57 protein-coding genes and 2 tRNA genes are annotated in these 49,745 nt (G+C 42.5%); 51 read left to right on the forward strand and 8 right to left on the reverse strand.

What is annotated here, in order from left to right; genetic code table 11:
* The first annotated feature begins 27 nt into the window (after nucleotides 1-27).
* Together FCV43_RS05410 and FCV43_RS05415 are read left to right on the forward strand one after the other, a co-directional pair.
* Nucleotides 28-104: transfer RNA gene (locus FCV43_RS05410), tRNA-Met, on the forward strand.
* 32 nt (nucleotides 105-136) lie between these two features.
* Nucleotides 137-212: transfer RNA gene (locus FCV43_RS05415), tRNA-Gly, on the forward strand.
* 555 nt (nucleotides 213-767) lie between these two features.
* Here FCV43_RS05415 and queG read toward each other — a convergent pair.
* Entirely contained in the window at nucleotides 768-1,892 is a 1,125-nt protein-coding gene (queG, locus tag FCV43_RS05420; protein ID WP_136994220.1) for a tRNA epoxyqueuosine(34) reductase QueG, read from the reverse strand.
* 255 nt (nucleotides 1,893-2,147) lie between these two features.
* On the opposite strand from queG, the gene tsaE reads away from it, so the two are divergent.
* The 11 genes from tsaE to motX all read left to right on the forward strand — a co-directional run bounded on the left by tsaE (nucleotide 2,148) and on the right by motX (nucleotide 13,975).
* The gene (gene tsaE, locus FCV43_RS05425; protein ID WP_017051374.1) at nucleotides 2,148-2,612 is read left to right on the forward strand and encodes a tRNA (adenosine(37)-N6)-threonylcarbamoyltransferase complex ATPase subunit type 1 TsaE; all 465 of its coding nucleotides are present in this window, start codon (nucleotides 2,148-2,150) and stop codon (nucleotides 2,610-2,612) included.
* Nucleotides 2,606-4,315: an N-acetylmuramoyl-L-alanine amidase gene (locus tag FCV43_RS05430; protein WP_136994221.1), complete on the forward strand. Its 1,710-nt coding sequence runs from the start codon at nucleotides 2,606-2,608 to the stop codon at nucleotides 4,313-4,315. Before tsaE ends, FCV43_RS05430 begins: the two co-directional genes overlap by 7 nt.
* 13 nt (nucleotides 4,316-4,328) lie before the next feature.
* Nucleotides 4,329-6,407, forward strand: coding sequence for a DNA mismatch repair endonuclease MutL (gene mutL, locus FCV43_RS05435; protein ID WP_136994222.1), 2,079 nt, complete (start codon nucleotides 4,329-4,331; stop codon nucleotides 6,405-6,407).
* Between the two features lie 41 nt (nucleotides 6,408-6,448).
* Complete coding sequence (gene miaA / locus FCV43_RS05440; protein WP_136994223.1) at nucleotides 6,449-7,381, forward strand: tRNA (adenosine(37)-N6)-dimethylallyltransferase MiaA; 933 nt, start codon at nucleotides 6,449-6,451, stop codon at nucleotides 7,379-7,381.
* 196 nt (nucleotides 7,382-7,577) lie between these two features.
* Nucleotides 7,578-7,838 (forward strand): RNA chaperone Hfq, encoded by a 261-nt coding sequence (gene hfq / locus FCV43_RS05445; RefSeq protein ID WP_017051378.1) that lies wholly within the window; start codon nucleotides 7,578-7,580, stop codon nucleotides 7,836-7,838.
* Nucleotides 7,839-7,873: 35 nt separating this feature from the next.
* Nucleotides 7,874-9,181 (forward strand): ribosome rescue GTPase HflX, encoded by a 1,308-nt coding sequence (hflX, locus tag FCV43_RS05450; RefSeq protein ID WP_017051379.1) that lies wholly within the window; start codon nucleotides 7,874-7,876, stop codon nucleotides 9,179-9,181.
* 27 nt (nucleotides 9,182-9,208) lie between these two features.
* Nucleotides 9,209-10,390: an FtsH protease activity modulator HflK gene (gene hflK, locus FCV43_RS05455; protein WP_136994224.1), complete on the forward strand. Its 1,182-nt coding sequence runs from the start codon at nucleotides 9,209-9,211 to the stop codon at nucleotides 10,388-10,390.
* A 2-nt stretch (nucleotides 10,391-10,392) separates the two neighbouring features.
* Entirely contained in the window at nucleotides 10,393-11,373 is a 981-nt protein-coding gene (hflC, locus tag FCV43_RS05460) for a protease modulator HflC (protein WP_136994225.1), read from the forward strand.
* 106 nt (nucleotides 11,374-11,479) lie between these two features.
* Complete coding sequence (locus tag FCV43_RS05465) at nucleotides 11,480-11,665, forward strand: DUF2065 domain-containing protein (RefSeq protein WP_017051382.1); 186 nt, start codon at nucleotides 11,480-11,482, stop codon at nucleotides 11,663-11,665.
* A 129-nt stretch (nucleotides 11,666-11,794) separates the two neighbouring features.
* Entirely contained in the window at nucleotides 11,795-13,111 is a 1,317-nt protein-coding gene (locus FCV43_RS05470; protein WP_136994226.1) for an adenylosuccinate synthase, read from the forward strand.
* Nucleotides 13,112-13,339: 228 nt separating this feature from the next.
* Entirely contained in the window at nucleotides 13,340-13,975 is a 636-nt protein-coding gene (gene motX / locus FCV43_RS05475; protein WP_017051384.1) for a flagellar protein MotX, read from the forward strand.
* Between the two features lie 106 nt (nucleotides 13,976-14,081).
* On the opposite strand, the gene FCV43_RS05480 is transcribed toward motX, so the two are convergent.
* Entirely contained in the window at nucleotides 14,082-15,491 is a 1,410-nt protein-coding gene (locus FCV43_RS05480) for an amidohydrolase (RefSeq protein ID WP_136994227.1), read from the reverse strand.
* 250 nt (nucleotides 15,492-15,741) lie between these two features.
* Between FCV43_RS05480 and rnr the strand changes: the two genes are divergently transcribed.
* From rnr to rplI, 6 genes are all read left to right on the forward strand, one after another.
* Entirely contained in the window at nucleotides 15,742-18,252 is a 2,511-nt protein-coding gene (rnr, locus tag FCV43_RS05485; RefSeq protein ID WP_136994228.1) for a ribonuclease R, read from the forward strand.
* Between the two features lie 17 nt (nucleotides 18,253-18,269).
* Entirely contained in the window at nucleotides 18,270-19,010 is a 741-nt protein-coding gene (gene rlmB, locus FCV43_RS05490; RefSeq protein WP_017051387.1) for a 23S rRNA (guanosine(2251)-2'-O)-methyltransferase RlmB, read from the forward strand.
* Between the two features lie 277 nt (nucleotides 19,011-19,287).
* Nucleotides 19,288-19,689 (forward strand): 30S ribosomal protein S6, encoded by a 402-nt coding sequence (gene rpsF / locus FCV43_RS05495; RefSeq protein WP_017051388.1) that lies wholly within the window; start codon nucleotides 19,288-19,290, stop codon nucleotides 19,687-19,689.
* A gap of 8 nt (nucleotides 19,690-19,697) precedes the next feature.
* Nucleotides 19,698-20,000 (forward strand): primosomal replication protein N, encoded by a 303-nt coding sequence (priB, locus tag FCV43_RS05500; RefSeq protein WP_029203233.1) that lies wholly within the window; start codon nucleotides 19,698-19,700, stop codon nucleotides 19,998-20,000.
* A 16-nt stretch (nucleotides 20,001-20,016) separates the two neighbouring features.
* Nucleotides 20,017-20,244 (forward strand): 30S ribosomal protein S18, encoded by a 228-nt coding sequence (gene rpsR, locus FCV43_RS05505; RefSeq protein ID WP_017051390.1) that lies wholly within the window; start codon nucleotides 20,017-20,019, stop codon nucleotides 20,242-20,244.
* A gap of 38 nt (nucleotides 20,245-20,282) precedes the next feature.
* Complete coding sequence (gene rplI, locus FCV43_RS05510) at nucleotides 20,283-20,735, forward strand: 50S ribosomal protein L9 (protein ID WP_017051391.1); 453 nt, start codon at nucleotides 20,283-20,285, stop codon at nucleotides 20,733-20,735.
* Nucleotides 20,736-20,823: 88 nt separating this feature from the next.
* Here rplI and FCV43_RS05515 read toward each other — a convergent pair whose 3' ends face one another.
* Complete coding sequence (locus tag FCV43_RS05515) at nucleotides 20,824-21,582, reverse strand: DUF481 domain-containing protein (RefSeq protein WP_017051392.1); 759 nt, start codon at nucleotides 21,580-21,582, stop codon at nucleotides 20,824-20,826.
* 172 nt (nucleotides 21,583-21,754) lie between these two features.
* On the opposite strand from FCV43_RS05515, the gene FCV43_RS05520 reads away from it, so the two are divergent.
* Together FCV43_RS05520 and alr are read left to right on the forward strand one after the other, a co-directional pair.
* Complete coding sequence (locus tag FCV43_RS05520; RefSeq protein WP_029203234.1) at nucleotides 21,755-23,155, forward strand: replicative DNA helicase; 1,401 nt, start codon at nucleotides 21,755-21,757, stop codon at nucleotides 23,153-23,155.
* A gap of 9 nt (nucleotides 23,156-23,164) precedes the next feature.
* A complete protein-coding gene (gene alr, locus FCV43_RS05525) occupies nucleotides 23,165-24,283 on the forward strand; it encodes an alanine racemase (protein ID WP_136994229.1) in 1,119 nt (372 codons plus the stop codon).
* A 40-nt stretch (nucleotides 24,284-24,323) separates the two neighbouring features.
* Here alr and FCV43_RS05530 read toward each other — a convergent pair whose 3' ends face one another.
* The gene (locus FCV43_RS05530) at nucleotides 24,324-24,743 is read right to left on the reverse strand and encodes a secondary thiamine-phosphate synthase enzyme YjbQ (protein WP_136994230.1); all 420 of its coding nucleotides are present in this window, start codon (nucleotides 24,741-24,743) and stop codon (nucleotides 24,324-24,326) included.
* A gap of 369 nt (nucleotides 24,744-25,112) precedes the next feature.
* Between FCV43_RS05530 and pgi the strand changes: the two genes are divergently transcribed.
* Nucleotides 25,113-26,765 carry a glucose-6-phosphate isomerase gene (gene pgi, locus FCV43_RS05535; protein ID WP_113796849.1) on the forward strand — a complete coding sequence of 551 codons (1,653 nt, stop codon included), beginning with the start codon at nucleotides 25,113-25,115 and terminating at the stop codon, nucleotides 26,763-26,765.
* 130 nt (nucleotides 26,766-26,895) lie between these two features.
* Here pgi and FCV43_RS05540 read toward each other — a convergent pair whose 3' ends face one another.
* The 3 genes from FCV43_RS05540 to FCV43_RS05550 all read right to left on the reverse strand — a co-directional run bounded on the left by FCV43_RS05540 (nucleotide 26,896) and on the right by FCV43_RS05550 (nucleotide 28,830).
* Nucleotides 26,896-27,357, reverse strand: coding sequence for a chemotaxis protein CheX (locus tag FCV43_RS05540; protein ID WP_017051398.1), 462 nt, complete (start codon nucleotides 27,355-27,357; stop codon nucleotides 26,896-26,898).
* 17 nt (nucleotides 27,358-27,374) lie between these two features.
* A complete protein-coding gene (gene zur / locus FCV43_RS05545) occupies nucleotides 27,375-27,833 on the reverse strand; it encodes a zinc uptake transcriptional repressor Zur (RefSeq protein WP_029203235.1) in 459 nt (152 codons plus the stop codon).
* A 385-nt stretch (nucleotides 27,834-28,218) separates the two neighbouring features.
* A complete protein-coding gene (locus tag FCV43_RS05550) occupies nucleotides 28,219-28,830 on the reverse strand; it encodes a S24 family peptidase (protein WP_019825630.1) in 612 nt (203 codons plus the stop codon).
* A 140-nt stretch (nucleotides 28,831-28,970) separates the two neighbouring features.
* Between FCV43_RS05550 and FCV43_RS05555 the strand changes: the two genes are divergently transcribed.
* From FCV43_RS05555 to FCV43_RS05655, 22 genes are all read left to right on the forward strand, one after another.
* Nucleotides 28,971-29,225: a pyocin activator PrtN family protein gene (locus tag FCV43_RS05555; RefSeq protein ID WP_048662769.1), complete on the forward strand. Its 255-nt coding sequence runs from the start codon at nucleotides 28,971-28,973 to the stop codon at nucleotides 29,223-29,225.
* A gap of 9 nt (nucleotides 29,226-29,234) precedes the next feature.
* A complete protein-coding gene (locus FCV43_RS05560) occupies nucleotides 29,235-29,429 on the forward strand; it encodes a hypothetical protein (RefSeq protein WP_136994231.1) in 195 nt (64 codons plus the stop codon).
* A 1-nt stretch (nucleotide 29,430) separates the two neighbouring features.
* The gene (locus tag FCV43_RS05565) at nucleotides 29,431-29,622 is read left to right on the forward strand and encodes a hypothetical protein (RefSeq protein ID WP_136994232.1); all 192 of its coding nucleotides are present in this window, start codon (nucleotides 29,431-29,433) and stop codon (nucleotides 29,620-29,622) included.
* 18 nt (nucleotides 29,623-29,640) lie between these two features.
* Complete coding sequence (locus FCV43_RS05570) at nucleotides 29,641-31,569, forward strand: rolling circle replication-associated protein (protein ID WP_136994233.1); 1,929 nt, start codon at nucleotides 29,641-29,643, stop codon at nucleotides 31,567-31,569.
* Nucleotides 31,566-31,745: a hypothetical protein gene (locus FCV43_RS05575; RefSeq protein ID WP_016783612.1), complete on the forward strand. Its 180-nt coding sequence runs from the start codon at nucleotides 31,566-31,568 to the stop codon at nucleotides 31,743-31,745. Before FCV43_RS05570 ends, FCV43_RS05575 begins: the two co-directional genes overlap by 4 nt.
* Complete coding sequence (locus tag FCV43_RS05580; protein WP_136994234.1) at nucleotides 31,745-32,128, forward strand: hypothetical protein; 384 nt, start codon at nucleotides 31,745-31,747, stop codon at nucleotides 32,126-32,128. The genes FCV43_RS05575 and FCV43_RS05580 overlap by 1 nt, the downstream gene beginning before the upstream one ends.
* A complete protein-coding gene (locus FCV43_RS05585; RefSeq protein ID WP_102313225.1) occupies nucleotides 32,129-32,599 on the forward strand; it encodes a hypothetical protein in 471 nt (156 codons plus the stop codon).
* Entirely contained in the window at nucleotides 32,600-33,259 is a 660-nt protein-coding gene (locus FCV43_RS05590; protein ID WP_136994235.1) for an ATP-binding protein, read from the forward strand.
* A 252-nt stretch (nucleotides 33,260-33,511) separates the two neighbouring features.
* The gene (locus FCV43_RS05595; protein ID WP_136994236.1) at nucleotides 33,512-34,315 is read left to right on the forward strand and encodes a major capsid protein P2; all 804 of its coding nucleotides are present in this window, start codon (nucleotides 33,512-33,514) and stop codon (nucleotides 34,313-34,315) included.
* Nucleotides 34,316-34,325: 10 nt separating this feature from the next.
* Entirely contained in the window at nucleotides 34,326-34,598 is a 273-nt protein-coding gene (locus FCV43_RS05600) for a hypothetical protein (RefSeq protein WP_136994237.1), read from the forward strand.
* Nucleotides 34,599-34,611: 13 nt separating this feature from the next.
* Nucleotides 34,612-34,764: a hypothetical protein gene (locus FCV43_RS20340; protein ID WP_170961608.1), complete on the forward strand. Its 153-nt coding sequence runs from the start codon at nucleotides 34,612-34,614 to the stop codon at nucleotides 34,762-34,764.
* A complete protein-coding gene (locus FCV43_RS05605; RefSeq protein ID WP_016783620.1) occupies nucleotides 34,761-34,982 on the forward strand; it encodes a hypothetical protein in 222 nt (73 codons plus the stop codon). The genes FCV43_RS20340 and FCV43_RS05605 overlap by 4 nt, the downstream gene beginning before the upstream one ends.
* 5 nt (nucleotides 34,983-34,987) lie before the next feature.
* Nucleotides 34,988-35,389: a hypothetical protein gene (locus FCV43_RS05610; protein WP_136994238.1), complete on the forward strand. Its 402-nt coding sequence runs from the start codon at nucleotides 34,988-34,990 to the stop codon at nucleotides 35,387-35,389.
* A complete protein-coding gene (locus tag FCV43_RS05615; RefSeq protein WP_136994239.1) occupies nucleotides 35,389-36,081 on the forward strand; it encodes a hypothetical protein in 693 nt (230 codons plus the stop codon). Before FCV43_RS05610 ends, FCV43_RS05615 begins: the two co-directional genes overlap by 1 nt.
* Nucleotides 36,082-36,687, forward strand: a complete 606-nt coding sequence (locus FCV43_RS05620) for a hypothetical protein (protein WP_136994240.1) — start codon at nucleotides 36,082-36,084, stop codon at nucleotides 36,685-36,687.
* On the forward strand, nucleotides 36,684-36,956 hold the full coding sequence (locus tag FCV43_RS05625) for a hypothetical protein (protein ID WP_136994241.1): 273 nt from the start codon (nucleotides 36,684-36,686) through the stop codon (nucleotides 36,954-36,956). Before FCV43_RS05620 ends, FCV43_RS05625 begins: the two co-directional genes overlap by 4 nt.
* Entirely contained in the window at nucleotides 36,949-37,740 is a 792-nt protein-coding gene (locus FCV43_RS05630) for a hypothetical protein (protein ID WP_136994242.1), read from the forward strand. Before FCV43_RS05625 ends, FCV43_RS05630 begins: the two co-directional genes overlap by 8 nt.
* Nucleotides 37,741-37,742: 2 nt before the next feature.
* The gene (locus FCV43_RS05635) at nucleotides 37,743-37,985 is read left to right on the forward strand and encodes a phage tail assembly chaperone (protein WP_017105726.1); all 243 of its coding nucleotides are present in this window, start codon (nucleotides 37,743-37,745) and stop codon (nucleotides 37,983-37,985) included.
* Nucleotides 37,986-38,002: 17 nt separating this feature from the next.
* Nucleotides 38,003-38,422, forward strand: a complete 420-nt coding sequence (locus tag FCV43_RS05640; RefSeq protein ID WP_136994250.1) for a virion protein — start codon at nucleotides 38,003-38,005, stop codon at nucleotides 38,420-38,422.
* A gap of 91 nt (nucleotides 38,423-38,513) precedes the next feature.
* Nucleotides 38,514-38,732 carry a hypothetical protein gene (locus tag FCV43_RS05645; protein ID WP_016783629.1) on the forward strand — a complete coding sequence of 73 codons (219 nt, stop codon included), beginning with the start codon at nucleotides 38,514-38,516 and terminating at the stop codon, nucleotides 38,730-38,732.
* A gap of 222 nt (nucleotides 38,733-38,954) precedes the next feature.
* On the forward strand, nucleotides 38,955-40,361 hold the full coding sequence (locus tag FCV43_RS05650; protein WP_170961609.1) for an AAA family ATPase: 1,407 nt from the start codon (nucleotides 38,955-38,957) through the stop codon (nucleotides 40,359-40,361).
* Between the two features lie 2 nt (nucleotides 40,362-40,363).
* Complete coding sequence (locus FCV43_RS05655; RefSeq protein WP_170961610.1) at nucleotides 40,364-41,299, forward strand: DUF4435 domain-containing protein; 936 nt, start codon at nucleotides 40,364-40,366, stop codon at nucleotides 41,297-41,299.
* Nucleotides 41,300-41,345: 46 nt separating this feature from the next.
* Here the strand turns inward: FCV43_RS05655 and FCV43_RS05660 are convergent, their stop codons facing one another.
* On the reverse strand, nucleotides 41,346-42,416 hold the full coding sequence (locus tag FCV43_RS05660) for a site-specific integrase (protein WP_136994245.1): 1,071 nt from the start codon (nucleotides 42,414-42,416) through the stop codon (nucleotides 41,346-41,348).
* Between the two features lie 104 nt (nucleotides 42,417-42,520).
* On the opposite strand from FCV43_RS05660, the gene dusA reads away from it, so the two are divergent.
* From dusA to FCV43_RS05695, 7 genes are all read left to right on the forward strand, one after another.
* Complete coding sequence (gene dusA, locus FCV43_RS05665; protein ID WP_136994246.1) at nucleotides 42,521-43,525, forward strand: tRNA dihydrouridine(20/20a) synthase DusA; 1,005 nt, start codon at nucleotides 42,521-42,523, stop codon at nucleotides 43,523-43,525.
* 187 nt (nucleotides 43,526-43,712) lie between these two features.
* On the forward strand, nucleotides 43,713-43,922 hold the full coding sequence (gene pspG, locus FCV43_RS05670; RefSeq protein WP_113796853.1) for an envelope stress response protein PspG: 210 nt from the start codon (nucleotides 43,713-43,715) through the stop codon (nucleotides 43,920-43,922).
* Nucleotides 43,923-44,030: 108 nt separating this feature from the next.
* Nucleotides 44,031-44,696, forward strand: coding sequence for a TIGR04219 family outer membrane beta-barrel protein (locus FCV43_RS05675; RefSeq protein ID WP_017051402.1), 666 nt, complete (start codon nucleotides 44,031-44,033; stop codon nucleotides 44,694-44,696).
* A gap of 160 nt (nucleotides 44,697-44,856) precedes the next feature.
* A complete protein-coding gene (locus tag FCV43_RS05680) occupies nucleotides 44,857-45,087 on the forward strand; it encodes a hypothetical protein (RefSeq protein WP_113796855.1) in 231 nt (76 codons plus the stop codon).
* A gap of 117 nt (nucleotides 45,088-45,204) precedes the next feature.
* Complete coding sequence (locus FCV43_RS05685) at nucleotides 45,205-47,031, forward strand: assimilatory sulfite reductase (NADPH) flavoprotein subunit (protein WP_136994247.1); 1,827 nt, start codon at nucleotides 45,205-45,207, stop codon at nucleotides 47,029-47,031.
* Complete coding sequence (cysI, locus tag FCV43_RS05690; RefSeq protein WP_136994248.1) at nucleotides 47,031-48,764, forward strand: assimilatory sulfite reductase (NADPH) hemoprotein subunit; 1,734 nt, start codon at nucleotides 47,031-47,033, stop codon at nucleotides 48,762-48,764. Before FCV43_RS05685 ends, cysI begins: the two co-directional genes overlap by 1 nt.
* Nucleotides 48,757-49,533: a phosphoadenylyl-sulfate reductase gene (locus tag FCV43_RS05695; protein ID WP_136994249.1), complete on the forward strand. Its 777-nt coding sequence runs from the start codon at nucleotides 48,757-48,759 to the stop codon at nucleotides 49,531-49,533. The genes cysI and FCV43_RS05695 overlap by 8 nt, the downstream gene beginning before the upstream one ends.
* Nucleotides 49,534-49,745: the final 212 nt, after the last annotated feature.

Here is a 49,745-nt window from a genome sequence, read left to right on the forward strand (position 1 = left end):
GTCATTGTCTTAAACAATGCATCCGGACGCGGGATGGAGCAGCTTGGTAGCTCGTCGGGCTCATAACCCGAAGGTCGTAGGTTCAAATCCTGCTCCCGCAACCACATTTAGATTGAACGCTTTAGCGGTCGATCATGCGATACTAGCTCAGTTGGTAGAGCGCAACCTTGCCAAGGTTGAGGTCATCGGTTCGAACCCGATGTATCGCTCCATTTTCTTATCAAGAGAGTGGATACAGTTAATATCGCTCTTTCTAATGCTGTGAAAGCATAAATCCCAAATAAACATTAAAAATTCACCCTTCGGTGGATATTTTTTTGTCTTTATCTTTTCAATAACCATTGAAATGCTACTTATACACACGGTGATCTGATGATTTACTGTGGTCTTTGTATATTCGTTAACAGACTTATCCACAAAAAATTAGCTGTGGATAAGTTGGTTGATAAGGTGTTTTGTTGTGTGTGTTTGATTTTTCGTTTAAAAGATCTTTTTGTGGCAAATAGGTTGTCATATCGGAAGGGATTTCTTTATCTTATTGTTTTTTAAGGGTTTGGTTGGTTTTTATTCGACATTCCCCCTCTGTATTAAAGATCATTAACTTGTTGTTTTTTGATCCTAATCATTTCTTTAGACTGTGTTTAACTTTTCTAAGCGTATATCAAACCGTCGCTATTAAATTTATTGTCCACATTTGTGGTTTTGAGATGAATATCAAATATTGAGAGAGGGTTTTGTGCAAAAGACAGCCTTAATCAAGCTCGAAATTAGGCGTCCCTTGGTAAACCTTTTTGAACGATACGAATAAGCCTCTGTTTTTTCGTGCTATGGCGGGCGCTATCTACTGGAAGCTGCTGTAGCTGTTGTTGAATAGCCCACTGAATATGAGTATCCAGAACATCACTTAGCCCGAACCGCGACTCTAAAGCTTCTACAATCGCAAGCTTGTACGGAGCATTACCTAATGCGATAGAGATGTTGCGTAGCCACTGTAGATGTCCGATACGACGAATCGCGGAACCTTCCATTTTTTTGAGAAACATATCTTCATCCCAACTAAATAGCGAGAGAAGATCGGGTTCTTCAAATGAGGTTCGGCGGTGGAAATCCGTTTGGTCTGTTAAATCAGAAAATCGATTCCACGGGCAAACTAGCTGGCAATCATCGCAACCATAAATACGGTTTCCAATCGCGACTCTAAACTCTTCAGGAATCACACCATCAAATTCAATGGTTAAGTATGAAATGCAGCGGCGACCATCAACGACTTTCTCATCGACGATAGCGTTAGTTGGGCACGATGTGATGCAGGCTTTGCATTTACCGCACTCATCTTCGCTTGGGGTATCAACAGGCAGAGGAAGATCGATCAGTAGCTCTCCTAAGAAGAACCAAGAGCCCGCTTCTTTATCTAATATGAGTGAGTGCTTTCCTGTCCAGCCGAGCCCCGCCTTTTGAGCCAATGGCCTTTCAAGGATTGGTGCTGAATCAACAAAAGGGCGATGCCCAAACTGTCCGACTTCTTGCTCAATAAGCTGTCCTAACTTTTTGAGTTTGCTGCGAACCAATTTGTGGTAATCACGCCCGAGTGAGTATCGACTGATATACCCAAGGTTAGGATCACTCAAGTTAGAAGCAAACATAGCTTCAGGTGGCAGATAGTTCATTCTTGCGCTGATGACTCTTACCGTTCCCGGTAACAGTTCATCTGGTCGAGCTCGCATCATGCCATGACGCGCCATCCAATCCATATCTCCGTGGTAACCATTATCTAACCACTTCTGTAATGGACCTTCATGTTCTCGTAAATCAACATCACAGATCCCTACCTTTTGAAACCCTAATTCACGGGCCCAAATTTTAATTTGAATCGCTAGTTGCTCGTAGTTCATGAGTGGATTGCTCTGAAAAAATGGGCTCGGATCTTAACGGATCTTCAGCATAGAATCTAGAATCATTCATTGAGTTAATCACTTTTGCTAGAGAAAATGGCGATTAACGAAGGAAAGTCATGAGTATAGTAAATAAAGTGACATTTTTACGGATTACTTACACTTGATATCTTGTCTCTCAAAACCAACAAGGTTTACTATTCGTACTCTTTTGATTTTTATATAGTCGACAGTCAATATTTAGAGAATGTATCTATGAGCACAAAACAATTCACCTTGAAAGATGAACAGGCAACCATTCAAATGGGCAATGCGCTTGCTGGCATTTGTTCTCAACAAACAACCATTTATCTACATGGTGATCTTGGGGCTGGAAAAACAACATTTAGCCGTGGATTTATTCGCGCTCTTGGACACGATGGTAATGTAAAAAGTCCAACCTATACCTTAGTGGAACCTTATCAGTTAGCTGACTGGCAAGTGTATCATTTTGACTTATATCGTCTTGCTGATCCTGAAGAGTTGGAATATATGGGGATTCGTGATTATTTCACTGACGATGCTATTTGCTTGGTAGAGTGGCCAGAAAAAGGGCAAGGGCTATTACCGCAAGCGGATTTAGATATTGAATTACGTTATGACGACCAACAGCGAGTGGCGTTATTAACGGCAAATAATGATTATGGTCGAGTTTTATTAAGTCAATTGGAGCTATGTTGATCAGCATACGAATTCCAGCAGTTGTTATTGCTGCTATCACCTTCTTACTTAGTTTCTCAACTTTAGCGTCTGCCAATGCGCTTGAAGGGCTACGAGTGTGGCCCTCTCCAGATGAAACTCGTGTTGTCATTGATTTGAAATCTGAGGCTGATTTTAGCTATTTTACTTTAAGTAGCCCCAGTCGCTTAGTGGTCGATCTGAAAAAGACATCATTAAGCACAAAGTTACCGCTTGTGGTCTCAGATAGCCCAGTGTTGTCAAAAGTGAGAAAAAGCAGCGCTCCAAGTAAGGGGACGTATCGCCTCGTTTTCGAATTAAAGAAGCACTCAACGCCAGAGTTATTCAAACTCAGCCCGACCCCAGGTGGCCAATATGGGCACCGTTTAGTGGTCGATTTTCCACATGGCAAAACAACAGTTAAAGGCAAGGCGCCATCGAAGCCTGTGGTGAATAAAGACATCTCACAGATTCAGCGCAAAAAAGATATTCTGATTGTGATCGACCCCGGTCATGGCGGAGAAGATCCCGGTTCAATCGGGCCATCTCGAAAATACGAAAAAAACGCGACATTAAGTATTTCAAAGAAGATTGCAGCACAGTTAAATGCGATTCCTGGTATCAAAACACGTCTAACACGTAACTCGGATTACTTTGTGAACCTGAACCGTCGTGTTGCGATTGCGCGTGAAAATGATGCTCATTTGCTGATCTCCATTCATGCTGATGCCTTTACTACGCCTAAGCCGCGTGGTGGTTCTGTGTTTGTGTTGAATACAAAGCGTGCCAATACCGAAATTTCGCGTTGGGTCGAAAACCATGAGAAACAGTCGGAATTACTGGGTGGTACGGGAACGGTTCTCACTAAGAATATTAATGATAAAAATGTAAACCAAACCTTGCTTGATTTACAGTTTAACCATTCTCAGAAAGAGGGGTATAAGCTGGCGAAATCTATTTTATCTGAGATGGGAAAAGTCGCTAAACTGCATAACTCTAAGCCGATTAATACCAGCTTGGCTGTTTTACGCTCACCGCAAATCCCTTCAGTTTTAGTGGAAACTGGCTTTATCTCTAATCCAACTGAGGAGCGTTTACTTTTCCAACGTTCTCACCAAGATAAATTAGCGAGGGCGATTACCCAAGCGGTGGTTCGTTATGTTCAAGCTAATCCTCCAGAGGGAACCATTTTAGAGGCTCAAGGAAAAGCGGTTAAGCATAAAGTCAAAGCCGGTGAGTCGTTATCGGTTATCGCAAAGCGTTACGGGACATCGGTAGCCACAATAAAATCCGCTAACCGATTAAAATCGTCCGGCTTAGCTGTTGGGCAAGTATTAACGATTCCGGGATACTCCATGCCGACCGTTGTGCCTAAAGCGAAAAACCCAATAGAGACGAAGACGGTGACGCATATCGTTCGAAAAGGGGATTATTTAGGCAAAGTAGCAAAACGCTATAAAGTGAGTGTCGCGAGCATTAAACGAGAGAACCGACTTAAATCGGACACGTTGAAGTTAGGGCAAAAACTAAGAATTACAGTGAGTTTGAAAGATCTTCCGCTTAGAAAACACAAAGTTAAACGCGGTGAATTTTTAGGTAAGATCGCCACTAAATATGGTGTTACGGTAAATAGCCTTCGCCAAGCGAATAAGTTGCGCTCCGATTCACTCGCGGTTGGCCAAGTGCTAATCATACCGAATAAGTAGGCGGCTTCTTACGATGACAATTAAAATATTACCCGCCCGGTTAGCCAACCAAATTGCCGCAGGTGAAGTGGTAGAAAGACCAGCCTCAGTCGTGAAGGAGTTGGTTGAAAATAGCTTGGACTCAGGTGCGACTCGAATCGACATCGATATTGAGAAAGGCGGAGCTAAGCTCATTCGGGTGCGCGATAATGGTAAAGGCATTGTAAAAGATCAATTGGCTCTGGCGTTGAGTCGACATGCGACCTCTAAGATTCATACTCTTGATGATCTTGAAGCTATCATTAGTTTAGGCTTTCGTGGAGAAGCGCTAGCCAGTATCAGTTCCGTTGCTCGCCTGACGATGACTTCTCGACCTGCCACGCAAGATCAAGCTTGGTCGGCGTACAGTGAAGGCCGAGATATGGCGGTAAAATTACAGCCAACGGCTCACCCAATTGGCACCTCTGTTGAAGTATTGGATCTCTTCTTTAACACGCCTGCTCGCCGTAAGTTCTTACGCACTGAAAAAACAGAATTTACCCATATCGATGAATTGCTTAAACGCATTGCTTTAAGTCGTTTTGATGTGACGATCAATCTTCGTCATAACGGGAAAATGATCCGTCAATACCGAGCATCAAAAAACGATCTCCAAGCAGAGAAGCGTATTGCAGCTGTGTGTGGGGCCTCTTTTGTTCGTCATATGCTTAAAATTGAGTTGGAGCATCAAGGGCTAAAGCTTCATGGTTGGGTAACGACGCCTGAAGGGGCGAGGCAACAAAGTGATTTGCAGTACTGCTATGTGAATGGTCGAATGATGCGTGACAAGCTGATTAATCACGCAATTCGACAAAGTTATGCCACCAGTTTGAAGCCTGAGCAGTTTGCTACTTATGTTCTGTTTATCGAGATAGATCCTCATCAAGTCGATGTGAATGTACACCCTGCAAAACATGAGGTTCGCTTTCATCAAGCTCGCTTAGTGCATGATTTCATTTATCAGGCTTTAACTAGTGCTTTGGCACAAAGTGAACATATTGACGAGCCTAGAGTCACAGAATCAGCCTTTCATCAGGAGGAGTGCGAGACTCAGCGTGCTGAGGTGGCAGGTGCAGAGCTTTCTGCATCCGAACGTGCAGCAGAAGTGATAGATCAAATGCCTTCTTACCCCGGTAAAGCTGAGAGTGAACGATCGCCTTCGGTTGCTGATGGAGTGAGTGAATCTTACCCGAATCGAGATTGGGTAACTAAACCTCATCATGCAACCCAAAACCCTCAGCCTCATAGCACTAAGAATCTAAGTTCTGGTTCTCAAAGTTCGTCGCATCAAAGCTCATCGTATCAAAGCTCGTCGCATCAAAGTCCATCGTCTCAAAATACAGCGCTTTCTAAAGATAAGCGTTACCACGCTCAACCTGCGCCATCAAAGCAAGAAGTACACGCTTACCATCAGTTAATGAAAACGACTGAAGGTGAAGGTGCGTTTCAGGATCCAAAAGATCAGAATGAAGTCGTTACTGATGGGAAGGCGAGCTCTGAGGCGAAGAATCAGCAAGAAATTGTCGAATTAGGCAAAGCACTCTGCGTTGTTGAGCAGCAATATTTGGCGATGGGCTCAAAATCGGGTTGTTTGCTCGTATCACTGATTCGTGGTGAGTGGCTGCGAGTTAGAGGCCAACTTAATACAAGTGTGAATCCCTTAACGAGCCAACCACTGTTAGTGCCGTTATCGATAAAGCTTGGTAAAGATATGATCGCGCTGGTTGAAGCGAATCAATCTTTATTAGGGACATTTGGTATCCAGCTTAAAGCCAGAAATTACGAAACAATACTGGTTATGGGGGTTCCGCAGCCATTAAGGCAGCAAAACCTACAACAGTTGATCCCAGATCTGTTATCTTATCTGCTCTCAGACGATCAAATTAATACCGATTCGTTAGCTTCTTGGCTGGCAAATCAAATAACACAAGTAAAAAGCAGCTACACTTTATCTGAAGCAATTCAAATTGTTGCGGAACTCGAACAGCTTTGGCAAGGTCAATTACCATTAGACGATATAGATTTCGTTAAACCGGTTGATTTTGCAGCCACCGTTGCAGCATTTAAGCGGTAAACAGTAAGCTATTGATTAAAAATATAAATAAAAAAGTGAACATGAATCAGAAGTTACCTTTAGCGCTATTTTTAATGGGGCCAACAGCATCAGGAAAAACGGATCTTGCGATACGTTTACGCCAAAAGTATCCAGTCGAAATTATCAGTGTGGACTCTGCATTGATCTACAAAGGGATGGATATTGGAACCGCGAAACCTGATGATCAAGAGCTCGCGCTTGCCCCTCACCGTTTGATCGATATATTAGATCCTAGCGAAGCGTATTCTGCCGCCGATTTTCGACGCGATGCATTGGAAGCAATGAATGATATTGTTTCTGAAGGTAAAATACCGTTATTGGTTGGCGGTACAATGCTATATTACAAAGCATTACTTGAAGGTTTATCACCACTTCCAGCGGCCAACCCTGAAATACGTCATCAAATAGAACAACAAGCGCTGGCGAATGGCTGGGCAGCGTTACATGATGAATTAAAAGCGATCGATCCTGTATCTGCAGAAAGAATTCATCCAAATGATCCACAAAGGTTGTCTAGGGCATTGGAAGTTTACCGAATTTCAGGTAAAACTCTAACTGAGCTTACTCAAGTGAAAGGTGAAAGCCTGCCATTTAGAGTAAAACAATTTGCGATAGCTCCCAAGGAAAGGGCAGAACTCCATCGTCGTATTGAATTACGTTTTGATAAGATGCTAGAGGCTGGGTTTGAAGATGAAATGCGTACTTTGTATGCCCGAGATGATCTTCATCCAGATCTTCCATCGATTCGATGTGTTGGATATCGACAGATGTGGGACTATTTAGATGGGCAGTGCGATTTAGATGAAGCGGTATTCCGTGGTGTCTGCGCTACTCGTCAATTGGCCAAGCGACAAATCACCTGGTTACGCAGTTGGGATGATTTAACTTGGTTAGATAGCGAAAACATTGAACAAGCGTTAGAAACTCTTTCAGATGCAATAGCATCCGATTGAATTAGCTGTGTATAATGTGATCGTTTTTGCGTGAATATACCCTGAAGGATCTGTCATTAAGATTTAACAATGATCCTTAATTCTAAATGACAATAGGGTGTTTATTATTCATTTAGCTCAGATGCAAAGGCCGCACACTTTTTAGTGCACCACTAGCTAAATAATTACAACTAAAAAATCAAATAAGGAAAATAAAATGGCTAAGGGGCAATCGCTACAAGACCCATTCTTAAATGCTCTACGACGTGAGCGCATTCCAGTGTCTATCTACCTTGTGAATGGCATTAAGCTACAAGGTCAGATCGAATCTTTTGATCAATTTGTGATCTTGCTGAAAAATACAGTTAACCAAATGGTATACAAACATGCGATTTCAACTGTTGTCCCAGCTCGAGCAGTGAGTCACCATACTGCAGAGCGTCCAGCAGATCGCCCTCAAGAGAAGTCTGAAGATTAATATTCAAATCTCAAAAGTAATAAGGAGTTGGTTGCTTGTTTGACCGTTATGAAGCCGGCGAACGAGCCGTACTTGTTCATATCAACTTCACGCAACAAGGTGAGTGGGACGATCTCAGCGAGTGTGAAATGCTGGTGTCTTCTGCTGGGGTGACGACGCTACAAGTTGTGACGGGTAGTCGTCAGTCACCACACCATAAATACTACGTTGGAGAGGGGAAAGCTCAGGAAATCGCCCAAGCTGTACAGCTAACGGGTGCTGATGTGGTGATATTTAACCACGCCTTATCTCCAGCCCAAGAACGTAACCTAGAAATGTTGTGCAAATGCCGAGTGTTGGATCGTACCGGTTTAATACTTGATATTTTTGCTCAACGAGCTCGGACACATGAAGGGAAATTACAGGTTGAGCTTGCTCAGCTTCGTCATATTTCAACTCGATTAATCCGTGGTTGGACCCACCTTGAGCGACAAAAAGGTGGTATTGGTTTACGTGGTCCGGGTGAAACGCAGTTAGAAACCGATAGACGTTTATTGCGTGAGCGAATTAAAGCGATCCTTCGCCGTTTAGCGAAAGTGGCGAAGCAGCGTGAGCAAGGGCGGCGAGCTCGAAATCGAGCAGAAATCCCAACCATTTCATTGGTAGGTTATACCAATGCGGGTAAATCGACACTGTTTAACTGCATTACTGAAGCGGGTGTGTATGCAGCAGACCAATTATTTGCGACGTTAGATCCTACATTGCGTAAGATCGAATTAGCTGATGTTGGGCCTGCGATTCTCGCGGATACTGTTGGTTTTATTCGTCATTTACCTCATGATTTAGTTGCAGCATTTAAAGCAACATTACAAGAAACGCAAGAAGCTGACATTTTGTTACATGTTGTTGATGCCAGTGATGAGCGTTTTCGTGAGAATATTCAAGCGGTTCATGATGTACTAGAAGAGATCGATGCCCATGAGGTACCTTCTTTAGTCGTGATGAACAAGATCGACAGCCTTGATGATCAAAAACCTCGTATTGAAAGAGATGAGGAAGGCTTGCCTCGTACCGTTTGGGTTTCTGCTATGAATGGCATAGGTATGGATCTTCTATTTGAAGCTCTAACTGAACGCTTAGCGAAGCAGATGGTACAGTATCAGTTACGAATTCCACCTCAATATCAAGGTAAAATTCGTAGCACATTCTTCGAGTTAAAGTGTATTCAACAAGAAGAATATGATACAGATGGTAACTTGTTGATAGATATTCGAATGCAACAAGTGGATTGGTCTAGGATTGAAAAAAGAGAAGGGGCAGTTTTGAGTGACTTTATCGTTACCGAAAGGACTGCTACAGTATAACGTCATATCAAATGATGGAGCTTTCTAATGGCGTGGAATGAGCCTGGTAATAACAACGGCAATAACGGCCGCGATAATGACCCTTGGGGTAATAAAAATAATCGCGGTGGCCGAGATCAAGGACCGCCAGACCTAGATGAAGTTTTTAATAAACTGAGTCAAAAGTTGGGTGGCAAGTTTGGTAAGAAAGGTGGCAATGGCCCGAGTATTGGTGGTGGTGGCGCAATTGGCTTAGGTCTAATTGCTGTCGTTGCGATTGCGGTATGGGTATTTTCTGGTTTCTATACAATCGGTGAAGCTGAGAGAGGGGTAGTCCTTCGCCTTGGTAAATACGACCGTATTGTTGATCCTGGCCTAAACTGGCGTCCTCGTTTCATTGATGAATACGAAGCGGTAAACGTACAAGCAATTCGTTCATTGCGAGCTTCTGGCACAATGCTAACGAAAGATGAAAACGTAGTAACAGTAGAAATGGGCGTTCAATACCGTGTTGCGGACCCATACAAATACTTGTTCCGCGTAACAAGTGCTGATGACAGCTTACGTCAAGCAACTGATTCTGCACTACGTGCCGTGATCGGTGATTCATTGATGGACAGCACGCTAACAAGTGGTCGTCAATTGATTCGTCAAACAACACAAGAGACTCTAAACAGTATCATTGATAAATATGATATGGGTCTTATCGTTGTCGACGTTAACTTCCAGTCGGCTCGTCCGCCTGAAGAAGTTAAAGATTCATTTGATGATGCGATTGCTGCGCGAGAAGATGAAGAACGTTTCATTCGTGAAGCTGAAGCGTACAAGAATGAGATTTTACCGAAAGCAACTGGTCGTGCTGAGCGTCTGAAAAAAGAAGCGCAAGGTTACACTGAACGCACGGTAAATGAAGCTCTTGGTCAAATAGCTCAATTTGAAAAATTACTACCAGAATATCAAGCGGCACCAGAGGTTACTCGTAACCGTCTGTACCTTGATACCATGGAAGAGGTGTACACCAACACTTCTAAAGTGCTTATTGATTCAGAATCAAGCGGCAACCTACTGTACTTACCGATTGATAAGTTAAGTGGTCAAGATAGTGATAGTTCGAAACGTAAGGCTAAATCGTCTTCAACTTATGACAGCATTGAACTTGAATCTCAACGTGTTGATACAACCAAAGAGACTCAAAATCGTTCAACTAATTCACGTCAAGGGAGATACTAATAATGCGTAAGTTAATGATCCCTGTATTGGTCGTTGCGTTAGCGATTATGTTGATGTCACTGTTTGTTATTCCTGAAGGTGAGCGTGGTATCGTGATCCGTTTCGGTCGTGTGCTTAAAGATACCAATGATGTCGCGGCTCGTATTTACGAACCAGGCTTGCACTTTAAGATGCCAATGTTTGATCGCGTGAATCGTCTTGATGCTCGTATCCAAACGATGGATGGCCGTTCAGATCGATTTGTAACGTCTGAGAAAAAAGACGTTATCATTGATACCTACGTGAAATGGCGTATTGAAGATTTTGGTCAATACTACCTAGCAACAGGCGGTGGTAATGTTCAGACGGCAGAAGCTCTACTAGAACGTAAAGTGACTGATGTGCTGCGTTCTGAAATTGGTTCTCGTGAAATCAAACAGATTGTTTCAGGTCCTCGTAACGATAAAGTTCTGCCTTCTGATGAAGATGCAGCACTGATTCCAGAGGCTTCAAAAGAGGCACTAGAAATTGATGGTCAGCGCGATATCATTATGGATAACGTACTTGCTGATACCAGTGAAAGTGCTCTGACTGACTTAGGTGTGAGAGTAGTTGACTTCAGAATGAAGAAAATTAACCTGCCTGACGAAATCAGTGAGTCAATCTATAAGCGTATGCGTGCTGAACGTGAGTCGGTTGCTCGTAAGCACCGTTCTCAAGGCCGTGAGAAAGCAGAAGTTATTCGTGCTCAAGCTGAACTTGAAGTGGCAACGGTACTTGCAGAAGCAGACAGAACTGCGCGTGTAACACGTGGTGATGCCGATGCAAAAGCAGCTGCTATCTATTCAAGTGCTTATAGCAAAGATCCTGAATTTTATGGATTCTTACGTTCATTGAAAGCATATGAGAAGTCTTTTGGTTCTAAGAGTGATATCTTAGTTCTTGATCCAAAGAGTGATTTCTTCAAGTACATGAATGACGCAAAAGGTGTTACTTCTAAGTAATGACTAATCGTATTCAGTATTAAGTAAAGAAGGTTCCGTAAGGGACCTTTTTTGTATCTGTTGATTTATTATGGTCATTATTTTTAAATAGTTGGTGGGGTGCTGTATGTCGAACTCGATTTGGTTAGCGATAGGCTTGGTTTTAATTGTTGAAGGGCTTGGGCCGTTGATCGCTCCTAATGGATGGAGAAACATGGTGGCTCAGTTGAGTGAGCAACCAGACAATCAATTACGCCGTATTGGTGGCTGCTTGGTTGTTGCTGGAGCGGTTATCGCGATAATGATGAGTTAAATGAGGCGATTAATTTCTGTCCGCTTATCAAATCCTTATCAACGAAGATTCTAGAATGCTTAAAAAATGACTGCAAGAAATGTGATTCAGTGCTAGAATCCATTTTTAATTAGCAACAGAATTGGAAAGATGGGAAATAACGTAGTCGTGCTAGGCACCCAATGGGGTGACGAAGGTAAAGGTAAAATTGTTGACCTTTTAACTGAAGATGCAAAATACGTGGTTCGCTACCAAGGCGGTCACAATGCTGGTCATACTCTTGTCATTGACGGTGAAAAAACCGTTCTTCACTTAATTCCATCAGGTATTCTTCGCGATAAGCTTAAGTGCGTTATCGGTAACGGTGTTGTTCTATCACCAGAAGCCCTGATTAAAGAGATGAAACCTTTAGAAGAGCGCGGCATCCCTGTTCGCGAACGTCTTTTCATTTCTGAAGCATGTCCTCTAATTCTTCCTTACCACATTGCTCTAGACCAAGCGCGCGAAATCGCTCGTGGTAAAAAAGCAATTGGTACAACTGGTCGTGGTATCGGTCCAGCTTATGAAGATAAAGTTGCTCGTCGCGGTCTTCGTGTTGGCGACCTATTCGACAGAGAAGCATTCGCTGAGAAACTAAAAGAAGTGATGGAATACCACAACTTCGCATTAGTGAACTACTACAAAGCGGAAGCGGTAAGCTACGAAGAAGTTCTAGAGCAGGCGATGGGTTATGCCGATCTACTGACTTCAATGGTTATCGATGTAACTGACGAACTAGATGCTGCACGTAAGCGCGGTGATAAAATCATGTTTGAAGGTGCACAAGGTACTCTACTAGATATCGACCACGGTACTTACCCGTACGTAACGTCTTCTAATACTACTGCTGGTGGTGTTGCTGCTGGTTCTGGTTTCGGACCTCGTCACATTGGTTACATTCTTGGTATTGCTAAAGCTTACTGTACTCGTGTTGGTTCTGGTCCATTCCCGACAGAGCTATACGACGGTCTAGAGAAGCAAGATCCAGTAGGTAAGCATCTAGGTGATGTTGGCCATGAGTTTGGTGCAACAACTGGTCGTTTACGTCGTACAGGTTGGTTCGATGCTGTGGCAATGCGCCGTGCAATCCAAATCAACTCAATTTCTGGCTTCTGTCTAACTAAGTTAGACGTACTAGACGGTCTTAAAGAACTTAAGATTTGTACTGGCTACCAGATGAAAGATGGTTCTATCCTAGAAGTTTCTCCAATGGCTGCTGAAGCATTTGAAGAAGCGACACCAGTTTACGAAACTATGCCTGGTTGGTCTGAAAATACTTTTGGTGCAACATCTCTTGATTCGCTTCCACAAGCGGCTTTAGATTACATCAAACGTATCGAAGAGCTAACTGGCGTTCCTGTTGATATCGTATCAACTGGCCCAGACCGTAACGAAACAATTGTTAAAGTTCACCCATTTGGTGCTTAATAGTTGATATCTAAGATGAATAATAAAAGCCGGCTTAATTAGCCGGCTTTTTTGTACCTGTTGTGATGATCTTTTGTTCACTGTCTGGCAAGATATTGCCTATAAACGGCAATAATTACCTAAAGAGATCCGCTAAATTGCCGATAATCTTATCAAGCCTATATAAACGCAGAGCATTGCTTATGCGTGGATATGGAGTTTTACTGATACGAATAAAAGAGTGCAGGTATGAAGCTACGAATAGTAGCGGCTTCATTAATGTTGGCGCTGAGCTCTCCCTTGAGTCATGCAAATTTGGCTGAGGTTGGGGAGCCTGTCCCAATTTATACTGAAGCCGAACTGATCAAATTAATTGAAGACAATCGACATTTAGAGCGAGTAAAAGCTGATAACTGCCAGATCGTGGAAGATATCGTAGCTCGTGCAACTCGAATCAATCTACCATCATACGAGTTTTTGTATGGTGATATGCTGGCTTGGGGGGTGTGCGTTGAGCAAGATGTTGAACTTGGTCTGTATTATATGGAAAACGCTGCGCATCAAGGCTTACCCGCCGCGCTAGAGCAACTCGGCCGTTATTACTCTCGTGGTACATTAGTACAGCAAGATAAAGAACGTGCGATTCCATATTTACGTGAAGCGGCCTCTATGGGGAACTTGAATGCCCGTATTCATCTCGCAGAACTGTTGTTACGTGATTATGGTAGTCCACTCGATTATGAAGATGCTTATCGCTGGCTGTACAACTCAGCAACGGCAGATAAGCGACAACACAGCCGTATCTCGGTGTTGCGACAAGGTTTAGAGCTGAGAATGCCGCAAAATATCATCGCTAGAGCCAAGCGTCGCGATGTGTTCTGGTAGATAGCACTCTAAATTCAAGAATTATTGATAACTGCACTCAAATGAAACAGCCCTTATAGCGAATATAAGGGCTGTTTTGTTTTACTGATTCAAAAGTATCAGAATCTTATTGAACCGTCTCGCCTGACTCAATCACCGTCTTACGTACAATTTCAGTAAAGGCTAAAGCTTCTTCTCGGATCTTCGTTTCATCAACCGTTAGCATCTCTCTGTCTTTCATAATGACTTTACCAGCAACGATAGAGTGGCGAACATTCGCAGAATTTGCTGAGTAAACCAGAGCTGAATAAGGGTTATAGACTGGAACCATATTCGGTGCTTTGGTGTCGATAACAATAATATCGGCCAGTTTCCCTACTTCTAATGAGCCTATTTTATCTTCCATATGCAGAGCTTTAGCTGCGCCCATTGTTGCCATATCAATGACTTTGATTGGTGGCATTGCAGCACGATCTTTGTTTACGAGCTTATGTACTTTGGCGACTTGGTTAAACTCATCAATGGTACTTAATGTGTTGCCAGACATAGGGCCATCAGTACCTAGACCGATACGAACATCTTGGTCATACATTTTCAGCGCCGGTGATACCCCTTTTGCTGATTTGATGTTGGCACTCATGTTGTGCGCGACACCCATATCCGATTTTTTAACCAGTTCAATATCCGCATCATCGACTAAGATCATGTGAGCGCCGACTAAGTTCTTATTGAGTGCACCGATGCTGTCCATGTAAGCGACAGGTGACAGACCGTCTGAACGCTTGGCAATTTTCTCTTCTTCACGATGTGACTCTGCAAGGTGGATCATTACCGGTACGTCATGCTCAAGAGATAGTTTTGCTACTTTTTGTAGAATCTCAGTGGTATTGGTATAGGGTGCGTGTGGGGCAAATGCTGGGGTAATACGCGGATGATCTTTGTACTCTTCAATAAAGTTCAGCGCGTATTGGATGCCTTCTTCCGCATTAGCTGCATCGGCTACCGGAAATTTAATCACGGTTTCACCCAGTACGGCACGCATACCGATAGTATCAACGGTTTTTGCTACTTCATCTTCAAAGTAGTACATGTCAGCGTAAGTCGTTACACCACCTTTGACCATTTCAACATTGCCAAGATTTGCACCAATACGCACCATGTCACGAGAAACAAGCTTTGCTTCTAGAGGGAAAATGTAGCGGTGAAGGCGATCTGGCACGTCATCAGCAAGTGAGCGAAATACCGTCATAGAAACATGCGTATGGGTATTAATTAGACCTGGCATGACAATATCACCATCGACATCAAGTGTTTGCTTTGCTTGATATTCCTTCGCTAAAGTAGCATCACCAACAGCGATAATTTTGTTATCTTTTACAACAATTGTGCCATTGTCATAGACCGCTTTATCTTGATTCATGGTTAATACCATCGCGTCAGTGATCATAAGATCAGCTTTTTCGGTGGCAAAAGAAGAAGTTGAAAACAAGCCAAAGCTCGCGATAGCCGTTGCAAGAAGTGTTCGTTTCATTGTCATATCAATACCTTTGGAACAGGTGGGGAGAGTCGCGTTTGATGATAGGCTAATCTGGTATTTCTGCAATCGATTGCCTTGTCAATTTCATCAAGATGAGATCTTAAGCAAAGGATATGAAAGTATATTTAACAAAGTGAAATGTTATGTTTTTTCAAGGCTAATTCCTTCTATTATTAAAGCAAATCTGTAGCTTATCTCCTTAGTCAGATATACTAAGCCGTATACCTTCCTTGCTTAAGCAGGCCCGCCTATGTCAAAACAAACACCAGAAAAAAAGAATGCCGATCCCTTTGCAGATCGTGAATCTCAAAAATATGAAAACCCAGTTCCAAGTCGTGAATTTATTACTGACTTTTTAACCACAGCTAATGTACCAATGAATCGTAATGATCTATTTGAAGCATTAGGTCTGACAGGTGAAGAGCAGTACGAAGGGTTACGCCGCCGGTTACGCGCGATGGAGCGTGATGGTCAATTGATTTTCACTCGTCGCCAGTGTTATGCACTGCCTGAAAAGCTCGAATTGACGAAAGGTTATGTTATTGGGCACAAAGATGGTTTTGGCTGGGTTCGACCTGAAGGTAGCGTAGGAAAAGATAATGATATCTTGCTTCCACACCACCAAATGCGCCACATCATTCATGGCGATTTAGTGCTTATTCAGCCATCAGGAACGGATAAGCGAGGGCGTAAAGAAGGGCGCTTAGTTCGAGTTTTAGAAGAGAGAAAAACGCCACTTGTCGGACGTTTCTTTTTTGAATACGGGCACTCGTTTGTGGTTACCGATGATTCACGAATCAGCCAAGATATTCTGATCCCAAATGAGCATAAAGGCGGTGCTCGAATGGGGAACGTGGTGGTGATTGAGTTGACTGATCGTGGCACTCGTTCGCGAGGCATGATGGGTAAAGTGATTGAAGTTCTCGGTGAAAATATGGCTCCGGGTATGGAAACGCAAATTGCAATCCGTACTCATCAAATTCCGAACGTTTGGCCTGTGGAAGTTGAAAAGCAGGTTGAGAACTTAGGTGAAGAAGTTCCTGAAGAAGCGAAGAAAGGACGTGTTGACCTGCGTGAATTGCCATTAGTCACCATTGATGGTGAAGACGCGCGAGACTTTGATGATGCAGTCTATTGTGAAGCCAAAAAAGGCGGTGGTTGGCGCTTATGGGTGGCGATCGCGGATGTAAGTTATTATGTTCGTACTGATACCGCACTCGACAAAGAAGCGATCAACCGTGGTAACTCAGTCTATTTCCCATCTCAAGTCGTGCCGATGTTACCTGAGGTATTATCAAACGGATTGTGTTCACTCAATCCACAAGTAGACCGTTTATGTATGGTTTGCGAAATGACGATTTCTTCAACCGGTAAGCTTTCCGGCTACAAACATTACGAAGCGGTTATGAACTCTCACGCTCGCCTGACTTACAACAAAGTGGGTGCCATTCTCGATGGGGATGAAGAGCTGCGTGAACGTTATAAGCCTGAAGTGCCACATCTTGAAGAACTGCATAAGATGTACAAGATACTGAAGCAAACTCGTGATGAGCGAGGGGCTATTGAGTTTGAAACGGTTGAAACCAAATTCATCTTCAACGCAGAGCGTAAAATTGATCGTATTGAACCTGTGATTCGAAACGATGCGCATAAGCTTATTGAAGAGTGCATGATTTTAGCGAATATCGCCTCTGCGTCATTGGTTGAGAAAGCGAAAGAAGCGGCACTGTATCGTGTTCATGAATCTCCGGGTGAAGAGCGCCTGGTTGGCTTTAGAGACTTCCTTGGGGAGCTAGGCTTAAACTTGGGTGGTGGATTACAACCTTCTCCAACAGATTATGCACACCTAATGAAACAAATTGGTGAGCGTCAAGATAAAGAGTTGATTCAAACTATGCTGCTTCGCTCAATGAAGCAGGCGGTGTATAACGCTGATAACGCAGGGCACTTTGGTTTAGCTCTCAAACGTTACGCGCACTTTACTTCTCCAATTCGTCGCTACCCAGACTTGTTGTTACACCGTGCAATTAAGTACCTCATTGCCAAGCAAGAAGGAAGAAATACCGATCGCTGGACACCGACGGGTGGTTATCACTATTCATTTGACGATATGGATTTTTACGGTGAACAGTGCTCGATGACAGAGCGCCGAGCCGATGATGCAACACGTGAAGTGAACGATTGGCTAAAATGTGAATACATGCAAGATCATGTCGGTGATGAGCTTGATGGTGTTATTGCTAATGTAACCGGTTTTGGCTTCTTCGTTCGTTTGAGTGAACTGCATATTGATGGCTTGGTTCATATCTCTTCTCTTGCGAATGACTACTACCAATTTGATGCGGTAGGGCAGCGATTAATTGGTGAGAGCTTCGGTAATATCTATCGTCTTGGTGATGCCGTTAAAGTTAAAGTCAAAGCGGTAAATCTGGATGATCGTCAAATTGACTTTGAATTAGTAGAAACTAGTCGTAAGCTACGCGGTGAAGGCAAAACGGCGAAAAAACGCGCGGCAGAAGCTCAAAGAAAAGCGAAGAGTAAAAAACAAGGTGTTAAGAACCGTAAGCCAGGAGCTAAAGCCACTCCGCTTGTTGAACCAACTAAGCGACCTGATGGCCGGAATGAAGGTGAAAGTGCTGAAGGTGGACGTAAAAAAGGTTCTGGGCCTAAAGGGGAACAAAATGATAAACCCCGCAAGAAGAAATCTCGTACAGGCGCGAGTAAAGCTCGTGCCAAGAAAAAACATGAACAAAAGAAATAACGCTGACAAGGTAGACGATGAGTAACGAATTTATTTACGGCATTCACGCCGTGAAAGCGGTATTAGAGAAAGATCCTGCACGCTTCATTGAGGCCTATGTTTTAAAAGGCCGCCAAGATGAGCGTTTGATGCCTTTGCTAAACCAATTGCAGCAATATGGCATTTCAATTCAGCAAATGGGTCGCAAGCCTCTTGACGAGAAATCAAATGGCGCGAACCACCAAGGTATTATTGCGCGTGTTAAAGCCGCAAAACAGCTGAATGAAAATGACTTGGATGCGATTTTGGCAAGCAATGAACAGCCTTTATTGCTTGTGCTTGACGGTGTGACGGATCCTCATAATTTAGGTGCTTGTTTACGTAATGCTGATGCGGCGGGTGTCGCTGCTGTAATCGTACCAAAAGATCGATCTTCACCATTAACGGCGACCGTAAGTAAAGTTGCCTGTGGTGCTGCTGAAACGGTACCTCTTGTTCGTGTGACTAATTTGGCGCGTACGATGAGAGCGCTGCAAGAGCAGGGTGTATGGTTTGTAGGCACGGCTGGAGAAGCGACACATGACGTTTATCAAGCTAAATTAACAGGGCCACTTGCGATTGTTATGGGGGCAGAAGGCGATGGTATGCGCCGTCTAACTCGTGAAACATGTGATGATCTGATTAAGATCCCAATGGCAGGTAGTGTTTCTAGTTTGAATGTCTCTGTAGCGTCTGGTATTTGTTTGTTTGAAGCGGTAAGACAACGCTTGGCCCAATAATGAGTTAATGCGTATTTAAATATTTGAATTTATTAACGTTCATCATTATTGGTGGACGTTTTTTTTTCAGGCTAAAAAGAGAGAATATGTGGCTTTATCGGATGGCTAGATGGCAAAAGAAAAACTGTTTCATTATTAGCCAAATACCGCTTGCCAATATCCGGTTCTTTCTATAATATTTGCCGTCCTTAAAACTCGGTCATTTTTCTTTAGTTCCTTGCTTCCCCTGGACGACCGAGCCTTTCGTGGAAGCTAATAATCCGTAAGGAGCAACCAAATGCGTCATTATGAAATCGTATTCATGGTTCACCCTGATCAAAGCGAGCAAGTTGCTGGCATGATCGAACGTTACACTGGTTCAATCACTGAAGCTGGTGGTACTGTCCACCGTCTAGAAGACTGGGGCCGCCGTCAAATGGCTTACCCAATCAACAAACTTCACAAAGCTCACTACGTTCTTATGAACGTTGAAGCTGGTCAAGAAGTGATGGACGAGCTAGAAACTGCTTTCCGTTTTAACGATGCAGTTCTACGTAACATGATCATGCGCACTAAAGGCGCTGTGACTGAGCAATCTATTATGCTTAAGCAAAAAGAAGAGCGTGCAGAGCGTGCTCCTCGTCGTGAAGAGCGTACAGAAGCTAAGCCAGAAGCAAAGCCAGAAGCAGCAGCTGAGTAATTGATTGTATGACCAATCGAATGGAACTCAGCGGCTCTGTCGTTAAAGATCCTATTCGAAGCCTTAGCCCTGCGGGTGTTGCTCATTGCCGATTTTGGCTAGAACATCGCTCAACAGTGTTAGAAGCTAACCTACCGAGACAAGTTTTTTGTCGTATGCCGGTAGTCATTAGTGGGCAAAGGTCGCAAGCATTAACTCAAGAATTAGTTTTAGGTAGTAACATTAAGGTAAGTGGCTTCGTTGCTTATCAAACCGGCCGAAATGGCGTTGGTAAATTAGTGTTGCATGCCGATAACATTACTCAAATTTAAGATCAGGAGATAGCCCATGGCTCGTTTCTTCCGTCGTCGTAAATTCTGCCGTTTTACTGCAGAAGGCGTACAAGAGATTGACTACAAAGACGTAGCAACTCTAAAAAACTACATCACTGAAGCTGGTAAAATTGTACCTAGCCGTATCACTGGTACTAGCGCTAAATATCAGCGTCAACTAGCTCGCGCTATCAAGCGTTCTCGTTACGTTGCTCTTCTACCATACACTGACAAACATCAGTAAATTGGTATTAGTTTAAATTAGTTAAGAGGACTAAGATAATGCAAGTTATTCTACTTGATAAAATCGGTAACCTAGGCAACCTTGGCGACCAAGTAAACGTTAAATCTGGTTACGCTCGTAACTTCCTTATCCCACAGGGTAAAGTAGTTATGGCAACTAAAGCTAACGTTGAAATGTTTGAAACTCGCCGCGCTGAACTAGAAGCTAAAGTTGCTGAGCAACTAGCTGCTTGTCAAGCTCGTGCAGAAAGCGTTAACGCTCTAGAAGCAGTTGTTATTGAATCTAAAGCTGGTGACGAAGGTAAACTATTTGGCTCTATCGGTACTCGTGACATCGCAGACGCTGTAACAGCGGCTGGTGTTGCAATTGCTAAGAGCGAAGTACGTCTTCCTGAAGGCGCTCTACGTAACGTAGGTGAGTTCGAAGTAAGCATCCAACTTCATTCTGAAGTTTTTGCTACTGTGAAACTACAAGTAGTTGCTGCTGCTTAATTTCAGCATCAATCTATAATAAAAACACCAGCTTCGGCTGGTGTTTTTTTATGTCTAAAGAAAATAATTTGCTAGCGGTTGGGAGTGCTTAAAAGACAAATAGTAGGTTGACAGAAAAAATGCTGTCTGACTTATGCAATCCATTCGGCACCTTATCGTGGTATTGTCTAGAGTACGCCAGCTTTAACGCAATATCGTCAGTGATATTGTTAGTCGCACTGATCTCTGTATCCGTTCGAGTATTACTCCTCCCCGTAACCACGGTGATATCACCAGCAAGGTTGAGCGTTTTTAATGGCTGCCAAGCGGCATTGAGATTCCCACGAAAGATGCCTTCTTGGACGATGTCAGGAAATATAATGTCATCATCATCGATCTCATCTAAATTTGGCTCTTGGTAGCGGAAACCAGGACCAACTTCTAACTCTAATTTAAATAAATCGGTATTAGAAAACTGGAAACCAAATCCACTTGAGAGAGTGTAATCTTTAAAGTATGCCGTGTATTTTGAATCAACCCCTTTGAGGCTACCGTACAAGTATGTCTTTGGACTTAACTTATAGTCGCTTTGTAAGCTATAGGTGGATTGGCGCTTATCTTCCTCCCCATCTTTGTAGAGCATGTAATACTTCCATTCGCCATGGGTTCTATGCCTACCTTCGGTATATTCGCCACTTAATCGAGCATTAAGAGATTGTGAATCAGAATTACCTGTATGTGATTGATAGCCAAACTCGACTTCGCTACTAAGAGGGGATGGGATTTCAATGTCGGTAGTCGTGATCTCTTCAGCATGAACTACAGGGGATACGATTAGCCCTACACTGAGAAGGATAATTTTTGACACTGAATATCTCTATATTGATGGTCTGAATATGCGTATGGTAAAAGTATCCCATATGTACTAGGTCAGCAAAACGTAAATTTTCCATGAGATAAAAACAAAGTTAATCGAACTAGATTACAAATCATGGTTCTTCGCTATAATGGCGGTCATTATCAAGTTACTGAGCGTAGTCATGGTTGATACCAGAAATCGAAAACCCGTAGATACCCAAGTTGAGGCGATCAAAGTGCCTCCGCATTCATTGGAGGCTGAGCAATCTGTTATTGGTGGATTGTTACTGGACAATGAGCGTTGGGATACCGTGGCAGAAAAAGTCTTAAATAAAGATTTTTATAGTCGACCACACCGCCTGATTTTTGAAGCTGTAAAAGCCATTCTGGATGATAGTAAGCCACTCGATCTGATCACGCTTTCCGAATTCTTGGAGTTAAGAGAGCAACTCGATGATGTGGGTGGTTTTGCTTACCTTGCTGACTTGGTAAAAAACACCCCAAGTGCTGCCAATATCAATGCTTATGCCGATATAGTTGCAGAGCGGGCGTTAGTTCGTAACTTGATCGGTGTTGCGAATGAGATTGCGGATGCTGGTTATGATCCTCAAGGTCGCTCATCTGAAGATCTACTTGATTTGGCGGAGAGTAAAGTTTTTGCGATCGCTGAAGATCGAACCAGTGAAAATGAAGGCCCGCAGAATGTTGATAACATTCTAGAGAAAACGCTAGAAAGAATTGAGATTTTATACAAGACACCACAAGATGGTGTGACTGGTGTTAATACTGGTTTCAATGATTTGAATAAGAAAACCGCAGGCTTGCAAGGCTCTGATCTTATTATTGTCGCGGCTCGTCCATCGATGGGTAAAACGACTTTTGCGATGAATTTATGTGAAAATGCAGCGATGGACCAAGATAAACCTGTGCTCATTTTCTCTTTAGAGATGCCTGCTGAACAGCTAATGATGCGTATGCTTGCATCTCTTTCTCGTGTCGATCAAACCAAAATTCGTACCGGTCAACTTGATGATGAAGACTGGGCGAGGATCTCATCTACGATGGGTATTCTTATGCAGAAGAAGAATATGTACATCGATGATAGTTCAGGGTTAACACCTACGGAATTGCGTTCACGAGCACGTCGTATTGCGCGTGAATCTGGCGGTTTAAGCATGATCATGGTCGATTACTTGCAGTTGATGCGAGTCCCTGGCATGCAAGATAACCGTACATTAGAAATTTCAGAGATATCACGCTCTCTTAAAGCATTGGCAAAAGAGTTGAATGTGCCTGTTGTTGCGCTTTCTCAGCTTAACCGTTCCCTAGAGCAACGAGCGGATAAACGACCAATTAACTCCGATTTACGTGAATCTGGTGCCATCGAGCAAGATGCCGATTTGATTATGTTTATTTATCGTGATGAGGTTTACCATCCTGATAGTAATTATAAAGGCACTGCCGAGATTATATTAGGTAAACAGCGTAATGGCCCGATTGGTTCAGTGCGATTAACTTTCCAAGGACAATTCTCTCGCTTTGATAATTATGCGGGACCTGCCTTTGATTTCGATGACGAGTAAGAATACGTTATGAGCTATATGAAGGCCGCCACGGCCACCGTCGATTTAGGTGCACTGAAGCACAATTTAGAGTTAGTTAAGGCTCAAGCTCCTGATAGTAAGATCATGGCGGTGGTGAAAGCGAATGGATATGGGCATGGGTTACTGCGAGTGGCAAAACACGCTCAAGGGGCGGATGCTTTCGGTGTTGCTCGAATAGAAGAAGCCCTTCAATTAAGAGCGGGTGGCATTGTTAAGCCTATCTTATTGCTTGAAGGTTTTTACTCTTCTGGTGATCTTCCTATTTTAGTCACTAACAATATTCAGACGGTTGTGCATTGTGAAGAGCAGTTGGTGGCATTAGAAAATGCGGAGCTTGAAACACCAGTTGTCGTCTGGGTTAAAATTGATACTGGCATGCACCGATTAGGTGTTCGTCCTGAAGAGTATCAAGAGTTCATTGAACGTCTGCATGCGTGTAAAAATGTCGCTCAGCCTCTGCGTTATATGAGTCATTTTGGTTGTGCAGATGAATTGGATAAATCGGATACCGCAGAGCAAATTGAACTCTTTCTCTCGTTAACCAATGGCTGCGCTGGTGAGCGTTCCTTAGCGGCATCGGCAGGTTTGTTAGCGTGGGAGCAAAGCCAGTTAGAGTGGGTTCGTCCCGGCATTATTATGTATGGCGTTTCTCCTTTCTCTGATAAGACCGCTGAAGAGCTCAACTATCGACCTGTTATGACCTTGAAATCGCACCTTATTGCGGTTCGTGATGTTAAAGCGGGTGAAACCGTGGGTTATGGCGGGACTTGGCGTAGCAAACGCGATACCAAAGTTGGTGTAATTGCAATTGGCTACGGCGACGGTTATCCACGCACGGCACCAAACGGAACACCTGTAATGGTCAATGGAAGACGAGTCCCTATTGCTGGTCGAGTGTCTATGGATATGTTAACCGTTGATCTCGGGCCTGATGCAAAAGATCGCGTTGGTGATGAGGCTATTTTGTGGGGAAGCCAACTTCCTTCTGAAGAGGTCGCGAGCCACATAGGAACCATTGCCTATGAGTTAGTGACAAAACTCACCTCTCGGGTGGAGATGACTTACCTTAGCGATGATGCAGCCTGTAAATGGAAATCAAACAGTTAAGTTCGATTTTTTGATGATTAATGCGCCCTTTTAATTCATCTTATTCTCCTTGAATGGTGGCAATGATACGTCTCGTGCCACCATGATATCTATGCTCTCCTAATACAATCCCTTGCCATGTACCTAGAGCAAGTTTGCCATTACTTATTGGAATTGTAACACTACTACCAAGTAGTGAAGCTTTGATATGTGCTGGCATATCATCATCTCCCTCATAAGTATGCTGATAGTAAGCCGCTCGTTCAGGAACAAACTTGTTGAAGTGAGATTCCATATCTATTCTTACTGTCGGATCGGCATTTTCATTGAGTGTTAAGCTCGCAGAAGTATGTTGTATAAATAGGTGTAACAAACCAACGGAAAATTCGTTTATTTCTAGTAATTGTTGTTCAATTTCACCAGTGATCAGGTGGAAACCGCGTCTTTTAGGTGTGATTGAAATGTTTTTTTGTTGCCACATATTTCCCTCTTTAATCATTGGTTATGAATATCTACTTGGTAAATTTGTTCAATAACGCTAAGGTTAGCCTGCTTTGTCTGATTATAAACTTTCTATTCAACCTATAGAATCATACGGCATAATAGTTGTTAGGTTGGGTGAAAATAAAAACTAAGACGTTAACGTGACTTATCTCAAAGAGCGCGTAACGACACTAAGACATAATGCACTTTGAAAATAAATTACAAAATCTGACCGCGTTGCTCATTGTTTGTGAACGCGAGCAGGATTAATGCTTTGCTAAAATCGGGGATTCCAAAAGTGCGGTAATTGAACTTCAATTGCTGTGTTAGAGGAATAAAAAACCACTGTAACATCGGGATAGACACCATGTTGAAAAATATCAATCCAACGCAAACTCAAGCTTGGAAAGCTCTAACTGCGCACTTTGAATCAGCGCAAGATATGGACCTTAAGTCTTTATTTGCACAAGATAGCCAACGTTTCGAACAATTTTCTACAAACTTTGGTTCTGATATTCTAGTTGATTACTCGAAAAACTTAATTAACCAAGAAACTTTGAAGCACCTATTTGCCTTGGCAAATGAAACTGAACTTAAAGCGGCAATTGACGCGATGTTCAGTGGTGAAGCGATCAATAAAACTGAAGGTCGTTCAGTTCTGCACACCGCATTACGTAACCGCAGCGATAAGCCAGTAATGGTTAATGGCGAAGATGTTATGCCTGCTATTCATGCAGTGCTAGCTAAGATGGAGCTATTTACGCACCGTATCGTTTCGGGTGAATGGAAAGGTTATACGGGTAAAGCAATTACAGATGTTGTGAACATCGGTATTGGCGGTTCAGATCTTGGCCCTTACATGGTTTCTGAGGCTCTAGCGCCTTATAAAACACACTTGAACATGCACTTTGTTTCTAACGTTGACGGTACTCATATTGTTGAAACGTTGAAGAAAGTCGATCCAGAAACAACGTTATTCCTGATTGCATCAAAAACCTTTACCACTCAAGAAACAATGACGAATGCACACAGTGCTCGTGATTGGTTCTTGGCATCTGCGGGTGATCAAGCGCATGTAGCAAAACACTTTGCAGCCTTATCAACGAATGCAACATCAGTCGCTGAGTTTGGTATTGATACAGATAACATGTTTGAATTCTGGGATTGGGTAGGTGGCCGTTACTCTTTATGGTCAGCTATCGGATTGTCAATTTCACTGTCTGTTGGTTTCGATAACTTCATTGAGCTATTAGAAGGTGCTCATGAAATGGATAATCACTTTGTTGAAACCCCATTCGAAGATAACGTCCCTGTGCTACTGGCATTGATTGGTTTATGGTACAACAACTTCCATGGCGCTGAATCTGAATCAATTCTTCCATACGATCAATACTTACATCGTTTTGCTGCATATTTCCAACAAGGTAATATGGAATCTAATGGTAAGTCGGTTGATCGTAACGGTGATGTTGTTGAATACCAAACAGGTCCAATTATTTGGGGCGAACCTGGAACAAATGGTCAACATGCTTTCTACCAATTGATCCACCAAGGGACTAAATTGATCCCTTGTGACTTCATTGCTCCTGCATTAAGCCACAATCCTGCTGGTGATCATCATCAAAAACTGATGTCGAACTTCTTTGCTCAAACTGAAGCGCTTGCATTCGGTAAGACAAAAGAGACGGTTGAAGCTGAGTTTGCCGCTGCAGGTAAAACAGCAGAAGAGATGAAAGACTTAGTACCATTTAAAGTTTTTGAAGGTAACCGCCCAACTAACTCTATCTTGGTTAAGCAAATCACACCAAAAACACTAGGCAATCTAATTGCGATGTACGAACATAAAATCTTCGTACAAGGTGTTATTTGGAACATCTTTAGCTTCGACCAATGGGGTGTTGAACTTGGTAAGCAGCTAGCAAACCAAATTCTGCCTGAGCTAGAAAGTGAAGCTGCCGTAGATTCTCATGACAGTTCAACTAATGGTTTGATTAATGCGTTTAAAGCATTTAAAGCATAAGTAGATTGTTACTAAAAGGAGGTCAGTAGAGATACTGGCCTTTTTTATTGACTGTTGTTTGTTTATAACAGCCAACAAAAAAGGTTGATACAAAAGCATCAACCTTTTCTACACTTATCATTGGTTTCCGCTATTCGAAGCAGATTTCAATGAAAGCATTTCCCCATTGTGAGGTAAATGGCATGATGATGATTGCGCCTTCGCACTTATGACGAATAGTGTGGCCTTTTCCTGATACAACAACAGGTGTTGCCATATCAAAATCAAATCCACTTTCAGCAAGAATACGTTTTGCACCACCAGTAACCATATTGGTGATCTCACCAACCATATCAGTCACTTCTTCATTTAGGCCGTTGGGTCTTTCACCAAGCATATTCTGCATTATTTCTAATGCTAAACCTTCATCAAAAGTAATCGACATAGAACCGCGAGTTGTCGTACCGATCATACCAATAAGACCAGAAACATCACCTCTGGCTATTTCGTCCTTTTTTACTCTTGGTTTTTGCGGCTTCAATTCTAATGAAGCCATAGTTTTTAGGACATTCATCAATGAAGCTAAAAACGGATTTACAAATTCAGCGCGCATAACGTTCTTCTATTATCTTATTCTGTCATTCTGGAGGAACAAGGTTGGCAAACACCATGAGATTCAATGACATGATTAGTGAGTTGGAAACCGTGTTTCTCTGCATTTTTTGCCAATAAGGCGGTCATAGTATCATCTTGTAGTTCTTTTACCGTGCCACATTTATCACAAATTAATAATTGGGAGAAATGTTTGTGTGCATTGCATGAACAGCAAGAAATAAAACTATTGGTTGATTCAACTCTATGAATGAATCCTTGTTCCAATAAAAAATCTAAAGCTCGATAAACAGTTGGAGGTTTTGCTTGAGGTTCGCTTTGTTTTAGCTGTTCTAATAAATCATAAGCACTTGATGCTTTTTTATTAGAACAGATAAGTTCAAACACTCTTTTCCTCTGCGGAGTCAGTCGTACACCCCTAACTGTGCATATATCTTGTATTTGTTCTATTAATGTCAGGTCCAAAATTTTCACCATAACAATTGGACTTGCTTAATAATAAACTATTTTTCAACGAATATCGTTGAGAAACCAATAATTTTATTACCAGAGCCCGCAGTTTGTCTAATAAATAGCATGAAGATAATGCTATACACGGTATCTTATCTACGAGGAAAGCGATAGTGAAGAAGATATTCTAGAACTAGAAAGGCGTAACGATTACAATAGCCGACTTTGCTTTTTGCCGTGCTTAGCGACAAAGAATACTTCACTGTAAATTAGGATGTTTGACTCATGACTCATGCATGTAGGCTATCTGTCGCACCGATGCTCGATTGGATTGATTAAGCAGCCTTAGCAAGGGCTGAGCGAGTTTGAGGGGTACTATAGGAGTACCGCACTCCATAAATACTTCTACGCGTTACATTCTCTGTCCTGACCAAACCACTTCGCCAATAATCTGAAAATCTTCATTTTTAAGATCATCTTTGAGTAATTCCCAGTTTTCGTATGTAGGGTTATCGCTAACCACTTTGATTATTTTTGGCATGAACTGGAGTCTCTTAACCATCAACTGGCCATCGAAACGAAAAACGTAAACTCCATCTCCAGAAAACTCGTCAACTTTATGAACCATAACTAGTGCTTGGTTCTTTAACGTTGGAGCCATGCTGTCGCCTCTAACAGGCATTAAGAAAACTTCATTAGGGTTTACACCAATACTTTTGCTAATGAATTTCTCACTAAAGACAATTTCCGTCGATTCCTCATCCCTTTCTACAAGTGCGCCATGTCCTGCACTAACTTCCACATCGTAAAAATTTAGAGTCACATATCCTTTTGGTGTCCCAAAACCGTCTCGATCTTGTGCTATTTCTTCAGCTTTTAGAAAAATATTTTCAGGTATTTTTTCGCGTGATCGCCATGTCCGAACTGTCGATGGTGATACACCTAAAGCCTTTGATAAATCAGTGATTTTTGCTGTTTTTGTTAGCTGCTTAAGTTCTGTGATTTGTTCATCAATAGTTTTCAAAGGGCACCTCTATTAAAATAAAAGCGTTGCAATATCGTCTCATCGTTAATATTATTCAATCGCTTTAGGGACGATTAGGACGGTTTTGAATCGCTTAGAGTCTCATTTTGTTGCTTAGATAATAGATTAATAGGTGAGCTATGAATACAAACTTTGCGTTATTAGCCCGTTTCGGAAACCCTACGGTCGAGTTGAAACAAGTCAGCCAAGAGTTTTTTGGAATCACTTCACGAACAGCTGAGCAAAGAGCGAAAGCTTGTGATTTTCCTGTTCCTACTTTCAAGTTGCGCGATTCAGAACGCAGCCCATCGTTAATCAAGATAGAAGACCTAGCAGCCTACATCGATAAACGTCACTCGGAAGCCAAGCAAGATTGGCTTTCGGTCAACGGGTAGGTGATTGCTATGAAAGTATCTGATCCTATCCACTTACCTTGTCCAGATATGGCAGGCATGGAAAACCCAGACCCTAAAAAATTGCAGCGCTCTCAGTTGTTTCTTCAAAAGCTGCGCGAGAAACATGGAATCAAGAAGCCCGTCAAAAGAAAACCAAGACCGATGAATTACCAGTGCACTGAAAGTGCATGTGCAGGGTGGTGATATGAGTCGTAACGCGAAGTATGAAGCAGCTAAGAAAGAACAAGGGCTTAAAAAGATCACGTTATGGGTTCCAGAAGAGAGAGAAAGCGAGTTTCACATGTTGGCAAAAGCATGTTGTGAGTTTCGACATTTAACCTTTAACACACTGCGCGATACCAAGTCAGGCAAGTACGTTTCTTTAGAGCATTTATAACCCGTCACTGGTGACTGAATGAATCACTTATATGAGCCGCAAGGCGATCGTGAAATAACGAATATCTTGAGCCCACACGATGTGGGCTATGTAACTGCCTTGGCGCAAGATGTTGCGACAACTGAAAAAAATATAGCCGCTATCGAGAGCGGTTTTTTTAGTGCTCCAAATTCTGGTTGGATGGAAAGTGAGCAAAACAAGCTGCATGCAATGGAGCAAGTTCACTTTCATAGAACGAAAGAATCAGCGGAAACTTGGCAGTTAGTTCAAGACGGGAAACTAACGTTAATCACCCCTGAGTATTTCAAAAAAACTAAGCGCGGAGCGCACGCCGTAGGCGTGGAAACACTAGGCTTGTCAAAGGGCGGCAAAGTCCGACACGGCAAAAAACGTCACTTGGATCGCTTTACTACCCGCTCACGCCGCCTAAAACCGCGCTCAAAAAGCCAAAGTGTTCATGTTGAGTCGCAGCACTATGGAATTGAACAAAACGTGCCACAAGTCGGATGGGTGCGAGATAAAGACCGAAATCGTCTTGATTACATCCCCAAAGGGCAAAGTCGAGCTTACTTGCTTAAGCGAGAGTGGGCTCAACAGGTGAAATTGCAAGTCACTTACCACCCAAGCCCAAGCGATGCGCCGCAATCACCAACGGGTGAGCGTTTCACTGAAAAGTTGAGTTCAAACGCAGTTAAGAAAATCTTTGAGGCGGGGGCGTATGTCGCTACTTGTCATGGCGGTTTTACTACGTTTCTGACCTTAACTTTTACCGAAGAACAGCGAAAGCATTTGTTCGGCGGTGAAGCGCTGACCGATGAGGGTTTAGCGTATTGCCCCATTCAAACCACCATAGGCAAAGAAGTATCTCGTTTTCTAGATGGCCTTAAAAAAATGTATCAGCGCGGCTTTGAATATCAATCATCAGAGGTGGGTGAGCTTTCACTCACAGACAAAGTGGTTGTACAGGGTAATCAAGGGCGACCATTGAAAGCTATCTGGAGAACGAAAGACGAAAACAAGCAGATTCGAACGCATACCCAAGAGCTACACGGAGCAACGAAAAAGCCTTTCGACTTTCATTATGTTTGGGTTGCTGAATGCCCAGCGAATGAAAACGGTGAGCCGAATCCACACGTTCATATTCTATTGAATTACCACGTACCAAAAGAACACTTTCAAGGGTGGGCAAAACGTGTTGAACGACTTTGGGGTCATGGCATGGCAAATCTTCAACGCATTCAGCACAAAGACGCGGCGGCGGGTTACCTGATCAAGGCGATCGGTTATGCCGCGAAAGGTAGCAACGCTGACCAAGGTTTAATTAAAGGTAATCGCTATAACATCGCCCGTTGTAGTCGCGCCCCTGAGTGGGAGGCTCTAGCGAGTTTCGATGTTTCTAACATGACGGGAATTATCAAAGAGTGCGGGTATCGATTAGAGCAATGGAAAGCACCGATCAAGCGGGATATTGCTCGAAAGCAACTCAAATTAAATGAGGCTAAAAAGGCCGCAGATATAAATAAGAAGCAACGCAAGTTTGATGCAGTTGGCAAGCTCAATAGGTTAATGAAAAAACTCGGTAGCGAAGTTAGAGAAGAGAAAGAACGCTTGAGCAGTCGCGGCGTATTTGCCAGTTCGGACAATCAATTTTCTATCAGTTTTGAGGGGGAGACTTGCGAGGAAAAGGCCAATCAATTTTTAGAGTGGGCGGCAGGTGCTCGCGGTTGGAGTATGACGACAGAGGATGCGTACCTAGACGATATACGCCTTGAAGCAAAAGACCGCTACCGCCAAGCCTTTCAACGTTGGCAAGTCAATCAGGCCAATTGGTTAAGCCTACTAAATCAGGATTTGCCACCAATACCACCTTACGAAATTCAACAAGAGCTACTCGGTCAGGCCATGAACGAAGTAGAGCAATATTATCAACAACAGGTAATCCAATGACGGAAAAAACACTGCAAAGCGAAACAACCCGTTTGCTTAATGAAATGGATTCGGAATCGCAAGCATATAAGCCCCCAATGGGATTTGGTTTTATCAAACCTTGGTTAGTGAAAACTATCTGGCTTTTTAAAGCCTTTAATCAACGTCTAGACGCATTAGAAAAGGAAAACGGCTAATGGAAAATGAAACCCAAATATTAGGTTATGTGCAATGCCGAACTTGCTCACAACCGAAAGCGATTAAGCAAGGCAAAGGAAAACGAGCGGCGTTTGTTCATGGCCGTTGTGAGTGTGGGCCTGATACGCGAACGGGCAAAGCGGCTCAAGCCGAAATGAAAGCGTTTAAATCCTTGGAAGAAGTTCAGGCAGATATTGAAGCAATCAATAACCCTGTTGTGGAAGCACAACCAGTGGCAATTGAACCGGAAAAAGAAACGGAATCTAAACCAAAAAATGAGACTGAGCCAAAGCCAATAACAACCGTTAAATGCGTTGGTATTGGTGCGGTACTTGGCTTGTTCTTCGGTGGTGTAATCAAAACAATCAAAGTGGTGGCGTAAATGGAACAAACAGAACAACTAGACCAAATCGAAATTGAAGAACTAGAGCAGCATGACGAAAGTGAAGAGCTTGCTTTGTTAGCTGAACTTGGCGAAGAAGATTTCGACCCTTCCCAATCCGAACAAAAAACCGATGCTAAACAAGCCGCACTATTGGCAGGCGAAGCAACGGCAAGTGCGGTTCTTGGCGTGACAGAGCAAATGCTAAAACAATTCGGTCACCAAGAATTTGCTTTTGATGCTGAACAAGCTCAAAGCGTTGCAAGTGCAGCCGCGCCGTTGTTCGTTAAATATGGTGGTGAACTTCCACCGTGGTTGGCTCATTACAAAGAAGAACTGTCATTTGTGATCGCAGCTGGTGCACTCGGTTTTACTTCGTTTAACCAAATCCGAACCCTTAAAGCGATTGATGAAGCGAAAGAGGTAAACCCTCAAGAGACTGAATCAGAGGGAAAAGAGGAAGTGCAATAAATGCAACCAATTAACCCAAATAATGCCCTTAAGAATGGTCACGTGTTTGCGGTTGGTATGAGCGGCAGCGGTAAAACCTCTGCCGCTAAAAAGCTGTTTATCAAATCTACCGACCAAGTAGCCATGTTTGATCCAATGGGCGACTACAGCGGAAAACTAGCAGGGCGAGTGGTGCGCGGTTACTCCAGTATTAAGGAGTTTGCCGCCGCACTGATTGCAGGGCGTAAAACAAAGCAGGGCTTTAAGATTGCGTATCAACCGACTCATGAAACCACATCAAAGGACTTCGATAGGTTTTGTCAGGTCGTTTGGGCTATGGGGAACGGAAAGCATACCAAACCATTAAAAATTATTTGTGAAGAGGTAGCCGAGCACAGTGAAAATGCGGGTAAAGCGGTTGGCTACCATGGGAAAATATTGCGCTTAGGCAGGAAATTTAATCTACACACTATCAACCTGTTTCAACGTGGTCAGGAAGTATCGAAGACCATTATTGATAACTGTCAGCATGCTTGTGTGATGATGCAAAAGACCAAAGCCAGTGCGACCTATTTGGAAAAAATGACCGGAATCTCTGCTGATGCGATCGAGCAACTCGACCCGCTTGAGTATCTACTTCAAGACGGGAAAGCATTCAAAAAGGGCGTTATCCGGTGGTAGTTTGTGATTCAAGTCTCATTTAAACCAAACCTAAACCAAATAAGTATTAGGAATCCAAACCAAATCATTTGTTTAAGTAAAGGCCGTCCAATGTTGGGCGGTCTTTTTTATAGGAAAACAAATGGCAGGTTTTACACCAAAAAAATTAGCAGTCATTGCTGTGCTAGCAGGCATTGTGGCAGCGGGTGTTGTTTGGGCTTCAAACAACGTTGATGCTGTTGAAGACCAAATCGGTTAAGGGAGTTAGTTATTATGTCTACTCCAACCAAACTGAACTCTTTTACGGGTACGGGCTACGGTGAGAAAGCTACGTTAACCATTCCGATTGGTCCTACGTACGATGAGATTTTTCTCGAAACCAATCTAAGTGCGGCTCAACTTCGACGCGTAACCATCAGCTTGAATGCGGATGAAATTATCGTTCTTGATGGTGAGCTGATTAAAAAGATTGAAGCGTACAAAGGTCTTGCTCAAACGGATGGTTTTTTCACTATTCCATTAGCTGATATTTCTGCAAAAACTAAGAACGGGGTTCGTTACACGGGTCTTGTGACTGAAGCAGGTGACAATATCACTCTGGAAGTTGAGATTGCAGATTCTGCTCAAGACAACGCGCCTGCTATCAAGCTTCAAGCGTGGGCAACAGTGTCAGCGCGTCAGCCTGCTCGTGTTGTTATCCCACAAATCAAAAAGCAGACGATGCAAGCAAGCTCAACAGAAAATGAGTTTCTTGATCTCGTTTCTGGCCCTCTTCATTTAGTGCGCCGCATGCACTTCATGAGTGATCAAATCCACTCTCTACAAATCTATCGTGATTTCGTGAAAGTGCATGATTCAAGCCGTGCGCTTGAAGATATGCGCGCCAAACGAAACCGCCGTTTTTGGCAGTCGGGTTGTTACCACTTTGACCCAATCATGCGCGGCTTTTATATCGATGAGCTGTTTCCTACGGCGCACGGTTCAGAGCTGAAATTCACCGTGAAAACTCATAAGCCTGTTGGCTCAATTCCAATCATTGTTGAGTCGGTGCTCGTTGTTCGCCCTGACTTAGTGTAGGGGGTGACTATTGGCTTTTTGGGATGACTTAACGGACTTCGGTTCTGATCTGCTTGATGACGTTGGCGAGGGGATGGGCAACTTGATTGATGTCGCGACCAAAGACGATTCATCGAAAAATGCAGGCACAACGCAACAGCCACAACAAACAGTGAAAGATAACCACGGCAACGCGGTTACGGGTTCCTCTCAGCAGAGTAACGACAAAACCCTTTTGTATGTGGGCGGTGGTATTGGTGCTGCGGTGCTTTTACTTGGTCTTATCGTGGTTTTGAAAAACTAACAGGGGGAGAGTTATGCCATTAATTGTGGTTCTTCCTCTGTTAGCGGGTGGTCTTGGTTTTGGTGCGGGTTTCTGGTCTGGAAGTGGCGTAACCAAGCTATTAAAAATCAGTGCCATTGGTGGCGGTTGCTATGTGACTTATCGAGTCATTAAGGGGAACAAATGATACCAGGTATCGGTGGTGGCTTGAGTGCAGGCGGTTCTATGCCAATTAGTGCCGGAGGCGGCGCAGCTGGACCAAGTGAAGCAACGGGCACCAATTCAATTGGCGGGATTCGAAATGGAGCGATCAACTTTGGTGGTAGTGCGGGGCAAAAGCTTGCGCAAAACATACCGTTTGTGTTGTTAGCTGTTGGCATTGCGTGGGTGGCGTTTAAGAAATGAATTTTATGTTGATTAGACCCACTCGCGCAGATATTGCCGCTCAATTTTCGCTAATTAAATCCGCGTTCAATGGGGTGTTACAAGCTAAGGCTGAATTTGATTTTTGCTGTGATGCGGTGAAAACAAAACGAGCCAGTTTTTATCACTTGAAAGGGGTAGGCGTTTCGGTTCGCTTTGTGGGCTTCGTCACCAGTGACAATGATTATTTGATTCTAGCAATGACAGGTAAGGGGTTAGTGAAAGCTGCGCCTTGCATCATTGAAGCAGTGGAATCTCAAGGGTATCGCTCAATCAAATATCACACGGTTCGCCGTGGCATGGTGCGAATACTTGAGCGTTTCGGTTTTTCGGTTTCGGGTAAGTCAGGCCGTGAGTCTGTTTTATCCCTTGTTTTGGAGAATGACTAATGGGCGGAGGTGGTAGCAGTTCCAGTAAGAACGTAACCAACACCACGAACACGAGCGGCACCAGTGCCATTAGTGGGGATAACCTTGGTGTCGTTCTCTCTGGCATAAATGGCAACATTGGCAATATCTCTATGACTGATCATGGCTCAGTAAAAGCCGCGTCAGAAATAGCGAAACGGGCAATGGATAGCAATAGTGCCGCAATGGATAAAGCAGCGCGTTTAGGTTCGGATGCACTCCGAGCTAATGAACATGCGGTCGATGAGTCGTTTGATTTTGGTCGTGATGCGATCAAGTCAAATGAGAACGTCAGTAAAGAGGCGCTCAAGTTAAACGGCCAAATTGCTTCTGATTCGATTAAGGCAAATAAAGATTCATTAAGAGCGGCATTAGATAACGGTCAGGAATCAATATCTAAGGCATTCGTATTTGGTGAGAAAGCGTTAGAAAACAGCCGCCGAACTAGTGAAAAGGCGTTAGACAATATGCGCTCGAACAGCGCGGATACAACGTCAGCCATTAAGTCTATGGCAGCACAATCGGGAGAAAACGCCCGAGCTGCTTTGGTCATGGCAGAAAACACCGCATCACGCAGTCAAACGGGTAGCTCTGGTGATATCAGTAAGGTGGCAATTGCTGTTGCCATTTCTTTTGCTATCGCAGGCGTTGCTCTTGCGTTCAAGGGGGACTAGATGAAAGCGATAACTTTAGAACCTAGTGTAGTAAAGCGTTTTGGTGTCGGTTCAGCTCGTTTACTGATCGTCCGTGAAGCTCAGGAATATTTGTATGTCCGAAGCGATAACGGAGAAAAAATCCGTGTAGATGCAGGCGATACGTTAGACGTTTCAAGCTTTAAAGAGCTTGAGATATCTAACCCACACGCCGCACCTATTCGTGTTGTGTATCAGCTTACTAAGCAGAACCTGAAAACAACGCCGCCTGCTAACGTGAAATTTGCTGAATCTATGGCTATCAGTGAAGTGCGCTCGGTTGTCACGACCCGACAAGAGATTGCACAACGCTTTATTAGTCGCGACCACATTCTCATTCAGCCAAACAACAAGGTTCGTTTAGTTAATGCTTCGGTTACACGACTAGAAGCGATTATTCAGAACATCAGTGATGCAGAAGTCGAGGCTATGCTCGGTGACTCGCATGTTTCTGCTGTAGTGGGTTTACCCGTTTTAGGTGATCGCACAGCACCTGCAGGAATCACACTGACGGGAGGCGGTGAACTGTGGGCGTATAACAACAGCAATACACCTTTAAAACTGGCAATGATGGAGGTTCACCGATGAGCCACTTCATGCCGCGCCGAGCGGTCGTGAAATACGACCCGCTCACCGAACACTTAAAGAACCTAGAACCTGATCAGGTAGACGCGTTAGAAATGATGCGCGGCGTATACAGCAATCAGGTATCACTAAGCTCGGCGGTAGTCTCATTACAACGCCACGCTTTCAATTCAGATAATGACGTTCACGAACTGGCCGACAGTGTTGCAGCGAATACGTTGCCACGCCTGCAGAACGTAGCAGAAGAAATGGAGAAAGAACTCAATGAGTGATTTTACGGCAATCGGGCAACTGGTGACCGAAGCCCGAAACCTACTAGATAGCATCAAGGGTGGTGCTATTCGAACCATGCAAACGCAGTTTGATGCACTTAAAGCTAGCATCCAACAAACATTTGATTCGAAGCTAGCGGGTTTTGATGCACAGGTAGCTACAGCAACAAAACCTACTGCTGATTTAACGGCGAAATTCATGCTTTCTAAGAACGTTAGAGCATTGGATTTGATTACCAATTCAGACGTTCCTAGTGGGTGGGCTTTTCGTAGTCAGGCGAATGTTGAAGAGCAACTTTTGATTAAGGGGACTAAAAACAGACCTGCTCTTCAAAACTCGATGCTTGCAGAGTTACAAAGTGGTGTTAGAGAAGCGTATCCCGCTTTTAATGCCTCAGTGAGTAACTATATTGCAGCCCCTATTCGTGCGATACGAGTGACTTGGGATTTTTCAGAACAGGCTGAATTTACTCGTGAACACATCATCATTCCACTTGATAAAACATCAGGTTCACCTCTGTATCGTAATCAGACGGTGACTCACGCTGCTTTTGTGAAATGCATTAGTGGGCAGGTATCACTTCAAAACAACGCAATTAAAACCGTTGGTACTAAATGGACATGGTTACGCCAAATCCATAGCAAGTCAGCTCGTTTTGGCGATTACATTCATCCTTGTCTTATCGCACAAACGCCAGTAGGTGAAGCGTGGGTTTTATTAGCGGGTCATGCGGCTGGAAACATCACAGACCCTAACGATTGGATGGGATTACCGGAGCTTTAATCATGGAAAAATTAATTACATTTGAAGAGTTGCATCCTATTTGCCAATGGCAAGTAATTCGAGAGCAGCGTCAACCGCTACTTGTAGAAGCGGATCACCTTGTAGAAACAGCATTAGATCAAGGCGTCAGTGATGCACCGTTTCGCCAGTACCGTCAAGAGCTTCGCGATATTTCTAAAACGTACAGCAACGCAAAGGATGTGGTATGGCCTCAAAAACCATCATTGCCGCAAGCGTCTGCATAATTGGGGGGCTAGCCTACATGACATATAGAAAAACTCTGCCGCGTGGTGTGCGTAACAACAACCCGCTAAATATTCGTGAGTCCAAAGGTGATCGCACTCAATGGAATGGTGAGCATCTACTCGACCTTGATAAAAGCTTCGAAGAGTTCAAGCATCCGGTTTATGGCTTTCGAGCGGGGGCGCGTGTTCTTCGTAGCTACTCACGACAAGGCTTTCAAACCTTGAGCGAAATAATCAACCGTTTTGCTCCGTCAGTGGAGAACGACACCGAGCTATACATCAAACACGTTAGCGAGTGGACGGGCATCGGTCGTAATCAGGTTGTCGATGTGAACAACAACGAACAACTAGCAAAGCTATTACATGCAATGAGTCGTAAAGAGGTCGGGAGCTATTACGGTTTAAGCATGGCGCGTGAAGGAGTTGCTATGGCATGACCAAAGAAGACTACAAGAAAATAGCTATTACCGTAGTAGGTGGCGTTCTCGCCGCCTACACCATCAAGTATTTACGACAGAGCAAACTATTATGAAAAGCTTACTAGAAAAAATCGGTATTGACCTTGACCAACCATCTACTAAAAAGGGTTTAGCGTTACTTGGCGCGGGAGCTGCTTTGGTATCTGGTCACCCTGAACTTATCACCGCTAGCGTATCGGCAGACGGTGTTCAATTCGGTGGCATTATTGGCGCAAGTGCTCCAATAGTATTTGGCCTATGGGAAACCTTACGCAATGAGTTTAAGTAATTATGGTTGAAATATTACAGTACCTAACATCTATGGGATTACCCCCATCAATGCTTGTTATCATTACGATCTTCTGGAGGCACAATAATCGCCTCATTCGACTGGAGACTAAGATTTTTTAATGGAAAGCTCACATATGTAGTTGAAATGATTGAAATGAAACTTATTTAATTAGACTATGTGCATATACATGTAATGAGTGATTTTATAAGAGGCTTTTTGATGGATGTCACTAAACTAGAAGTGGAAAAGCTAAATGGTATATTTAACTATGATATATCATTTAGTGATAATAAGTTAATTCTTGTGGGTGAAAATGGTACAGGAAAGAGTACCATTTTATCTATTCTTAACTTTATATTAACGTGTCAATGGCATAAATTAGAAGAAATTAAATTCAAGTCAATAAAGATATCATTTACAGATCATTATTTTGAGTTCACATCTAGACAAGTTAAAGAGTTTTGTTTATTTGAAAGTAATCCTAAATCTCGAACAGAGCACTTTGTTCAACGAGCTCTGCGCCAGTTAGATATTAATCTTGAAGACGCATATTCAGAAAAAATGAGTGTCGGAGAGTTAGCTGATTACATTTCTGATAATACACCAATTAAAATAAGCCCTTTAGGTGTAAAAAAAGCACTTAGTAATATGTTTGATAATTACAGTGTTAGTTCTAATAATGTAATAACAGATCTAAATAAATTTATAAGAAAAAACTTTGGATTTCCTATAATATATCTTCCAACCTATAGGAGAATTGAGAGAGAACTCAACTCGATACTTCCTAATTTAGATGAGTATGGTAATAAAGAGAAGGTATATCATAGATATTATAATAAAAGTCCTAAACAAAGCGGTCAGATTGAGCTTGCTGAGTTTGGGATGTCAGATGTTAAAAAAATAATTGGTAACGAATTAGAAAGGTTAGAGCAGTCTTTCCGTAATGGTATGAAGCAGTTGATGGCTGATTATCTACAAGATATATTGCTGCACAACCATGCTGATGTTAGTTCTGATGTCTTAGATGATATCGATACTGAGTTGTTAGAGAAATTATTATTGAGAATTGATTCCGACACTCTATCTGAAGAAATTAAGTTTTCGATAAAAAATAATATATTAGATATAGGTAAGGATGAACGACAACAGTTAACTGATTCTGAAAAAGTAATCCTTTATTTTATTACTAAGCTAATGTGGTTCCATGATGAGCAAACTAGAGCTGAGAAAAAGATTGAATCATTTATTGGGATATGTAATAAATATTTAGTTAGAAAGAAAATAACATTCAATAGTTTTGATTTTGAAGTTAAAATTAATCATGTTGATAACGATAATATTATTATATCTAAGAATGAAATACCATTTGATAGTCTTTCTTCTGGAGAGAAACAGATAGTATCGCTATTTGCTCATTTGATTTTATCTAATCAGAAGGAGTTTATAATAATAATAGATGAGCCAGAGTTATCTTTATCAGTAGATTGGCAAAGAACATTCTTAGAAGATATCAACTACTCTGGAAATTGCTTAGGTATGTTTGCGGTAACTCACTCCCCGTTTGTTTTTGATAACTCACTAGATCTTTACGCTCGTTCTGTTAATGAATTTATGGAGATTGCGTAACAGTGGATTTATTAGAAAAGCTCCGTGGATTGAAGCGTGGAAATGAGATAACACTATTTGAATTTATTAATAGTCTTAATAAAAATGATAAATGTTTGCATGTGTTTTATGAAGGTAAGACTGATAATGGTTTTTATGGGAGTTTAGTTCGTCGATACTTGCCAGAAAATGCAAATTTAAAAACATATGTGTGTGGCAATAAAGAACAAGTGTATAAAGTTAGAGGCAGGCTAAAAGCTCGAGATTATATATCAGATGCGTTGGTTTTCTTGGTTGATAAAGATCTTGATGACTTAATTCCTAAGGATTACCCTGATTATGACGATGTGCATACAACAGAGTTTTACTCGATAGAAAATTATATTGTATGTGATAAGCTTTTTAACCAGTCTTGTTCTGAATCGTGGAAAATTGACTGTGGAGATAAGCAGTTAGAGCTTATTACAGAACGTTTTATCTCACAAAGTCATATTTTTGTTGAGCGACTAAAATCAATAATGGCTTGGGCAATCTGTTGTAGAAGGCTATCAGTTCGACCTGTTTTGGCTAATATAAAAATGAAAGATATTTTTGAACTTGATGAAAACCTAAAGTTAGTGTCATTATTTGCTAATAATGAAGAGCTATTTGAATATCTAAGTTCTAAAAGTAAATCTGAAGTTTATATATTTCCTGACTATATTCAGGAAGTTGTAAGTGAGATCTCGAGTTTGGATGCTAGGTGCTATATTCGAGGGAAATATCATCTATGGTTTTTTGTTGAATTTATGAGTCAATCTAAGAAAGTTTTAGAGAAGGCTAATGGTGGTAAAATTAAAGTGCATATTGATATTAATAGTGCATCGGCCTTGGATTATGTAGGACCAAGAATGAAAACGCCACCATCTTTAGAGGCATTCTTCTTGAATCATATAGAACAATTGAGTCCTGCTGCTTAGCATAATAAGTTGTGATAAAGGGCTTTGTTTATAAAGCCCTTTATATTTATTTATCTTTTAGATGCAAGTTTCTCGGATAAAGTTGTGTATAAACCTGCCACAAAATGTTCAGGTTCCTATGCCCAGTAACTTGAGCGACCTCTTCAATTGAGTACCCTTTTTCAAACAAGCGGCTTGCTCCCTCTCTTCGCAAATCGTGATACCTTAAATCCTCAATGCCTAACTCGTTTCTCACTCTTTGAAAGCCTGCGCTCACACTTCGTGAGTTGTACGGGAAAATAAACTCGCCTTTGTTTGGTTGTTTGAGTGCAATCTCAAATGACTCACCAAGCAACGGAACAATCATGTGATTCCCTTCTTTCTTCCTTGGGTCTTTTCTGTCTCTGACGAGTATCGTCTTATGCTCTTGGTTGAGATCTTCCCAACGCAGTTTGCAGACTTCACCAATTCGCATACAAGTGAGAATGCTGAACTCTAGAATATCTGTGAATGGGATTCGAGTTGTGCCGTTTGGCCGGAAAGATTCACGCTGTTCTAATCCAAGCTTTAAGAGTTTAAGTTCTTCAGAAGTTGGGCGGCGCGTTCGCTTCTGGCTTTTACCGACTAATCCCATATCAATAAGAACAGGTACAGCTTCATCAAATATCTGGTGGTTAGAATCTACGTTGAATACAGGTTTCGATTTCTTCATAACAGAACGTAGGTAAGCGATATCATGATAAATCGTTGCGGGTTTGGCTCCTGCGCCTCTTCTATTTTTACAGTGCTCGATTAAGTCGCTAGTTCGTAGCTGATTACTCTCAACTTGGGCGATGTCGCAATCCCTAATCATTTTGATAACGTAGCGTTTTGTTCGGCCTGTATTGTCCCAGAGATCTCTTTCTGTCATGAACAAATCGAGGAGTACCGAAAGGGGGACTGTTTTTGGCTGATTGAGTACCCCTTGAGCTTCTAGTTCAGCTACCCTCTTTTTACCAAAAGCTTTAGCGAGTGCTTTCTTTTTTAGAGTTTTGCTTTCCCTGTGTATAATGCGCGAATTCTTTTTAACGATGATTGTTACCTTGAACCTTGGTTCACCGCTTTTTAGCTTTCTGGTCTCGATGGTATAACTTGCCATTGTCCAACTCCTAAAGGGGTACTTGAGGGGTACTACAGGAAGTAATTCCGTTTAATTCTAGGTAATTAACTGTATGTTTGTACAGTATTAATTGAGACTGAATCATGACAAACACTAATAAAACCAGTAAATACGCTAGTAACCGACTTTCTGTTGCACCCATGCTCGATTGGACTGACCGCCATTGCCGTTACTTTCACCGCTTATTATCACAACAAACATTACTCTACACAGAAATGGTAACGACTGGCGCGATTATCCATGGTAAAGGTGATTTTCTAGCATACAGCGAACAAGAGCATCCAATCGCGTTACAGCTAGGTGGTTCAAATGCGACAGATTTGGCCACTTGTGCGAAATTAGCTCAAGAACGCGGCTATGATGAAGTTAACTTAAACGTTGGTTGTCCTTCAGACCGAGTACAAAATGGACGTTTTGGCGCATGTTTGATGGCAGAGCCTCAGCTAGTGGCTGACTGCGTCGCGGCAATGAAGGATGTGGTTGATATTCCTGTAACGGTGAAGACTCGAATTGGTATTGATGACCATGACTCATATGAGTTTTTAACGGATTTCATCTCGACTGTCTCAGAGAAGGGTGGCTGTGAACAATTTACGATTCATGCGAGAAAAGCGTGGCTGAGTGGATTGAGCCCAAAAGAGAACCGTGAGATCCCACCTCTTGATTACGAACGTGCCTATCAACTAAAAAGAGATTTCCCGCATTTGGTACTTGCCCTTAATGGTGGAATTAAGACGTTAGAAGAATCGAAAGAGCATTTACAGCATTTAGATGGTGTCATGATTGGGCGAGAAGCGTATCAAAGCCCTTATATTTTGGCGGAAGTAGATCAGCAGATCTTTGGTTTAGATCAACCTGTGAAAAAGCGAACTCAGGTTGTAGAAGAAATGCTCCCATATATTGAAAAAGAGTTGGCCGCAGGTGCTAGCCTTGGCCATATTACTCGTCATATGTTGGGGCTATTCCAAAGTATGCCGGGAGCAAGACAGTGGCGCCGCTATATCAGTGAAAACGCACATAAAAAAGGTTCTGGAATTGAGGTTGTAGAAGCCGCTCTTGCCAAAATACCTAAAGAGCTCAATGTGTAGATGCAGAGTGAACTGTAATTGTGTAATTTTTACCAACTAACATGGTGAATTTGACCACTTTTTATTTTAAAAGCCAGAGTGATTGTTACTCTGGCTTTTATCTATCTGATATATAAGTCTTTTATTAAAATATCAATCTTGGTATGAATACTGCTCTAGTTAACTCATAAACCATGAGGAACTGACTATGTTTGAACTAATTTTTATTTTGGTATTTATATCGACACTTCTAGTGACTGGGCTCACCATGATGACAGTCTTTGCTGCAACTGCGGTCGCTTTTGTTGTGATGACATTATTGGGGATGATAGGGGTTGTCTTTAAATTACTTCCTTGGCTTATTGTTATTGTCCTTGGGGTGTGGTTTTTCAAAAATTATGTCTATAGTTCACGTTAAATTTGGGTGAGGTTTCCGGTTAAGGCATTTTCTGTCTAAAGGTTATGTTATTATTCATCGCTTAAGACTGATATAACCACATAGCGAAAAGATTGGGAGCTATACCGGATGAATAAATCAACCTTTACTATATTAACTGGCTTAACCTTGGCTTTGGGAAGTGCATCGGCTCTTGCTGATGATGCTTTTTACTCAGCTAAAGTCGGTGCTGACATGTGGTGGGGAAATACAGAAGCGAATGAAGTGACAAGAGATGATTCAACGTCGGCTTCTCTTTACTTTGCTTTTGAACATAAATTGCCAATGATTCCCAATGCAAGTATTCGCTATACAACGATAGATGCAGATTATGTGGCATTTGATAAATATGACTACACCTTGTATTACAGTTTGATGGAGCATGACTTATTACACTTTGATGCGGGTATGACATTTACACAGTATTCGAACAGTCATTATGTCAATGGCGCACCTGCTGCCAATACCGAAAAATTCGATGAATTTACGTGGAGTTGGTATGCCCAAGGTGAAATCAACGTTCCTAAGACAGAGTTGAGCATTATTGGTCAAATGGAGTTTGGTGATAGCAGTGGCATCAAAAGTGCTGACATTATGGCCGGAGTCCAATATCGAATTCCTCTAGAAGCCGCGGATATCGCGCTCAGAGGTGGCTATCGAGTTATTGACTTAGAATCTGATGTTTTTGCCTCTGATCTGGGTAAGTCGTTTATCTTGGTTGATGGGTGGTTCTTAGGTGGCGCTGTCGAATTTTAATCCTATGGATGACTGATAACACTTACATTTCAAAGAACGTCGCTTTTATGCGGCGTTTTTTATATCTGCCATTTAGATAAATCTTAATTTTTTTAGCACTATTCTCAGTTTGAGCCATTCTTAATAGATGTGTATTGCTCTATTTTGAGAGGAGAGTGCCATGACGGTAACGGAGCTTAGATATCTGTATCGGGATAATAAGTTGGTGGAAGCGATAATCGAACCTTCAGCGGAAGAAGGGACTTGGGTTGTTGAATTTCGTCATGCAAAAGGTGGTTTTGTTTTACTCACGGATTCTCATGGTGAGGAGTGCCATTATGAAAATCTGGATTTAGCGTCGAAATCAGCTATGGCTGTGGGTTTTCAGCAAGTCCGTATTGAGCCTAAATAATAGCTTAACTATCGGCTTCTTAATTCTAAAAGTTATAAAACATGCCTATCTATTCTTTCTTGTTATTAAAAGGAGTGGTTAATCTATCGTCACGCAATGAATAGGGATGTCGTGACTATGTCGTCTAACGAGAACGTATTGTTAAAGGGGCTTTCCACTTTAGCAGCACCATTAAATGATCAACAAATAGGTCAGCTTCAACAAGCTACTTCCAATCTTTCACCACAACAACTTGCATGGGTAAGTGGGTATTTTTGGGGAGTCAGCCAAGACCAATCATCAGAATTTACTTCTAATACTCAACCTCTTGGTGTTGCATCAAAGCCTGAGGGAAAGCTCACTATTATTTATGCGTCTCAAACTGGGAATGCAAAAGGTGTAGCAGAAGCGTTAGCTCAAGAGGCTAAAACGTTTGGTATTACTGCCACTCTTTTTGATGCCAGTGACTATAAAGCTAAGAGTTTAGCGAAAGAGACGCATGTCATCATCGTTGCTTCCACCAACGGTGAAGGTGAGGCTCCGGATAATGCCATTGAGTTGCACGAATATTTACAATCGAAGAAAGCGCCTAAGTTACCGAATTTAAAGTACGGTGTGATTGGTCTAGGAGATTCGAGTTATGAATTTTTCTGCCAAACAGGCAAAGACTTTGATGCTTTTCTTTCAAAACAAGGTGCCACTCCTTTTATTGAACGGATTGACTGCGATGTCGACTATGAAAACGCTGTGCAGCAATGGCGAAAAGAAGCGCTGGATTACGTTAAAGATGCTTTATCCGTTAATGATGCCGACGTCGTACAGTTACCGATTACGCCTGCTGTTTCTCATAATCAGTACACTAAGCAAAACCCGTATACCGCGACACTATTGACGAGTCAAAAAATTACAGGCCGTGATTCTGGTAAAGATGTTCGCCACATTGAAATCGATCTTGAAGACTCTGGCCTGACTTATCAAGCGGGTGATGCTCTTGGTGTTTGGTTTGAAAATAGTGCAGAACTTGTCGATGAAATCCTAAGCCGAGTAGGTTTGTCAGGGGTTGAAAGTATCGAGGTGGATGGAGATAGCTTATCAATCCGCAGTGCTTTAATAGCTAAGTACGAAATTACGTCAGCTAATCCACAATTTGTGACCAAGTACGCTGAGCTTTCTGGAAGCAAAAAATTGCAGAAGCTGGTGGAAGATAAAGACAAGTTACGCGAGTACGCAGCAAGTACTCAAGTGATCGATGTGTTGAGTGAAAAGAAAACCAAACTATCGGCTGCTCAACTCAGTGATATTTTGCGCCGTTTGACTCCGCGTCTTTATTCCATAGCATCAAGCCAGTCTGAAGTAGAAGAAGAGGTTCATCTTACTGTAGGTGTTGTTGAATATCTCAAAGGTGATGATTCTCGTTTTGGTGGTGCTTCTAGCTTTCTTTCTCACCGATTAGAAGAAGGCGATGAAGTTAAAGTCTTCATCGAAAATAATAATAACTTCAAACTACCTCAAGATGACTCCGCTCCTATCATCATGATTGGGCCTGGTACTGGCATTGCTCCTTTCCGTAGCTTTATTCAAGAAAGAGATAACAGAGAAGCGGAAGGTAAGAATTGGCTTTTCTTTGGAGATCGAACTTTTACGCAAGATTTCTTATATCAGGTGGAATGGCAGAAGTATTTGAAGTCTGGAATATTGACGCAACTCGACGTGGCGTTCAGTCGTGATCAGCATGAAAAAGTGTACGTTCAACATCGTATTCTTGAGCAAGCAGAGCAAGTTTGGCAATGGCTAAGCGATGGGGCTTATCTATATGTATGCGGCGATGCAAACCGAATGGCTAAAGATGTGCATGAAGCTTTAGTTATTGTCGCGCAGCAACAGGGAAGCCTTAGCCGAGAGCAAGCAGAAGAATATGTAAGTGATTTACGCAAAGCAAAACGTTATCAAAGGGATGTGTATTAATGAGTGCGAAGAATGAAACAAGTAACCAGTCAGTCTTAGGTCAAGTTCTTGGGCCACTCGCTGATAACGAGCGCTTGAAGCGAGAGAGTCAGTTCTTACGAGGAACCATTGAGCATGATTTGAAGGATAGAATTACGGGTGGTTTTACGTCCGATAATTTTCAGTTGATCCGCTTTCATGGTATGTACCAGCAAGATGATCGAGATATCCGAGCGGAACGAGCAAAGCAAAAGTTAGAGCCTTTGCATAATGTGATGTTGAGAGCTCGTATGCCAGGAGGGATTATTACTCCGAAGCAGTGGCTCGCTATTGATAAATTTGCAGATGAGCATACATCATATGGAAGCCTACGATTAACAACGCGTCAAACTTTCCAATTTCATGGGGTTTTAAAACCAAACATTAAACTGATGCACCAAACTCTCAACAGCATCGGTATTGATTCAATTGCGACGGCGGGTGATGTAAACCGAAACGTATTGTGCACGACAAACCCGATAGAATCGGAATTACATCAAGAGGCTTATGAGTGGGCGAAAAAAATCAGTGAGCATTTACTCCCGAAAACACGAGCTTATGCTGAAATTTGGTTAGACGGCGAGAAGCTTGAAACAACAGACGAAGAGCCTATTTTAGGCAGCAACTATTTGCCGCGTAAATTTAAGACCACCGTTGTGATCCCGCCACAGAATGATGTGGATGTTCACGCCAATGATCTTAACTTTGTTGCGATTGCCGATGAAGGAAAGCTCGTTGGGTTTAATGTATTAGTTGGTGGTGGGTTAGCGATGACGCATGGTGATACGTCTACCTATCCACGTAAAGCGGATGATTTCGGCTTTATACCTCTAGAGAAAACGTTAGATGTTGCAGCCGCGGTAGTCACCACGCAACGAGATTGGGGAAACCGCTCAAATCGTAAAAATGCAAAGACGAAGTACACATTAGATAGAGTCGGCATTGATGTATTTAAAGCTGAAGTGGAAAAGAGAGCCGATATTCAGTTTGAGCAAAGTCGCGCGTATGAATTTACAGAGCGTGGTGATCGCATCGGTTGGGTAAAAGGTATTGATGAGAAATATCATTTAGCTCTGTTTATTGAAAATGGTCGATTACTGGATTTTCCGGGAAAACCTTTAAAAAGCGGAGTGGCCGAAATAGCGAAGATTCACCAAGGTGATTTCCGCATGACCGCAAATCAAAATCTTATTGTTGCAGGGGTTCCTGTGGAACAAAAAGAGGAGATAGACGCTATCGCTCGTAAGTATGGCCTGATTGATGATGGTACTTCTGAGCAACGTAAAAACTCAATGGCATGCGTCGCATTTCCAACCTGCCCGTTAGCAATGGCTGAAGCTGAACGTTTTCTTCCTCAATTTGTTACTGATGTTGAAGGCATCCTTAAAAAGCATGGATTACCAGAGGATGAAAATATAATTCTTCGCGTCACGGGGTGTCCGAATGGCTGTGGTCGCGCAATGTTGGCCGAAATTGGTCTAGTAGGTAAGGCTCCTAATCGTTATAACTTACACCTTGGTGGTAATAAAGCGGGGACGCGAGTTCCGAAAATGTACAAAGAAAATATCACAGAAGCTCAGATTCTAGAGGAAATCGATCTGCTGGTGGGCCGCTGGGAAAAAGAGAGACATGAGAACGAAGCTTTCGGTGATTTCACCATTCGCAGCGGGATCATAGGCGAAGTGAAAGTGTCTAAGAGGGATTTTTATGATTGATTCTATTGCGCATCCATTAACGTTGGCTGAATTCATTCCTCTGACTAAAGTGGAACAAACATTACGTCTTGGTGAAATTAATGGTGAGTTAGAAAAGTTAACCGCTCAAGAAAGGATCGTATGGGCGCTTGAAAATTTAGATGGTGCTCATATTGTTAGCTCAAGTTTTGGTGTCCAGGCTGCTGTGATGCTTCACCTTGCAACACAGGCTAAGCCGGATATCCCTGTGGTATTAACTGATACGGGTTATTTGTTCCCTGAAACATACCGCTTTATTGATGAGTTAAGTGAAAAGTTAACTCTTAATTTAAATATCTATCGAGCACATGAGAGTCCTAACTGGCAAGAAGCAAAATATGGTCAACTGTGGGATCAAGGTATAGACGGCTTAGAGAAGTATAATAAGTTGAATAAAGTTGAACCTATGCGCCGTGCTTTAGATGAACTGGAAGTTAGCACTTGGTTTTCAGGCTTGAGAAGAGAGCAGTCTAGCTCAAGAGCAAATCTTCCCATCTTGTCTGTTCAAAATGGCGTGTTTAAATTTCTGCCAGTGATTGATTGGACTAATAAAGATGTGCACCACTATTTGCAAGAGAATCAACTTAGCTACCATCCTTTGCGAGATGAGGGGTATTTATCCGTTGGAGATACGCATACATCTAAAAGGTGGGAACCAGGAATGAGTGAGGAAGAGACCCGATTTTTCGGATTAAAAAGAGAATGTGGCCTTCATGACGATAATTCAGAGCAAAATGGCTCTGGCATTTAACTAGCTGTCATATTCACGAGTAAATAAAGTCGGATTTCCGGCTTTATTTATATATGTAGCGCTGCAAGAAAGAACAACTCTGTGGATAACTTGTGTTTTAGTGGGTACAAATAAGTATAAATAACACGTTGAGTGAAAATGAAACGCTTAAGCTCTGTTTTTACATTTTTTATGAAAAAGAGCTTGCCAATGCGATCGTTATCTCTATAATG

The organism is Vibrio genomosp. F6 (genome assembly GCF_005146325.1).
In the GTDB taxonomy this organism is placed as follows: domain Bacteria; phylum Pseudomonadota; class Gammaproteobacteria; order Enterobacterales; family Vibrionaceae; genus Vibrio; species Vibrio cortegadensis.

Coding starts and splice junctions, on each gene's coding strand:
- cysI (WP_136994248.1), top strand. CDS start 47,031: ATGAGTGCGAAGAATGAAACAAGTAACCAGTCAGTCTTAGGTCAAGTT.
- rpsR (WP_017051390.1), top strand. CDS start 20,017: ATGGCTCGTTTCTTCCGTCGTCGTAAATTCTGCCGTTTTACTGCAGAA.
- FCV43_RS05540 (WP_017051398.1), bottom strand. CDS start 27,357: ATGCGCGCTGAATTTGTAAATCCGTTTTTAGCTTCATTGATGAATGTC.
- FCV43_RS05430 (WP_136994221.1), top strand. CDS start 2,606: ATGTTGATCAGCATACGAATTCCAGCAGTTGTTATTGCTGCTATCACC.
- FCV43_RS05555 (WP_048662769.1), top strand. CDS start 28,971: ATGAATACAAACTTTGCGTTATTAGCCCGTTTCGGAAACCCTACGGTC.
- FCV43_RS05570 (WP_136994233.1), top strand. CDS start 29,641: ATGAATCACTTATATGAGCCGCAAGGCGATCGTGAAATAACGAATATC.
- FCV43_RS05560 (WP_136994231.1), top strand. CDS start 29,235: ATGAAAGTATCTGATCCTATCCACTTACCTTGTCCAGATATGGCAGGC.
- FCV43_RS05680 (WP_113796855.1), top strand. CDS start 44,857: ATGACGGTAACGGAGCTTAGATATCTGTATCGGGATAATAAGTTGGTG.
- FCV43_RS05615 (WP_136994239.1), top strand. CDS start 35,389: ATGGGCGGAGGTGGTAGCAGTTCCAGTAAGAACGTAACCAACACCACG.
- FCV43_RS05595 (WP_136994236.1), top strand. CDS start 33,512: ATGTCTACTCCAACCAAACTGAACTCTTTTACGGGTACGGGCTACGGT.
- FCV43_RS05675 (WP_017051402.1), top strand. CDS start 44,031: ATGAATAAATCAACCTTTACTATATTAACTGGCTTAACCTTGGCTTTG.
- rplI (WP_017051391.1), top strand. CDS start 20,283: ATGCAAGTTATTCTACTTGATAAAATCGGTAACCTAGGCAACCTTGGC.
- alr (WP_136994229.1), top strand. CDS start 23,165: ATGAGCTATATGAAGGCCGCCACGGCCACCGTCGATTTAGGTGCACTG.
- FCV43_RS05465 (WP_017051382.1), top strand. CDS start 11,480: ATGTCGAACTCGATTTGGTTAGCGATAGGCTTGGTTTTAATTGTTGAA.
- FCV43_RS05685 (WP_136994247.1), top strand. CDS start 45,205: ATGTCGTCTAACGAGAACGTATTGTTAAAGGGGCTTTCCACTTTAGCA.
- priB (WP_029203233.1), top strand. CDS start 19,698: ATGACCAATCGAATGGAACTCAGCGGCTCTGTCGTTAAAGATCCTATT.
- hfq (WP_017051378.1), top strand. CDS start 7,578: ATGGCTAAGGGGCAATCGCTACAAGACCCATTCTTAAATGCTCTACGA.
- hflC (WP_136994225.1), top strand. CDS start 10,393: ATGCGTAAGTTAATGATCCCTGTATTGGTCGTTGCGTTAGCGATTATG.
- pspG (WP_113796853.1), top strand. CDS start 43,713: ATGTTTGAACTAATTTTTATTTTGGTATTTATATCGACACTTCTAGTG.
- FCV43_RS05625 (WP_136994241.1), top strand. CDS start 36,684: ATGAGCCACTTCATGCCGCGCCGAGCGGTCGTGAAATACGACCCGCTC.
- miaA (WP_136994223.1), top strand. CDS start 6,449: ATGAATCAGAAGTTACCTTTAGCGCTATTTTTAATGGGGCCAACAGCA.
- FCV43_RS05590 (WP_136994235.1), top strand. CDS start 32,600: ATGCAACCAATTAACCCAAATAATGCCCTTAAGAATGGTCACGTGTTT.
- FCV43_RS05660 (WP_136994245.1), bottom strand. CDS start 42,416: ATGGCAAGTTATACCATCGAGACCAGAAAGCTAAAAAGCGGTGAACCA.
- rnr (WP_136994228.1), top strand. CDS start 15,742: ATGTCAAAACAAACACCAGAAAAAAAGAATGCCGATCCCTTTGCAGAT.
- FCV43_RS05640 (WP_136994250.1), top strand. CDS start 38,003: ATGACATATAGAAAAACTCTGCCGCGTGGTGTGCGTAACAACAACCCG.
- FCV43_RS05480 (WP_136994227.1), bottom strand. CDS start 15,491: ATGACAATGAAACGAACACTTCTTGCAACGGCTATCGCGAGCTTTGGC.
- FCV43_RS05635 (WP_017105726.1), top strand. CDS start 37,743: ATGGAAAAATTAATTACATTTGAAGAGTTGCATCCTATTTGCCAATGG.
- tsaE (WP_017051374.1), top strand. CDS start 2,148: ATGAGCACAAAACAATTCACCTTGAAAGATGAACAGGCAACCATTCAA.
- FCV43_RS20340 (WP_170961608.1), top strand. CDS start 34,612: ATGCCATTAATTGTGGTTCTTCCTCTGTTAGCGGGTGGTCTTGGTTTT.
- FCV43_RS05645 (WP_016783629.1), top strand. CDS start 38,514: ATGAAAAGCTTACTAGAAAAAATCGGTATTGACCTTGACCAACCATCT.
- FCV43_RS05565 (WP_136994232.1), top strand. CDS start 29,431: ATGAGTCGTAACGCGAAGTATGAAGCAGCTAAGAAAGAACAAGGGCTT.
- FCV43_RS05695 (WP_136994249.1), top strand. CDS start 48,757: ATGATTGATTCTATTGCGCATCCATTAACGTTGGCTGAATTCATTCCT.
- hflK (WP_136994224.1), top strand. CDS start 9,209: ATGGCGTGGAATGAGCCTGGTAATAACAACGGCAATAACGGCCGCGAT.
- FCV43_RS05620 (WP_136994240.1), top strand. CDS start 36,082: ATGAAAGCGATAACTTTAGAACCTAGTGTAGTAAAGCGTTTTGGTGTC.
- FCV43_RS05520 (WP_029203234.1), top strand. CDS start 21,755: ATGGTTGATACCAGAAATCGAAAACCCGTAGATACCCAAGTTGAGGCG.
- queG (WP_136994220.1), bottom strand. CDS start 1,892: ATGAACTACGAGCAACTAGCGATTCAAATTAAAATTTGGGCCCGTGAA.
- dusA (WP_136994246.1), top strand. CDS start 42,521: ATGACAAACACTAATAAAACCAGTAAATACGCTAGTAACCGACTTTCT.
- FCV43_RS05605 (WP_016783620.1), top strand. CDS start 34,761: ATGATACCAGGTATCGGTGGTGGCTTGAGTGCAGGCGGTTCTATGCCA.
- FCV43_RS05470 (WP_136994226.1), top strand. CDS start 11,795: ATGGGAAATAACGTAGTCGTGCTAGGCACCCAATGGGGTGACGAAGGT.
- FCV43_RS05575 (WP_016783612.1), top strand. CDS start 31,566: ATGACGGAAAAAACACTGCAAAGCGAAACAACCCGTTTGCTTAATGAA.
- FCV43_RS05585 (WP_102313225.1), top strand. CDS start 32,129: ATGGAACAAACAGAACAACTAGACCAAATCGAAATTGAAGAACTAGAG.
- FCV43_RS05580 (WP_136994234.1), top strand. CDS start 31,745: ATGGAAAATGAAACCCAAATATTAGGTTATGTGCAATGCCGAACTTGC.
- rlmB (WP_017051387.1), top strand. CDS start 18,270: ATGAGTAACGAATTTATTTACGGCATTCACGCCGTGAAAGCGGTATTA.
- rpsF (WP_017051388.1), top strand. CDS start 19,288: ATGCGTCATTATGAAATCGTATTCATGGTTCACCCTGATCAAAGCGAG.
- pgi (WP_113796849.1), top strand. CDS start 25,113: ATGTTGAAAAATATCAATCCAACGCAAACTCAAGCTTGGAAAGCTCTA.
- FCV43_RS05610 (WP_136994238.1), top strand. CDS start 34,988: ATGTTGATTAGACCCACTCGCGCAGATATTGCCGCTCAATTTTCGCTA.
- FCV43_RS05630 (WP_136994242.1), top strand. CDS start 36,949: ATGAGTGATTTTACGGCAATCGGGCAACTGGTGACCGAAGCCCGAAAC.
- zur (WP_029203235.1), bottom strand. CDS start 27,833: ATGGTGAAAATTTTGGACCTGACATTAATAGAACAAATACAAGATATA.
- FCV43_RS05530 (WP_136994230.1), bottom strand. CDS start 24,743: ATGTGGCAACAAAAAAACATTTCAATCACACCTAAAAGACGCGGTTTC.
- FCV43_RS05650 (WP_170961609.1), top strand. CDS start 38,955: ATGGATGTCACTAAACTAGAAGTGGAAAAGCTAAATGGTATATTTAAC.
- mutL (WP_136994222.1), top strand. CDS start 4,329: ATGACAATTAAAATATTACCCGCCCGGTTAGCCAACCAAATTGCCGCA.
- motX (WP_017051384.1), top strand. CDS start 13,340: ATGAAGCTACGAATAGTAGCGGCTTCATTAATGTTGGCGCTGAGCTCT.